Origin of the sequence: Bradyrhizobium sp. SZCCHNS1050, from assembly GCF_032484785.1 — a bacterium.
Taxonomy (GTDB): Bacteria; Pseudomonadota; Alphaproteobacteria; order Rhizobiales; family Xanthobacteraceae; genus Bradyrhizobium.
Genome location: NZ_JAUETR010000001.1, coordinates 284382 through 342052 on the forward strand (window position 1 = coordinate 284382; position 57671 = coordinate 342052).

Annotated in this window: 49 protein-coding genes (2 of these 49 cut by a window edge); 14 read left to right on the plus strand and 35 right to left on the minus strand. The window is 66.0% G+C overall.

Annotation, left to right across the window (positions count from 1 at the left end; genetic code table 11):
* Positions 1-771, minus strand: the beginning of a protein-coding gene (locus QX094_RS01305; protein WP_316187527.1) for a flagellin. The gene continues 780 nt to the left of window position 1, outside the view; the window shows 771 of its 1551 coding nt (coding positions 1-771); the start codon lies at positions 769-771; its stop codon lies off the left edge, out of view.
* A gap of 388 nt (positions 772-1159) precedes the next feature.
* Here QX094_RS01305 and flbT point away from each other — a divergent pair, with 388 nt between their 5' ends.
* Entirely contained in the window at positions 1160-1585 is a 426-nt protein-coding gene (gene flbT, locus QX094_RS01310) for a flagellar biosynthesis repressor FlbT (RefSeq protein ID WP_315715996.1), read from the plus strand.
* A gap of 174 nt (positions 1586-1759) precedes the next feature.
* Here flbT and QX094_RS01315 read toward each other — a convergent pair whose 3' ends face one another.
* From QX094_RS01315 to QX094_RS01360, 10 genes are all read right to left on the minus strand, one after another.
* Entirely contained in the window at positions 1760-3310 is a 1551-nt protein-coding gene (locus tag QX094_RS01315) for a flagellin (protein ID WP_315715995.1), read from the minus strand.
* A 345-nt stretch (positions 3311-3655) separates the two neighbouring features.
* Positions 3656-5092 (minus strand): aspartate aminotransferase family protein, encoded by a 1437-nt coding sequence (locus QX094_RS01320; RefSeq protein WP_316188188.1) that lies wholly within the window; start codon positions 5090-5092, stop codon positions 3656-3658.
* 68 nt (positions 5093-5160) lie between these two features.
* Positions 5161-6351: a hypothetical protein gene (locus QX094_RS01325; RefSeq protein WP_315713621.1), complete on the minus strand. Its 1191-nt coding sequence runs from the start codon at positions 6349-6351 to the stop codon at positions 5161-5163.
* Positions 6352-6403: 52 nt separating this feature from the next.
* On the minus strand, positions 6404-8032 hold the full coding sequence (locus QX094_RS01330) for a hypothetical protein (protein WP_316187528.1): 1629 nt from the start codon (positions 8030-8032) through the stop codon (positions 6404-6406).
* A gap of 11 nt (positions 8033-8043) precedes the next feature.
* Positions 8044-8850, minus strand: coding sequence for a hypothetical protein (locus QX094_RS01335; RefSeq protein WP_316187529.1), 807 nt, complete (start codon positions 8848-8850; stop codon positions 8044-8046).
* A 92-nt stretch (positions 8851-8942) separates the two neighbouring features.
* The gene (locus QX094_RS01340; protein ID WP_316187530.1) at positions 8943-10814 is read right to left on the minus strand and encodes a flagellar protein; all 1872 of its coding nucleotides are present in this window, start codon (positions 10812-10814) and stop codon (positions 8943-8945) included.
* Positions 10815-10829: 15 nt separating this feature from the next.
* Positions 10830-12692, minus strand: a complete 1863-nt coding sequence (gene flgK, locus QX094_RS01345; protein WP_315753154.1) for a flagellar hook-associated protein FlgK — start codon at positions 12690-12692, stop codon at positions 10830-10832.
* Between the two features lie 44 nt (positions 12693-12736).
* Complete coding sequence (locus QX094_RS01350) at positions 12737-14539, minus strand: flagellar hook-basal body complex protein (protein WP_315712671.1); 1803 nt, start codon at positions 14537-14539, stop codon at positions 12737-12739.
* Positions 14540-14834: 295 nt separating this feature from the next.
* Positions 14835-15338, minus strand: coding sequence for a peptide-methionine (R)-S-oxide reductase MsrB (msrB, locus tag QX094_RS01355; RefSeq protein ID WP_316175782.1), 504 nt, complete (start codon positions 15336-15338; stop codon positions 14835-14837).
* Positions 15339-15435: 97 nt separating this feature from the next.
* Complete coding sequence (locus QX094_RS01360; RefSeq protein ID WP_316175783.1) at positions 15436-16863, minus strand: FAD-binding oxidoreductase; 1428 nt, start codon at positions 16861-16863, stop codon at positions 15436-15438.
* 105 nt (positions 16864-16968) lie between these two features.
* Here QX094_RS01360 and QX094_RS01365 point away from each other — a divergent pair, with 105 nt between their 5' ends.
* Together QX094_RS01365 and QX094_RS01370 are read left to right on the plus strand one after the other, a co-directional pair.
* On the plus strand, positions 16969-17511 hold the full coding sequence (locus QX094_RS01365; RefSeq protein WP_315768218.1) for a histidine phosphatase family protein: 543 nt from the start codon (positions 16969-16971) through the stop codon (positions 17509-17511).
* Positions 17512-17564: 53 nt separating this feature from the next.
* The gene (locus tag QX094_RS01370; RefSeq protein WP_315712676.1) at positions 17565-17990 is read left to right on the plus strand and encodes a universal stress protein; all 426 of its coding nucleotides are present in this window, start codon (positions 17565-17567) and stop codon (positions 17988-17990) included.
* Between the two features lie 493 nt (positions 17991-18483).
* Here QX094_RS01370 and QX094_RS01375 read toward each other — a convergent pair whose 3' ends face one another.
* On the minus strand, positions 18484-18729 hold the full coding sequence (locus QX094_RS01375; protein ID WP_316169651.1) for a hypothetical protein: 246 nt from the start codon (positions 18727-18729) through the stop codon (positions 18484-18486).
* Positions 18730-18913: 184 nt separating this feature from the next.
* On the opposite strand from QX094_RS01375, the gene QX094_RS01380 reads away from it, so the two are divergent.
* A complete protein-coding gene (locus QX094_RS01380) occupies positions 18914-19249 on the plus strand; it encodes a hypothetical protein (protein WP_315828157.1) in 336 nt (111 codons plus the stop codon).
* Between the two features lie 52 nt (positions 19250-19301).
* Here QX094_RS01380 and QX094_RS01385 read toward each other — a convergent pair whose 3' ends face one another.
* Together QX094_RS01385 and QX094_RS01390 are read right to left on the minus strand one after the other, a co-directional pair.
* Positions 19302-19889, minus strand: coding sequence for a YdcF family protein (locus QX094_RS01385; RefSeq protein ID WP_316175785.1), 588 nt, complete (start codon positions 19887-19889; stop codon positions 19302-19304).
* An 89-nt stretch (positions 19890-19978) separates the two neighbouring features.
* The gene (locus QX094_RS01390; protein ID WP_316187531.1) at positions 19979-20509 is read right to left on the minus strand and encodes a hypothetical protein; all 531 of its coding nucleotides are present in this window, start codon (positions 20507-20509) and stop codon (positions 19979-19981) included.
* Between the two features lie 108 nt (positions 20510-20617).
* Here QX094_RS01390 and QX094_RS01395 point away from each other — a divergent pair, with 108 nt between their 5' ends.
* Positions 20618-21052, plus strand: coding sequence for a hypothetical protein (locus tag QX094_RS01395; RefSeq protein WP_315738812.1), 435 nt, complete (start codon positions 20618-20620; stop codon positions 21050-21052).
* 74 nt (positions 21053-21126) lie between these two features.
* Here QX094_RS01395 and QX094_RS01400 read toward each other — a convergent pair whose 3' ends face one another.
* On the minus strand, positions 21127-21633 hold the full coding sequence (locus QX094_RS01400) for a ferritin-like domain-containing protein (RefSeq protein WP_316187532.1): 507 nt from the start codon (positions 21631-21633) through the stop codon (positions 21127-21129).
* Between the two features lie 370 nt (positions 21634-22003).
* Here QX094_RS01400 and QX094_RS01405 point away from each other — a divergent pair, with 370 nt between their 5' ends.
* Positions 22004-23095 (plus strand): YbhN family protein, encoded by a 1092-nt coding sequence (locus QX094_RS01405; RefSeq protein ID WP_315712684.1) that lies wholly within the window; start codon positions 22004-22006, stop codon positions 23093-23095.
* 103 nt (positions 23096-23198) lie between these two features.
* Positions 23199-25145, plus strand: a complete 1947-nt coding sequence (locus tag QX094_RS01410) for a hypothetical protein (protein WP_316187533.1) — start codon at positions 23199-23201, stop codon at positions 25143-25145.
* A 203-nt stretch (positions 25146-25348) separates the two neighbouring features.
* Here QX094_RS01410 and QX094_RS01415 read toward each other — a convergent pair whose 3' ends face one another.
* From QX094_RS01415 to QX094_RS01425, 3 genes are all read right to left on the minus strand, one after another.
* Positions 25349-25615 carry a DUF3551 domain-containing protein gene (locus tag QX094_RS01415; protein ID WP_316187534.1) on the minus strand — a complete coding sequence of 89 codons (267 nt, stop codon included), beginning with the start codon at positions 25613-25615 and terminating at the stop codon, positions 25349-25351.
* 190 nt (positions 25616-25805) lie between these two features.
* Positions 25806-26414, minus strand: a complete 609-nt coding sequence (locus tag QX094_RS01420) for a DUF2147 domain-containing protein (protein ID WP_315713622.1) — start codon at positions 26412-26414, stop codon at positions 25806-25808.
* A 172-nt stretch (positions 26415-26586) separates the two neighbouring features.
* A complete protein-coding gene (locus tag QX094_RS01425) occupies positions 26587-27615 on the minus strand; it encodes an NAD(P)/FAD-dependent oxidoreductase (RefSeq protein ID WP_316187535.1) in 1029 nt (342 codons plus the stop codon).
* 174 nt (positions 27616-27789) lie between these two features.
* On the opposite strand from QX094_RS01425, the gene QX094_RS01430 reads away from it, so the two are divergent.
* The gene (locus tag QX094_RS01430; RefSeq protein WP_316167126.1) at positions 27790-28254 is read left to right on the plus strand and encodes a thioesterase family protein; all 465 of its coding nucleotides are present in this window, start codon (positions 27790-27792) and stop codon (positions 28252-28254) included.
* A 50-nt stretch (positions 28255-28304) separates the two neighbouring features.
* Here QX094_RS01430 and QX094_RS01435 read toward each other — a convergent pair whose 3' ends face one another.
* Together QX094_RS01435 and QX094_RS01440 are read right to left on the minus strand one after the other, a co-directional pair.
* Positions 28305-28625 (minus strand): 2Fe-2S iron-sulfur cluster-binding protein, encoded by a 321-nt coding sequence (locus QX094_RS01435; RefSeq protein ID WP_315707114.1) that lies wholly within the window; start codon positions 28623-28625, stop codon positions 28305-28307.
* 83 nt (positions 28626-28708) lie between these two features.
* Positions 28709-29083 carry an Hpt domain-containing protein gene (locus QX094_RS01440; RefSeq protein WP_315712689.1) on the minus strand — a complete coding sequence of 125 codons (375 nt, stop codon included), beginning with the start codon at positions 29081-29083 and terminating at the stop codon, positions 28709-28711.
* A gap of 384 nt (positions 29084-29467) precedes the next feature.
* Here QX094_RS01440 and QX094_RS01445 point away from each other — a divergent pair, with 384 nt between their 5' ends.
* Positions 29468-35080 carry a methyl-accepting chemotaxis protein gene (locus QX094_RS01445; RefSeq protein ID WP_316187536.1) on the plus strand — a complete coding sequence of 1871 codons (5613 nt, stop codon included), beginning with the start codon at positions 29468-29470 and terminating at the stop codon, positions 35078-35080.
* A gap of 302 nt (positions 35081-35382) precedes the next feature.
* On the opposite strand, the gene QX094_RS01450 is transcribed toward QX094_RS01445, so the two are convergent.
* From QX094_RS01450 to QX094_RS01460, 3 genes are all read right to left on the minus strand, one after another.
* Positions 35383-36249 carry an MlaD family protein gene (locus QX094_RS01450; protein ID WP_316187537.1) on the minus strand — a complete coding sequence of 289 codons (867 nt, stop codon included), beginning with the start codon at positions 36247-36249 and terminating at the stop codon, positions 35383-35385.
* A 151-nt stretch (positions 36250-36400) separates the two neighbouring features.
* Complete coding sequence (locus tag QX094_RS01455; protein WP_316184688.1) at positions 36401-37171, minus strand: ABC transporter ATP-binding protein; 771 nt, start codon at positions 37169-37171, stop codon at positions 36401-36403.
* A gap of 6 nt (positions 37172-37177) precedes the next feature.
* On the minus strand, positions 37178-38311 hold the full coding sequence (locus QX094_RS01460) for an ABC transporter permease (RefSeq protein ID WP_316188189.1): 1134 nt from the start codon (positions 38309-38311) through the stop codon (positions 37178-37180).
* Positions 38312-38469: 158 nt separating this feature from the next.
* Here QX094_RS01460 and dgcA point away from each other — a divergent pair, with 158 nt between their 5' ends.
* Positions 38470-39465: an N-acetyl-D-Glu racemase DgcA gene (gene dgcA, locus QX094_RS01465; protein WP_316187538.1), complete on the plus strand. Its 996-nt coding sequence runs from the start codon at positions 38470-38472 to the stop codon at positions 39463-39465.
* Here dgcA and QX094_RS01470 read toward each other — a convergent pair.
* Entirely contained in the window at positions 39447-40634 is a 1188-nt protein-coding gene (locus QX094_RS01470) for an MFS transporter (protein ID WP_316187539.1), read from the minus strand. The genes dgcA and QX094_RS01470 overlap by 19 nt on opposite strands.
* 75 nt (positions 40635-40709) lie before the next feature.
* On the opposite strand from QX094_RS01470, the gene QX094_RS01475 reads away from it, so the two are divergent.
* Together QX094_RS01475 and QX094_RS01480 are read left to right on the plus strand one after the other, a co-directional pair.
* The gene (locus tag QX094_RS01475; RefSeq protein WP_315828165.1) at positions 40710-42320 is read left to right on the plus strand and encodes a hypothetical protein; all 1611 of its coding nucleotides are present in this window, start codon (positions 40710-40712) and stop codon (positions 42318-42320) included.
* A gap of 205 nt (positions 42321-42525) precedes the next feature.
* The gene (locus tag QX094_RS01480) at positions 42526-44205 is read left to right on the plus strand and encodes a caspase family protein (RefSeq protein WP_315828166.1); all 1680 of its coding nucleotides are present in this window, start codon (positions 42526-42528) and stop codon (positions 44203-44205) included.
* A 10-nt stretch (positions 44206-44215) separates the two neighbouring features.
* Here the strand turns inward: QX094_RS01480 and QX094_RS01485 are convergent, their stop codons facing one another.
* The 5 genes from QX094_RS01485 to QX094_RS01505 form a co-directional block, all read right to left on the minus strand.
* Positions 44216-45205 carry a threonine/serine dehydratase gene (locus QX094_RS01485; RefSeq protein ID WP_315828167.1) on the minus strand — a complete coding sequence of 330 codons (990 nt, stop codon included), beginning with the start codon at positions 45203-45205 and terminating at the stop codon, positions 44216-44218.
* A 47-nt stretch (positions 45206-45252) separates the two neighbouring features.
* Entirely contained in the window at positions 45253-46065 is an 813-nt protein-coding gene (locus tag QX094_RS01490; protein WP_315828168.1) for a UDP-2,3-diacylglucosamine diphosphatase, read from the minus strand.
* Positions 46066-46257: 192 nt separating this feature from the next.
* The gene (gene pyk, locus QX094_RS01495) at positions 46258-47676 is read right to left on the minus strand and encodes a pyruvate kinase (protein ID WP_315753174.1); all 1419 of its coding nucleotides are present in this window, start codon (positions 47674-47676) and stop codon (positions 46258-46260) included.
* A 155-nt stretch (positions 47677-47831) separates the two neighbouring features.
* Entirely contained in the window at positions 47832-48905 is a 1074-nt protein-coding gene (locus QX094_RS01500) for a tartrate dehydrogenase (RefSeq protein WP_315753175.1), read from the minus strand.
* Between the two features lie 21 nt (positions 48906-48926).
* Complete coding sequence (locus QX094_RS01505) at positions 48927-50222, minus strand: D-galactonate transporter (RefSeq protein ID WP_315828171.1); 1296 nt, start codon at positions 50220-50222, stop codon at positions 48927-48929.
* Positions 50223-50351: 129 nt separating this feature from the next.
* On the opposite strand from QX094_RS01505, the gene QX094_RS01510 reads away from it, so the two are divergent.
* Complete coding sequence (locus QX094_RS01510; RefSeq protein WP_316187540.1) at positions 50352-51269, plus strand: LysR family transcriptional regulator; 918 nt, start codon at positions 50352-50354, stop codon at positions 51267-51269.
* A 21-nt stretch (positions 51270-51290) separates the two neighbouring features.
* Here QX094_RS01510 and glgX read toward each other — a convergent pair whose 3' ends face one another.
* The 3 genes from glgX to QX094_RS01525 form a co-directional block, all read right to left on the minus strand.
* Positions 51291-53525, minus strand: coding sequence for a glycogen debranching protein GlgX (gene glgX / locus QX094_RS01515; RefSeq protein WP_316167136.1), 2235 nt, complete (start codon positions 53523-53525; stop codon positions 51291-51293).
* Positions 53526-53590: 65 nt separating this feature from the next.
* Positions 53591-53863 (minus strand): DUF3606 domain-containing protein, encoded by a 273-nt coding sequence (locus tag QX094_RS01520; RefSeq protein ID WP_315712707.1) that lies wholly within the window; start codon positions 53861-53863, stop codon positions 53591-53593.
* 653 nt (positions 53864-54516) lie between these two features.
* A complete protein-coding gene (locus QX094_RS01525) occupies positions 54517-54768 on the minus strand; it encodes a DUF3551 domain-containing protein (protein WP_315712708.1) in 252 nt (83 codons plus the stop codon).
* Positions 54769-55102: 334 nt separating this feature from the next.
* On the opposite strand from QX094_RS01525, the gene QX094_RS01530 reads away from it, so the two are divergent.
* Positions 55103-55585, plus strand: a complete 483-nt coding sequence (locus QX094_RS01530) for a hypothetical protein (RefSeq protein ID WP_316187541.1) — start codon at positions 55103-55105, stop codon at positions 55583-55585.
* A 617-nt stretch (positions 55586-56202) separates the two neighbouring features.
* Here QX094_RS01530 and QX094_RS01535 read toward each other — a convergent pair.
* The 3 genes from QX094_RS01535 to QX094_RS01545 form a co-directional block, all read right to left on the minus strand.
* Entirely contained in the window at positions 56203-56898 is a 696-nt protein-coding gene (locus tag QX094_RS01535) for a VIT1/CCC1 transporter family protein (RefSeq protein WP_315828176.1), read from the minus strand.
* Between the two features lie 60 nt (positions 56899-56958).
* Positions 56959-57507 (minus strand): cytochrome b, encoded by a 549-nt coding sequence (locus QX094_RS01540; protein ID WP_316187542.1) that lies wholly within the window; start codon positions 57505-57507, stop codon positions 56959-56961.
* Between the two features lie 108 nt (positions 57508-57615).
* Positions 57616-57671, minus strand: the 3' portion of a protein-coding gene (locus QX094_RS01545; RefSeq protein ID WP_315712714.1) for a sensor histidine kinase. It continues 1363 nt past the right edge of the window; the window shows 56 of its 1419 coding nt (coding positions 1364-1419); its start codon lies beyond the right edge, outside the window — the gene reads right to left on this strand; it ends in the stop codon at positions 57616-57618.

Below are 57671 nucleotides of genomic sequence, written 5' to 3' on the forward strand. Positions count from 1 at the left end.
GGTCTGACCTGACAAGCCGTCGCCGACAGCAGTCAGCCCGAGCTTGCCCAAGGTGCCGGTGCTGCCCGAGAGCGTCAATCCCGCCGCCGGCGGCGTCAGGGTGATCGCACCCGCGGTGATCGACGCGGTCACGCCGGTCTGGGTCTGGATCGCCGACAGCAGGTTGCTGACGCTGTCGCCGATGCCGATGTTGGTGCCCGTCGAGGACGTGCCGGTGATGAAGGTGAAGGTGGTGCCGTTGACGACCAGCGTCTCACCGGAGGTGATGCCGGAGGCGAGGTTGTTCGACGCGGTGCCCGCCGTGCCCGACAGCTTGGTCGAGCCGGTGATCGCCACCGCGCTCGAGGTATTGTCGTTGTTCACGACCGAGCCGGTCACAGCTGTCGAGCTGGAGCCGAGCAGGTCGGTGGCGGTCGCCCCGGTCAGAGCCGCCGAGGTCACGCTGGACTTGGTCGAGTAGCCCACGGAGCTCTGCAGCACCTGGTTGGCGATCGACTTGGCGCTGTCGACGAGCTTCTGCAACGAGGTGATGCCGGTGTTGGCGGCCTGCAGCACCTGCACGCCGTTGCCGATACCGTCGAGCAGATTGGAGATGTCGGAAGCGCGGTTGTCGAGACCCTGGGCGGTGAAGAAGTTGGTCGGATTGTCGAGCGCCGAGTTGACCTTCTTGCCCGTGGAGAGATTGTTCTGGGTGGTGGCGAGGAGCTGAGCCGTCGACTGAAGCGAGAGCAGATTCTGACGCACCGACGCCGAGAGAACAATACCTGACATTTTCATACCCTTCTGGTGTGAAACAAACGGCCCGATCCATTCAGGATCAAGGCGAAGCCCGTCGGTGACTGCACCACCGGGCGACGGGCGTTAAGGTAAATGCGAGCGGCTAACAAACAGTGAAGTCACGACCGCTCGCGGTCCCCGATGCGTGGCATCGGCACGGCCGCGCATCGGCGATTCGCCGCGGATCACCTTGAAAACACCGTATATTCGCCAGGCGGGCGCGGCCGTTTACCGTCCGTTAACCATGATCGGAAAGGATTGCTGCGCACCGACCGATCGAGCGCGCAGACTCCCCGCGCGATCTAGACTGGCAGCTGGACCCGTCATCGGCCTCGACGCAGCAGGTTCGGCGCCACGCCGATTGCGGCAACGGAGAATGAGAATGGCCCTGAAAGTCGAACTGAAGCCGCATGAGCGCATCATCATCGGCTCCTGCGTGATCACCAACACCGATCAGCGCGCGCGCCTCCTGATCGACGGCGAGAACATTCCGATCCTGCGCGAGAAGGACATCCTGACGCCGGAGACGGCCGACACGCCGGCCAAGCTCGTCTATCTTGCGGTCCAGCTGATGTACATCTCGCCGGGGGCAGACGCGGATCACGGCACCTATTTCAACCTGCTGCGCGACATCATCACCACGGTGCCGAGCGCCTGGCCGATTATCGAGGCGATCAACGGTCATATCCTCAACGGCGATCTCTACCAGGCGCTGAAGGAAGCCAAGAAGCTCGTCGCCTACGAGAAGAAGCTGATCGAGCAGGCTGAAGCCGAACAGCAGGACAAGCCGGTGAGCTCGGCGGCCTGAGCTTTCGTCTCCTCACCCGACATCGAAAGGCCCGGCTCGCCAGTCGCGAGACCGGGCTTTCCGATTTTTGCGCGCTCGCCAAGCTACGCCGCAGCAATGTCGGACCTTTCCTCCGATAAAAAGGCGGCGGGGTTTCCCCCGCCGCCCTGGTCGTCGAGATGCGATGCTTGCGGATCAGCGCAGCAGCTGCAGCACGCTCGCCTGCGACTGGTTGGCGAGCGACAGCGCGGACACCGCGATCGACTGGCGGGTCGACAGCGCCTGGCTGTTGGCCGCTTCCTCGTTGGTGTCGGCCAGCGTCAGGTTCGACGAGCCGGTCTGCAGCACGTTGATCAGGTTCTTGTTGAAGTCCTGACGAACCTGCACCACCGACAGGTTCGAACCCAGCGTCGAGGCCTCGTTGCGCAGCGTGGAGCTGGCGGTGGTGAGCACGCCGATGACCTTGTTCGCCGAGTTGTTGTCGAGGAAGTCGGTGCCCGAGGTCAGGGTCGTCAGCCCGAGCCCCGCGGAGTTGAAGGTCACGCCGGTGATCGACAGCGTCGACTTGCCGTTTTCGTTGAAGGTCAGCTTCAGCGTATCGCCGTTCAGCAGGTTGACACCGTTGAACGACGCATCGCTCGCAGTCGTATTGATCTGCGCCAGCACGTTGTTGTACTGCGAGACCAGGCTCGCGCGCTGCGTCTGCGCGGTCACATCCGCCACCGGAGCCGCCGCCGTCAGACCGTTGAAGGCCTGGCTGGATGCAGCCGACGTACCGCCGATCGCGCCGATCGTGGCCGACGCCGCGTCGTTGGTCGTGCTGAGGGTGATCTTGCCGGTCGACGAATCGATCGAGGCCTGCAGGTTGTTGGCTGCGAGCTTCGCGTTGAGATCGTTCAGCGACTTGACCTGTCCTGTCCCTAGACCGAACGTGATGCTTGTCGCCGTGCCACCTCCTGTGGCGCCGACCGTCAAGGTCTGACCTGACAAGCCGTCGCCGACAGCAGTCAGCCCGAGCTTGCCCAAGGTGCCGGTGCTGCCCGAGAGCGTCAATCCCGCCGCCGGCGGCGTCAGGGTGATCGCACCCGCGGTGATCGACGCGGTCACGCCGGTCTGGGTCTGGATCGCCGACAGCAGGTTGCTGACGCTGTCGCCGATGCCGATGTTGGTGCCCGTCGAGGACGTGCCGGTGATGAAGGTGAAGGTGGTGCCGTTGACGACCAGCGTCTCACCGGAGGTGATGCCGGAGGCGAGGTTGTTCGACGCGGTGCCCGCCGTGCCCGACAGCTTGGTCGAGCCGGTGATCGCCACCGCGCTCGAGGTATTGTCGTTGTTCACGACCGAGCCGGTCACAGCCGTCGAGCTGGAGCCGAGCAGGTCGGTGGCGGTCGCCCCGGTCAGAGCCGCCGAGGTCACGCTCGACTTGGTGGAGTAGCCCACCGCGCTCTGCAGAACCTGGTTGGCGATCGACTTGGCGCTGTCGACGAGCTTCTGCAGCGAGGTGATGCCGGTGTTGGCGGCCTGCAGCACCTGCACGCCGTTGCCGATGCCGTCGAGCAGATTGGAGATGTCGGAAGCGCGGTTGTCGAGACCCTGGGCGGTGAAGAAGTTGGTCGGATTGTCGAGCGCCGAGTTGACCTTCTTGCCCGTGGAGAGATTGTTCTGGGTGGTGGCGAGGAGCTGAGCCGTCGACTGAAGCGACAGCAAATTCTGGCGCACCGACGCCGAGAGGACGATACCTGACATTTTCATACCCTTCTGGTGTGAAATAAACCCCGATCCCTTCGAGATCGGGGTGCAGCCCAGGTCGATTTGAACGACCCCGGACGACGGGCGTCACGGTGAATGGCAGTGGCTAACAAACGCTGAAGGGTTGTGGTGCGCAGCCGCCTCAATCAGCGGAACAGGCGCATCGGCGCGGCTCATTGCCGCGTCATCGCGCAAGAACGCCCTTTGAAAAGGCTCGTTGATTCAACAAACGCGCCCGTCGTTCACAACGCGTCAACCACCTTTGGAAAGGTTTCGACGCGCGGCGACATTCTGCCGGCGGTCGTCATCAACCAGCGGACGACGCCGAGATACGGTTTGCGCTCAGAGCGCCAGCGGCGGCGCATCGACCTCGATCAACGGCGTGAGACCGGCCGCGCGCTGGCGGCCGAACATGAGGACCGCCGCAATCAGCCGGTCGATGTCGCTCGTCCCGGTGCGATGATTGACGATCGCGGCACGGATCGCCAGCCGTCCGTCGAGCATCGTGGTCGACGGCGCGGCGAGGCCGGATTCGTGGATGTCGGCGACGATCTCGCCGTTGAGTGCATCGGCATCGTCGGCACGATAGCGGAAGCAGACGATGTTGAGATTGACCGGCGCCAGCAGCTCGAGCTCGGGCTCGGCGCGCACCCGCGCCTCCAGATGGCGCGCGAGCTCGCAGCTTCGCGCGATCACGGCGCCGAGCGCATCCGTGCCGAACGTCCTCAGCGTGAACCATGTCTTCAACGCCCGGAAGCCGCGCGACAGATCAGGACCGAGATCGCAGGGCCACTCGGCGCCCGCCGCGAGACCACGGGTTTCCCGGCGCAGATAGGCGGCCGGCGAGGCGAAGGCGTCGCGATGCTTGGTGCCATCGCGCACCAGCAGGAAGCCCGCATCGTAGGGCACCTGCCCCCATTTGTGAAAATCCAGCGCAATCGAATCCGCCTGTTCGATGCCGGCGAGCTTCGGTGCGAGCTCCGCTGACAGCATCGCAAGCGCACCGAAGGCGCCGTCGACGTGAAACCAGAGCCCCTCGGCACGGCAGAGCTCGGAAATATCAGCGAGGTCGTCGATGGCGCCGATATCGACGGTGCCCGCCGAGGCGACGACGAGAAACGGATGCAGTCCCGCGGCGCGATCGCGCGCGATCGCGGTCCGCAGCTCGCCGACGTCGATGCGATGTGCGGCATCCACCGCGATGCAGCCGAGCGCGTCGCTGCCCAGTCCGCAGATGTCCATCGCCTTGGCGATGCAGCCATGCGCCGCCTTCGACGTGTAGGCGCGCAAGCGCCGCCCCTCCTCACCGAGACCCGCCGAGCGAACCGCCGCGCCGAGCGCGTTGCGGCGAGCGACCAGCACCGCCATCAGATTGGCCATCGAGGTGCCGGTGACGAAGATGCCGCTGGCGCTTGCCGGAAAGCCGAACAACTGACGCGTCCAGTCGACGACCTGCCGCTCGACCTCGATCGGCGCGTGGTCGCGGCCGCCGAGATTGGCGTTCAATCCGGCAGCCAGCATCTCGGCGAGCATGCCGACCACGGTGCCGCCGCCATGCACCCAGCCCATGAATCCAGGATGCACGTTGCCGGTCGCGTAGGGAACGACGAGCTCGCTGAAATCGCGATAGACCTCGGCGAGATCGGTCGGCGCATGCGGCAGCGCGCTGCGGAAGCTCTGCCGTGTCGCCGGCGACATCGGCTGCCACACCGGCCGGTCGCGGATATCGGCGACATAGTCGATCATGTCATCGAGCATGCGATGACCGAGCGCGCGCATCTCGTCCCAATGTTGCGGATCGAGCGTCTCCGCCGTCCGCGACGCAGGATCGATGCGCAGCCCGACGGTCACGCCGCCTGCTCCGCCCGCGACGTGGCGCGCTTCTCGATCATGGCCGCGAAGGCCGCGAAGATCTTCTGCATCTGCGGCGGCTTGTAGGGGAAGACCTCCGGCGAATCCATGTTGTGGACGACGGCCGTATTGTCGGCCTCGAACACCAGCAGCGTGCCGTCCCTGGTCTCGGCGCAGTCGATGATGAAATAGTCGAGACCGACGCGCGCGGCGATCGCATCGAGCACGCTGCGATGACGGCGGCCGAAGCCGATGTCGAAGGTCTGCATGAAGGTCGCCTCTTCGAGGCGCTTGCTCTCGCTGCCGGCCATGTTGGCGTTGAGGTACCAGATGTCCCAGCGTCGCGCGATCGCCATGTGGCAGGCGTAGGCCGTGCCGTCGACGAACACGATGCGGTACTTGCGGAACTGACCGTCCTCGCTGGCATAGTCGACGAAGCGCGAGACGAAGAACTCCTGCTCGCTGCGCTCGTCGAGATAGAGCGACAGCTCGAGCGGCTCGTCGACCTTCTCCAGGCCGACGCCGGCATGCGAACCGCGCGGCCGCACGATGACCGGGAAGACGAGCGAGTGGTCGACGTCCGTGATCCATTCGCGCTCGTCGGCGATCCCGATCAGGCGCTCGCGGTCGACGGGAATGGTCGCCGGAATGGTGAGCCCGTCGATGCCGGCGAGCCGCGCATGCAGCTTGTCGCGATCGAGATGCCAGATCCGCTCCGGCGGATTCAGCAGCGGACGCGGCCAGCGCGCCGCGACGGCATCGATCTCGCGCAGCGCGTGCTGACAATCCTCGGAATCGGACGCGATGACGATGGCGACGTCATGAGCGGGCAAAGGCGCCAGCAGGTCCGCGCCCGGAACGACATAGAGCAGCAGCAGCTCGAAGTCGGTGTCCTCGAGCAGGAATTCGATCGGCGTGTTGCTGCCCATGTCGGTGGCCGCCGCGAGCGCGAGCACGCGCAGCCGCGGCGTCGCGCTGTTGCAGGCAACGCGGTAGAGCTGCTGCGACTGCAGAACGTCGTGCTGGATCGCGAGCCCGGACGATTTCTCGCCGATGAGCTGCGCGATCAGCGCGAGATCGAGCCCCTCGCCCGGCTCCGCGCGGCCGTCGAGCAGCTTGGCGAGCAAGGCGGCCCACATCGGTTTCAGGTCCTGGCCGTCGAAGGCGGCCTTGGCGAGCTTGGCCATGCCGATCCGGTCGGCACATCCTGCGTCGGTGGCGTCGGCCAGCGCGAGCAAATCAGTCGGCATTGCAGATGTCCCTGAGATCCTGGCTGCTCAGATCCGATACGAGCAGCTCTGTTTTGGCAACGATGTCGGCGACGCGGTCGATGTCGGATTCGAGATTGACCCGGGCCGCGGTGACGTCGTCGCACCATGCGTCCGTCACCTGGCGCGCGCCGATGCACAGCCGCAGCGCGGCCGACTGCGCCTCGCCCGCGCGTTCGATCCGCACCGGCTGGCCGATCAGGCACTGGCGCGCGGCAATCTCGGCTGCGCGTCCAGTGAAGCGGCTGCCGAGATCGCGCTGCAGCGCGCGATACACCGCCTGCGTCTCACCGAGGCCGAGCGGGCCGCCGTCACGCTGGAGCGCGAACGGGAAGATGGTGGGAAAGCCGAACTCGCCATCGCTCCCATCCGGCGCAGGCGCGCGGGCGGCGATCGGACGCAGCACCGGCGACAGCATCAGCAGGCTTTCGATGGACTCGCCGAGCTGCCGGATCGCCATCCGGCGGAACGTCTCGGGCACGGCGTGATACGCGGCGATCTCCTCCAGCGCGGCCTCCCAGCGCAGCCACTGGCCGATATTGGCGCGCGGCGCCGTGCGCGCGCGCAGATCCGTCCAGGCGAGCGGCCAATCGCTGCGATTGACATAGTCGAACAGGCCGGGCGCGATCGGATGTCCGCGGCGCAGCGCAGCCGATGCGGCCGCGGGCACCAGCAGCGCGCCGCTGAAGGCGGGGCCGCCGAAGAACTTCGAGCCCGTGACGAGCACCAGATGGCCGCGTTCGAGATGATCGCGCAGCCGCGCCGCGCCGAGCCGCATCTGGCAGGCATCGACGACAACCTGCACGCGCCCCGGCCAGCGCCGCGCCACCTCGCCCAGGCAGGCCATGTCCGGCGCGCGCCAGCCGAGCTTGGAGGAATCCATGACCTGCAGCAGGACGCCACGGCCCCTTCGCACCAGCGCCTCGACGCTGTCGAGCATCTCGGCATCGATAGCAACGCGCGGCTGCATCGATGCGCCGTCGAGCAGCGGCAGCGACACGGCGTCGCCCGAGAGCCCCTCGATCGGCGTGTTCGTCCGCACCGCCAGACCGTTCGCCGTCCGCGTGCTGAAATGGTGTCCCCGGGCGCTCGCGGCGGTGCCGCTTCCGGTCTGGTCGCTGCCGACGACGATGCTCGTGACGGCCTCGCCCAGCACCGCCCGCACCAGCGCCAGCGCATGCAGTTGCGAGTCGGTGCCGGACGGCGAGAACACGATGTCGATCTCGTCGGCAAGGCCGAGATATCCGCGCAATTCGCAGCGCATCTCCTCGGTGCGCCGGTCGAGCGCGGCGTCGAGGCCGAGCGAGATCGCCGCATGCATCAGCTGCTCGCGCGCCAGCTCGACGCGCGCATAGGCGCGTTCTGAAATCGGCGAAGCCGTGCTCGATGCGAAGCACAGCACATCGGGTTCGGGCGACGGCCCGCAGCCATAGACGTTGCGGCCCCAGGGGCGATCGAGCGCCAGGCGGGTATCGCCGCCATCGATCAGGAGATCGCCGAGCAAGGCAAAGAGATCGCGCAGTCCGGTCGCGGCGCCCTGCTCGCGCCGGTCGATCCGGGATGATTGGGATATCTGCGACCGGGTTACCGCCGGGGTCATCGCGCGGATCGTCAGGCTGCGTCGGCCGCGGCGGCGGTGGGAACCGCCACCGCCGACGCGAATTGCGAGGCGACATTGCCGTGAAACACGGACGGACCGACGTGATCGAGCCGGCTGTCGAGATCGGCCCAGATCTCGCCGCCGAGATCGGTCCATCGCCTGCAGAACGCGAAATCCTCGCTGAGATAGGTCCCGGTCGCCGGGTCGATCATGCATTCGAACAGCGCGAAGCGGTTCGGACTGCCGGCCAGCGCATCCTGCGAATGCTCGCGGAAGAACTGCAGCGGGGCGTAGGCCGGATGCGCGATCATCGTCTCGATGACGCGGCGGCGGACCATCAGGAAGCCGGCGCCGGCATAGCGCACGCGGGTGAAGCCGTTGACCACCGCAACGTGGTCCGGATTGTCGATCTCCAGCACGTAGTCGAGCGATGCCGCCGGCACGTCCATGCGGTTGGAATTGATGGCGCGGCGCGCCTTGTTCCAGTTGACCTTCTTGACCGGATAGACGCCGGCGACCATGTCGCCGCCGGACGCGATCAGCCGGAACACCTGCTTCGGCGTGAAGCCGATGTCGGCATCGACGAAGAGCAGATGCGTGGCCGAGGGATCGTTGAGGAACAGGGTAACGAGATTGGCCCTGGCACGGGTGATCAGCGCATCGCCGTCGCGCATGTGGACGGTGAGGTCGACGTTGGACGCGGCGCGCAACTCGCGCTGCAGGGCGAAGATCGAGCTCGCATAGATGCTCGACACCTGGCCGCCGAAGCATGGTGTCGCGACCACCAGATGAATGCGCTCGTCGGTTCCGTCACTCACGTCCGCCTCCAGACAAAGAGGCTCTCGCCCCAGATCTGAACAAAAGCTAAAGAGACGTGGTTAACGAAAACCTAACCGCCGCCCCCGGGGCGCTACAGATATTTCACCAGCGTCAACTGGGCCAGCATCGCCGTCGTCTGGTAGGACGCCTGGAGGTTGGTCTGCAGCTGCAGGATCTGGCTCGCCACCTCCTGCTGCGAGATGCCCTCGGTCTGGTCGACCATGGCCTGCATCGCCGCCTTGGCCTGGGTCTGGCGCGCCGTGGCGTCCTTCATCGTGGTCTGGGCGTTGGCGAACTCGGTCTGGATATCCGAGATCGCCTGCTGGCCGAGCTGCGGCGTCAGGTTGGCGGCGATGCGCTGGCTGAGCGCACCGATCTGCTGCGGAGCATTTGCTCCCGCTGGCGGCGTGTTGACGGCGGCATAGACCGCGGTCTGCTGCACGAGGTTGCGGATCGCGAACTCGTTGCCCTGGGCGCCGAACTGAATGCTCTGCGCCGTGTCGATCCGGATGCTCGCGCTCGACCGCGCCGAGCCGGGACCGCTGTTGCCGGTGTACCAGGCGACGGTGTTGGCCGAACCGTTGACGAGGCTGGTCGCCGACCCCAGCGGCGAGCCGGAGACGCGCAACGGCGGCGTCGGCGCCGTCACGGTGCCGGAGAAGCCGAGCGCCCCGAACGCACCCGCGTTCGAGCTCGACACCGAGAAGCCGGCGGCGTCGTTGGTGCGCAAGGTGATCACGCCGCCGCTGACCGTCGACGGCGTCGACGTGCCGCTGAGCGTATCGATCTTCGACAGCAGCGTCTGCACGCTGTCGCCGACATTGATCTGGTTGTTGCCGTTGGCGCCGGAGGCGACGAAGGTCAGCGTCTGCCCATTGACCGTGATGGTGTCGCCGGTCGCAAAGCTGGTCGCGATCGAGTCGGAGCCCGCCCCGCCCGACAGCAGCGTCGCTCCCGTGATCGGCGCCGGCGTTGCGAGCTTGTTGTTGACCACCGTTCCCGACACGGCGCTCGCCGTGTTGAAGAAGTTGTCACCGGCGACGACCGCCGAGGCGGCGGTCAGCGAGGTGTTGGCCAGCGTCGACAGCGCCGTGTTGAGCGCCGCATTGAGATTGGCGGAGGTGGCCGCCGGCGTGGCGCCGATGGCGAACGTATTGGTCGGCGCCGGCGTCGTGGTGGACGCCGTCAGCTTGATCGATTCCGAGGTGCCGTCGGGCAGCTTGAAGGTGAAGCTGATCTGGTCGCCCGCATTCGGATTGCCGGCGGTGAGATCGACCGAGATGCCCGGGGGCGAGCCGGACGGTCCGGTCACCGTGGCATTGGTCAGCGACGAGGTGACGCCGCTCAGCTTGAAGCCGAACGGCGAGCCGGCGACGTCCTCCGCCAGCGTGATCGGCATCGTGGCCGACGCCGACAGGTTCAGACGCCCGAGACCGTTGAGCCCGAGATCGGCCTGCTGCCGCTCGGCGATGACCTGCTTCAGGCCGGCCTGCGTCGTGGTGCCGTTCAGGATGTCGTCGGCCGATGCGATCGCCGGCCGGTCGGTGGCGCTGCCGGAGAAGATGTAGCGATCGCCGACCTGGGTGTTGAGGATGCCGGTGATGGCCGACAGGTTGGACAGCGCCGTCAATTGTCCCGTGGTCTGGCCGGTGCTGGTCAGGTTCTGCGGCGTCGCCGAGGCGCCACTCTGGACCTGGTCATGAATCTTGGACAGCGACTGCAGCGAGGTATTGACCGCGCCGATCACGGTATTGACGTGGGTCATCGTCAGCGTGAAGGCCGAGATGTTCGAGAGCTGCGCCCGCGCCGCGATCGCGAAGCCTTCGTCGGGGCCCATGCCGGCGTAGTTGTTCGCCTTGACGCCGCTCGAGAGCTGCGTGGAAAGGTCCGCGAGCTGGTTCGAGATGTTCCGCACGGACAGGCCGAGCAGAGAATTTCCGTAGTTGACACTGCTGATCGACATCTTACACGCGCCTCACTAAAATGCCTGGAGCAGGCTCTGCATCATGCTTTGCACGACCGACATGATATGGGCGTTGGCCGCATAGGTGTTCTGGACCTGGATCAGGTTGGACATCTCGCTGTCCATGTTGACCCCCGCCGTGCCCTGGAACTTCTCCTTCAGCGTGCTGACCACGACGGCCTGGCCCTGGCTGAGCTGGGTCGCCAGCGTCGAGGCACTGCCCTGCTGGCTGACGAACTGCTGCAGATAGCCGGACACCGTGCCCTGGAATGGCTGCGCCGCCGAGCCGAGGCCGGTGGTTGGCGAGTAGCTGAAGGTCGCCGAGGTGAGCTGCGCGAACAGGAAGTCCGGTCGCGTCGCGTCGCCGGCCGCGGTCTGCGGCGAGGTCGAATAGGTCGACAGCTTGGTCGGATCGTTCAGCAATGCCGGGTTGACGTTGAGCCGCCCCGCGAGCCCCGTCATCTGCGAGCCGGTCGAGGTGATCGCACCGGTGTAGAGCGCACCGCCGTCAGTGAAAACCGGCAGTTGCGCGTTGCCGCTGGCGAGCGTCTGCACGGTGGTGGTGGCCGAGGCCGCCTTGACCGCCGCCTGGCTGGTGCCGTCATCGGTGATCCGCAGCGTGGTGCCGGAGGGATTGGAAAACTGCAGATGCGCGCCACCGAGCGCGCTGTTGAGCTGCGACACCACCGAGGCCATGCCGAGCGAGAAGTCGACGCCGACATAGGACGGGTTGGCGCCGGAGGCGTTCTTCAGCGGCAGCGCCGCGGGATCGTTGACGTTGACGATCTTGACCTGGCGCTGGACGTTGCTCGAATCCGTGTAGGTCAGGTTGATGGTGTTGCCCGCCAGCAGCCCGCTGGTCGAGACGTCGAAGCCGGCCGGAGGTCCCGCCACCGCGGTACCCGCCGTGGTCTTGTCGGACAGCGCCGAGGCCATCGTCGCCGCGAGCTGGTCGACCTGGGTCTGCGCCTGCACCAGGGTCTGGTCGCGCAGCTTGAGGTCGGCCGCGATCTGACCCGAGTTCAGGAGATTGTTCGACACGACGTCGAGCGACACGCCGTTCGACAGCTTGATGTTGAGCTGCCCGACGCCGGTCTTGGTCGGATCGCTGTTGTAGAGCGAGGTGGCGTCGAGCGTCCCCGGCGACGAGAAGGTGAACTCGGAGCTGAGGCCTGCGCCGACCAGCTGGATGCCCGAATTGGTGAACACGCTCGTGCCGTTGGTCGGATCCGACACGACGCGGATGTCGACATATTTGGCAAGCGTGTTGATCGCGTTGTCGCGCTGGTCCTGCAGGGTCGCCGCCAGCGGGTCGGAGCTGTCGAGGCCCTGCAGCTGCGTGTTGAGCGTCGCGATCTGCTTGATCGCCGCGTTGGCCTGCGTGACCGAATTGCCGATGTCCTGCTCGACATTGGTGCGCAGGGTCTGGATGCCCTTGGTGGTCGCGTTGAGCTGCAGCGCCACGCCCTGCGCCGCCGACAGCGCCACCGACTGCGCCGACTGGTTGCTCGGATTGTTCGACAGCGACTGCAGCGCCGTGGTGAAATTGTTCAGCGCCGTCTCGAGCGTGCCGCTGCCGCCGGGCGTACCGTACACGGTCTGCAGCTGGCTCAGGATGTTGGCCATCTGATTGGCATAGGTCCCACCCGAGGTCTCGGTGCGGAGCTGGTTCTGGACGAACAAGTCGAGCTGACGGTTGACGCCCGTCGTCGTCACCGTCGAGCCGAAGCCGCCGCTGGCGACCTCGATCTGGTTCGGGTTCTGCGCGACGTAGCCGGGCGTGTTCGCGTTGGCGACGTTCGATGAGATGATCGAGAGCGCGGCCTGCGTCGAGCGCAGGCCGGACATCGCGGTGGCGAGGGCAGAACTCAAACCCATGTTCGGTAGCCTTATGTCAATTCAACTGCCACGTCTCAGCGCGATCAGCGCAGCACGTTCAGAAGATCCTGCACCATCGAATTGGCCGTCGTGATCACCTTGGTGTTGGCCGAATAGGCCTGCTGGGTCACGATCAGCTTGGTGAACTCGTCGGCGATGTCGGTGTTGGAGCCTTCCAGCGAGCCGCCCGAGATCTTGCCGGTCGCGCCGATGATGGCCTGGCCGGACTGGTCGGTCGCCTCGTAGGCGCCGCCGTCGAGCGCCTTCAGGTAGTTGGTGCCGTTGAAGTGCGACAGCGTGACCTGCGCCAGGTTGATGGTCTGGCCGTTGGAGAAGGTGCCGGTGACGACGCCGCTGTTGTTGACGGCGACCGACTGCAGCTGGCCGGCGGCGAAGCCGTTCTGATTGATCTGGTTGATCGTCGCCGAGCCGATCGTGCTCGCATATTGCGTCAGCGCGCCCGAGGAGATGTTGAGGCTGACGGTGCCGAGCGTGGTGCCGTCGACCACGACGTTGGGAATGGAGATGTTGGAGGTCGTCGGCGACACGAGCGAGCCGTCGGAGGCGAACGTGAAATTGGTGCCGACGTTCTGCCAGGCCACGGTCGAGCCAGTGGCGCTGGAGTTGGTCTGGTAGAACAGGTTCCAGGTGTCCTTGTGGCCCGTGCCGAGCGTCGAGCTGTCGACCTTGCCCCAGCGCAGCTGCACGTTCACCGGCGTGCCCGACGAATTGTAGGCCGTGACCGCGCCGCCCGAGATCGTCTCGTTGTTGAAGTTGGTGAGATCGTTGCCGATCACGATGCCGGTGCCGGGACTCGCCGTGCGCGTCAGTGCCACGGGTGACGTGAGGCCGAGCGCGGTGAAACCCGGCGAGGCACTGCTCAAGTTCCAGTCCTCGCCGCTGCCGGAATGCAGCGTGATCTTGCCGGCGGTGATGGTCGGCTGCACGCCGGTGACGGCCGCGATCTTCGCCAGCAGCGTGCCGACGGAGTCGCCGACATTGATCTGGGTACCCGAGGCGCCGGAGGCGACGAAGGTGAAGGTGACGACGTCGCCGGCGCTGCCGGTCATGGTGATGGTGTCGCCGGTGGTGAAATTGCTCGAGATCGAGTCGCCGCTGGCGCCGCTCAACAATGTCGAGGTCGTGATCTGCGCCGGCACCTTGTTCACGGCGGTGGCGCCGGTGACGGTGGAGTCGGCGTAGAAATTGGTGCCGACCGGCAGCGGCACGTTGGAGAGGTCGGCCGAGTTGAGGCCGCCGGCCGCGACCAGCGTGCCGGTCGCAGCGTTGCCGCTGGCGGCGGTCTTCGGCTGCGTCGGCAGGTTGGCGGCGTACTGGATTGCGGTGGTCGCCTGCGCCGGCACGAAATTGTTGGCGAATTGCAGCACGGTCGGCACGTTGCCGGTGGCGTTGCCGGTCTTCGGATCGACCGCGACACCCATCAGGTAATAGCCGGCGCCATTGATCAGGTTGCCGTTGGCGTTGAGCTGGAAGTCGCCGCGGCGGGTGTAGTTGGTGACGCCGGTGAAGACCGGCACGTTATCGACGACCGAGGAGGCCTTCTGCACGTTGAAGAAGCCGTCGCCGTTGATCGCCATGTTGGTGGCGACCGAGGACGTCGAGACGGTGCCCTGGGTGGTGATGGTGGCCTTGGCGAAGGCCGTGACGCCGCCGGCATTCTGGCGCGTCGGGTTGGTCGCGTTGGGAATGAGGTCTTCGAAGCTGGTGCCGATTCCCTTGTAGCCGACGGTCGACGCGTTCGCGATGTTACCGGAAATATTCTGCAGCGCGAATGATTGAGCGGACAGACCGCTCACCGAAGTGTTCATCGCGTCGAAGATACCCATACCAATCTCTCCACTGTGATGCCGGTGGCGGGTCGGCCCGCACCGCGTTTCGTGGAGAGCTGTCGCAATCGCTGTGCCAGATGCGAAAATGCTGTGAAATCAGCGTGTTGGAAAACAACAACGTAAAAAAAGCGGCGTCAAAACTGGTGAACAATTGCCGAGCCGGCAGTTCTTGCCGGGCCGGACGCGCCAAATCGCGCTCCGGCACGGCCGCTCGTCACGGCTGCCGGCGCGTCCTGAAGACCCCCATCGAGCCTTGAACGGACGAGCCGGAATATCCTGGCGCAAATTCCTGTCAGGTCGACGACGGATTTGCCGGGTGGAACGTGAGCGAGAGCCCGTCCATGCAGTAGCGCAGGCCGGTCGGCTTGGGGCCGTCGTCGAACACATGGCCGAGATGGCCGCCGCAGCGGCGGCAATGCACCTCGGTGCGGACCATGCCGTAGGTCTTGTCCTGGCGGGTCGCCACGGCATTGTCGAGCGGCTTGAAGAAGCTCGGCCAGCCGGTGCCGCTGTCGAACTTGGTGTCGGAGGAGAACAGCGGCAGGTCGCAGCCGGCGCAGGCGAAGGTGCCCTTGCGATGCTCCTTCAGCAGCGGGCTGGTCCAGGGCCGCTCGGTGCCCTCCTCGCGCAGGATCTCGTATTGCTGCGGCGTCAATTGCGCGCGCCACTCGGCCTCGGTCTTCTCGATCTCGAACTTCTCGGCGGCGCGGGCCGGCGCGGAACCGCCGAGCCAGCGCAGGGCGGAGAAGCCGAACAGTCCGGCGGCGGTGGTGAACATCATGCGGCGGTCGATCATGGACGTCTCCGTGCGGTGATGGGTTACCGGATCTACGGACGGGATCCCGCGAAGTTACGTCGGGCGCGGGCGCGACGGCTCACTTTCTTGCGAGGTGTCAGCCCTCCCCGGCGTCGGGACGGTGGTTCAGATCGGACGGCTGCGGCCGCAGCGGCAGCCGCGAGCCGGGCCGCTCGGCCGCCCGGCGCCGCGCTTCGGCCGCCCTGATCTCGCGCACACGCTCCTGCGCGCGGACGCGCTCGCGGTGCCGCGCCAGCGTCCCGGCCGCGGCGGCGCGGCCCCGGATCCACAGATTGACGACATGGCCGGCGACCCGGCCGCTGACGCCGCCGGCCCAGACCAATTCGAACGGCGAGAACAGCTTCCAGCGGTCGTCGCCGGCGAGGATCGCCTGCGCGATCAACTGCCCGGCCATCGCCGAGGTGTTGAGCCCCTGCCGGCCGAAGCCGCTCGCAACCCACAGGCCTTTGCGGAGCTGGCCGATCTGCGGCATGCCGTGCACGGTCTGGCCGGTGACGCCGCCGAAGGTCTCGGCGATCTCGACGCGGCCGAGTTGCGGGAACACCGTGCGGATCCGGCGCTGCAGCGCCGCGGCAAATCCGCTGGGCCGGGCGTCCCAGGTCGTCTCCGGGCTCGCCCACATCAGCCGGTCGCCGTCGACGACGCGGAAATGATCGATGCCGTCGGTGTCGCTGACCGAGCCCCGGAAGGCGATCGCATCAGCCAGCCGCTCGCCGAGCGGCGCGGTGACGCCGCCATAGCGCCACACCGGCAACAGCGTATCGGATAGCTTCTGCAGCGGCGCGCCGAGATGGATGTTGCCGGCCAGCACGATGTGCGAGGCGCGCATCCGCGCCGACGGCGTCACGATGCGCTTGCGCACGCCCGACGCGTCGATGCTGACCACCGGCGTGTCCTCGAAGATCCTTGCCCCGGCCCGGTGCGCGAGCCGCGCCAGCGCGTGAACGTACCTGCGGCCGTCGAGTTGGAACGCCTTGGGGTAATGGACGCCATGGAAGTAGCGGTCGGTCTTGAGCTCGGTCCTGACGCGCTCGACCTGCCAGCCCTCGACCTCGGTGTCGAAATCCTCGTGCAGCATCTGGAGGCGGCGGATCAAGGCGTCGCCGGCGTCGACATTCGAGACTTCGAGCGCGCCTTCGCTGAGTCCGATGCCCGGCATCGCCGCGGTGGCCTGGGCGCGGATGAACTCGGCACCGGACCAGGACAACGCCCATAGCGCCCGGGCATGCGCGAGCCCGACGCGCTCGATCAGATCCGGCAGCGGCAGGTCGAACCCGGGCATGACCGTCCCGATCATGTGACCGGATGCGTTCCATCCGACCTGGCGGCCTTCCAGCACCGCGACGCTCGCCCCCTGCCGGGCCGCGCACAACGCCACCGTCAAGCCGGCCAATCCCGCCCCGACGACGCAGACGTCGACATCGAGGTCGAAATTCAGCCTGGTGCGGCCGTGTGCACCTGCGGCATCCGCGTCATCGTTCACGCTTGTGGAAGTCTCGCTCATGGCGTTTTCTTAGCGAACCCTGCGCCGGACGTCATGACGCTTTTAATGGCGATAAAGAGACGTGGTACAGGCTGACCCAGCCTGAACGATTCGAGACGGAATTCCATGCGCCGATTGATGCTGCTGCGCCACGCCAAGACCGAGACTGACGCGCCGACCGGCCGCGACCAGGACCGCCGTCTCGACGAGCGCGGGCACCAGGATGCCGCCATGATCGGCGATTTCATCGCCAGCCACCCGCCCGCGCCGGAGCTGGTGCTGGTCTCGACCGCGGTTCGGGCGCAGCAGACCTGGGACCTCGCACTTGCGGCAATGAAGGACCGCGTCCCGGCCCCGCAGGTCGAGACCGTTCCCGAGCTCTACGGCGCCGAGCCGATGCAGATGCTGCATCACATCCGGCTCGCGGCAGCGCATGATCCGAAGCAGCTCCTGCTCGTCGGACACAATCCGGGCATGCACGAGCTGGCGCTGGCGCTGACCGGCGAGGGCGATTCCGAGGCCCGCCACGAGCTGATGCGCAACATGCCGACCGCGGGACTCGCGGTGCTCGATTTCGACACCGACGATTGGGGCGATATCAGCTTCACCCGCGGCCATCTCCTGAGGTTCGTCACGCCCAAGCTGCTCAAGCACGGCTCGGTCGATTGACAGGCAGGTCGGGTCCGGCGCGTAATGCCGGCGGACAGAGAGGAGGACCTTCGATGTTCAACTCGATTCTGGTGCCGATCGATCTGGCCGACACCGACCTCGCCAAGCCGGCCATCGCCACCGCGGCCACGCTGGCGCAGACTTGGAGCGGCACGGTGCATCTGCTCAACGTGATGCCGATGACGCCGGTGATGCTCGCCGAATACGTCCCGGCCGATTTCGATGCGCAGCAGCGCGAGACCGCCGAGGAAGCGCTGTCGATCGTGGCGCGCGAATCCGGCATCCCGGCCGAGCGCATCAGTTACACGGTACGCCAGGGCGGCATCTATCACGAGATCCTCGAGGAGGCGGCCAAGGTCAACGCCGACCTGATCGTGATGACCTCGCACCGCCCGGCGATGCGCACCTACTTCCTCGGCAGCAATGCCGGGCATGTCGTGCGCTACGCGAAGTGCTCGGTGCTGGTGGTGAGGCCGTGAGTGGCGGCCTCCTCCAACGCATACTGCGCGTAGAACAATTCCCTCTTCGCAGCTATTGCTATCGCATTGGGTGTTTCTCGATCCTATTGCCCGACCGAAATGCGGACTGAGGACACTCTCATGAGATGGCCTCTGCCTTATCCAAGGCGCGGTGACGTATTGGGTATTCTGTTCATCCTCGCTCTGCTTTGCCTTCTCGTTTCCAGCTTCTACTGGTTTCCGAATTCTAAGCCGAATACCGGATTTGGTCCGGATTGGGATTGCACTCCTGTCCCCAATGGCCAACCGATCTGCATCAAAAAATTGAGTCATTGAACTTGGTTCGCGACAAACACCACAGTGCGTAGGGTGGGCAAAGGCGCGTCCGAGACAGCCTGTTTGTCCGTGCTATCTGAACGCGCCGTGTCCACCGTCTTGCGCGAAAAGTTGCTTGGTGGGCACAACATCGCGTGGCTTGCGCCACACGACGTCTTTGCCCACCCCACGGACTCACTCAGCCGGCGGCACCGGTGACGAACCCTTCGCTCCAAGCGTCCCTATCGACTACATATTCGTCGACAACGAAACAATCGGGATAGTCGCGAAAGCCCTCGAATTGAAGCTTGCGCTTTCTTGCGGCATCCGCCTCGGCAGCGCTGCTGTAAACCCCAATGAGCTTGTTATCGGTATCGTTCTCGTCGAGAGCATCATCGCGTGGTCGGGCGGTACGCATTGATATGCCTGCTTCGTTTTTCAACATGCCTAGGCTGACGAATTACCCAACGGGTCGAAGGCACCGTCCCCAAAACGACGACTCCCGATCAAGCCCGCGAGCGGACATCCTCGTCGCCGCCCGAAGACCCCCCATAAGATTCAAACGCGACATTCGACCAGTGGCATGATACGGATGGGACGCAAATTGGTGCTATCTGGCACGAGACAAGATGCCACTAAAGCCCGCTATTATCTATGACGTTGCGGCTGATACTCCGTCCATAAAGAAGGCCATTGGCCCGAAGCTGGCCAAGCAATTCTCTGCGAACCCTCAAGTGCGCAGATATGCCGTTGTCCTGAAATTCCCTGATGGGGTCGTGACCAGCCGCGCGATTTCTCACACGCTGAGGAAAATTCCAGCTCCTCGCGGTCCAACGTTACTTGCGGGCGAAGACTTTACGGTCGAAGCGACTGCGATCGCCAAGCTGGAAGGTTGCGACATAGTTTGCGTACGCGAGTTTGGCTGGACCGATGAGGCTTATGCCTCCATCCGCGTGCGCTCCTGACACGAGAGGCTTCTGCTTCGCAATGCGCGTTAGCATTCCGCGAGTGACCCCGTCACGGCCACTCCGCGATGAAGCCCTTCGCCTTGTACGGCGCGATCTTGTCCCATTCGCTGAGCACGCGGCGGCGGAACTCCGGATGGGTGTGCCACAACTGCCGCGGTACGCCGAAGCTATCGACCGTCAGCAGCATCTTCTCGACTTCGGGCCAGTGGCGCTGCAGGGTCATCGCGTAGCGCCGAGCGGTCCAGCTGTTGCCGAGGCAGATCACGCTGCCGACATTGGCGAGGCCGAGCGCGGCGTCGATCACCGGCAGAGCGAACGCGACGTTCTCGCCGGTATTCGTGGCGTGGTGCTCTTCGAGGATGCGCTCGGCCGGAATGCCGCGCCCCACCATGGCGGCCTTGATCAGCGTACACTCCGAAAGATCAGCGCCCGGCGTGATCCCACCGCTGACGATGGCGTGGCGGAAGTAGCCTTGCTGCCACAGCTTCACCGCCGTCTCGGCACGCAGCTCCTCGTCGACGCGGGTCCCGAACACGAACAGGAGATCGGCCGGCCGCAGCGGCGTATCGGCGAAATGCCGCGCGTTGACCGCGGCGATCTCGGCGTCATCCGGTCTGCGCAGCGCGCGATCCTGCATCGGTCCTCTCCGAAGGCGACTCGCTCAGTCTGGCATGGCGCGCGAAATCTGCATGATCACATTCGGTGACCGGCGATGAGGTTGCGTGATCACGGCAGCAGCGCGGCCGGAATCTCCGTGAACGTGTAGCTGCGCGGCCTGTTGCGGGTGATGAAGCCGCCGACATACCAGGCGAACAGCGCGGCGAAGCCGATCAGGAACAACGCGCCCGACCATTCGGCGATGACGAGCGCGCGCACCAGAAGCCCGGCCATCGCCACGGCGAGCAGCGCAATCGCGGCGAGCGCCGCGCCGTAGGTGAAGCGGCCGAGGCCCGCAGTCAGCCGCGCGTTGCTGCCGCTGAAGGCGAGCCGCGCATGCAGGCCGAGGATGAAAGCACCATAGGCCTCGCTCTGCGGCGCCATCAGGGCCGCCGTCTGCCACGAGACGGAGATGATGCTGAGGCGGCGGCCATCGCGATGGGTGATGTCGGCCCGAAAACGCCTCGCCTGCATCGACACCGGTCGGTAGGACAGCCGGATCGCGGCGATGTCGGCGTAAGGCCACAGGCCGGTGCGGCCGGCGAACCGCCACGACAGGCCCTGCCCCGTGAGCTCGAACTGCTGCGCGGCCCCGATCAACGACGCCTTGTAGGCGTAGCGGATCGCGTCATGGCCTTCTGTGGTGATGTCCTGGGAAATGGATCGGTCCTGTTGCGTGTGGCGCGCGCCTTATCCTACAAACGGAGCATGAGCGAAACGATCTATTTTCCGCGCCACCTGATCCTGGCCGGGGCGATGGCCGCCGGCGTGCTGCTGGCGCTGGCGGTGCACATGCTCGGCGCCCGCTACGGCCTCGATCTCGGCGGCCTGTGGCAGACCGAGAGCGGCGCCTTCATGCCGGCGGGATCGGCGATCGCCTGGTGGCTGATCGCCACCGTCGGCTTCTCCTCGGGCTATTTCATCGCCAACATCATGCACAGCGCGGTATCGGGCGAGATCCCGCAGCGGATGCGCAACTTCCTGGTCGTGGTCGGCGTGCTGATGCTGGCCGGCATCGGCCAGGCGATCTCCGGCCCGAGCCCGGTGCCGTCGGCCTCGGGTGTGCTGGCCGGCCTCGCCGCGCTCTGCCTCGGCGCCCTGATGGCGTTCTGCGGCGCCAATTTCGCGTTGCGTAAGAGCTGACGCGTGGCATCCGGATGCGACGACGCCGCGCGGGATGTCCGCGCGGCGTTTTGTCTCATCGGCAGGTGACGCGATCAGCTCGCGGCGCGCAGATTGACGCTGGTCTCGGCGAGCTTGGTCAGCTTCATGTCGGTCGCCTTCTCCTCGTCGAGCGTCTTCTGCAGGACGGCGGCACAGTCGCTGCGGCCGAGTTGCTTGGCCCAGGCGATCAGGCTGCCATAGCGGGTGATCTCGTAGTGCTCGGCCGCCTGGGCGGCGTTGATCAGCGCTGCGTCCAGCACCGCCTTGTCGTCGACCTCGCCGGCGACCTCGTCGGCCTCCTCGATGATGCCGTCGATCGCCGGACAGTCGACCGCCTTGGCCGCGATGCCGTGCATCTTGAACACCTGTTCGAGACGCGTCACATGCGTCTTCGTCTCATCGAGATGGGTCAGAAAGCCCTGCTTGAGCTTCTGATCCGTCGCCTTGTCCGCCATCTTCGGCAGCGCTTTGACGAGCTGGTTCTCGGCGTAATAGATGTCCTGCAGCTGATGAACGAACAGATCGTTCATCGTCTTGATGTCCTTGGTGAACAGTCCCATTTGTTTCACGTCCTCTCGGTTCGGAACATGGCAGGTCCCTCCCCTGACCGATCGTCGCCATGTTCGCTGTGCGCTAACCGGCGGCTACGGCGGTTGTTCCGGCGTGCCGCCCCTGCCGAACCGGTCGCAGGGACGAGGGTTCTCGTGAACCGCGCGGGCGACCAGTTGGACCGAATTGAGGCGGACGGGCCACCAGCTATGTGACCGGAGTGTGACAGACCTGCGCCGCATGGGTCGGAGCTGAGCTGTGTCAAGGACTGCACAAGGCGCGCATTTTAGCATAAGGAACAAGCTGTCACGAATTGCCCGCCTATCGATCAATGGTTTCGCCTCTTTTCCAAGATCTAGTACCGCCCCGCCGGGAGGATGAATGCAGCGCCTGCTGACCACGCTTGGGCGTGGCTTCAAGAAATGGATCGGCTGGAAGCGGCTGGGGATTGCAGCGAGCCTTGCGATCATCGCCTTCGCGATCACGACACTCGTGCGCACGCTGAAGGGCGTCGATGCCGGCGTCATCCTGACCGCGCTCACCGAAATCCCGCCCGGTCACATCGCCCTCGCGGCCTTGTGTGTGGTCGGCGCGTTCTGCACGCTGACCTTCTATGACTATTTTGCACTGCGAACAATTGGCAAGAAACACGTGCCCTATCGCATCGCGGCGATGAGCGCCTTCACCAGCTATTCGATCGGCCACAACATCGGCGCCACCGTGTTCACCGGCGGCGCCATCCGGTTCAGGATCTACTCCGACTACGGCCTGTCCGCGATCGACGTCGCCAAGATCTGCTTCCTGTCAGGCCTGACCTTCTGGCTCGGCAATCTGTTCGTACTCGGCATCGGCATGACCTTGCATCCGGCCGCCGCCACCGCGATGGACCAGTTGCCCCCGGCGGTGAACCAGCTGATCGCGATCGGCATCCTCGGGGCGATCTTCGCCTATCTCGGCTGGCTGACCGCCGGCAAGAACCGGCGCCAGCTCGGCCAGAACGGCTGGAAGGTGGTGCTGCCCTCGGCGCAGCTCACGCTCGTGCAGATCCTGATCGGAGTGGTCGACCTCGGCTTCTGCGCGCTGGCGATGTACCTCCTCGTCCCCGCCGCTCCGCCGATCGATTTCCTGTCGCTGTCGGTGGTGTTCATCCTCGCCACCCTGCTCGGCTTCGCCAGCCACGCGCCCGGCAGCATCGGCGTGTTCGATGCCGCGATGCTCGTGGCGCTGCCGCAGTTCGGCCGCGAGCAGTTGCTGGCCACCCTGCTCGTTTTCCGCGTGCTGTATTTCGTGATCCCGTTCGCGACGGCGATCTCCATCATGGGCATCAGGGAACTCTGGCTGAACGTCGTGAAGCCGTGGCAGGAGCGGCGCCGGCTGAACTCAGCCTGCGAGGACGAGGTCGCCGCCAAGCGCGCCGCGGCCACGGCGCCCGCCGCGGTTCCCCAGCGCATCAAGCGCCACTCCCAGCGCTGAGCAGCAATCGTCTCGCGGATGACGCGACGGTTCGACCCTCGACCGGTTGAACTCGCGTGCGATCCTCTTATTTCCGCCCCATCGCTGACGTGAATCCTTGCGCATGACCCGAATGCCCCTTCGTCCGCTGCTCGCCGCCTGCGTCCTGGCCGGCCTGCTCGCCCCTCTCGCCGCCACCGAGGCGGCCGCGCAGTTCGGCGCAGCGCCGCTGCAGATCAGCTGGGAGGTGCGCAACCGCTTCCGTCTCTTCCGGGAGGAGCGCGACTTCCTGCTGCATACCGAGAGCACGCGCGACCGCTCCATCCTCGCCGCCGAGCAGGCGTTGGCGGTGCAGAGCGACGGCCGCGGCTGGGCCCGGAACGTCGTCAACCGGCTCTGCATCGACCTCGCCGGCCGCATCAACGAGCCGTGCACGCGCGACAACGTCAAGGAAAGCTATCTCACGCCGATCGACCATCCGGTCACGGTGCGCCTGACCGGCCCGGTCCCGGTCGGCGCCACCTGCGCGTGGTCGTTCGACGACGGCGACGGGCCGCAGACCTCGACATTCGACTGCGCCGAACCGGTCAACCTGCGCGTCCGCTACGGCCGCCAGACCGTCGCATCCGTCGATGTCGCCAGCCCGGAAGGCACGCAGCAGGTGTCGACGGGAATCCAGGTCCGCGACGTCCTGATCGCCGGCCTCGGCGACAGCATCGCCTCCGGCGAGGGCAACCCGGACCGCCCGATCGCGCTCGCCGACGAGGGCTTCTGCTTCCGCTCCTATCTCGGCGGTCCGACGGCGCAATATTATCGGCCGAGCCGGGCCGGCTTCAGAGGCGGCCGCGCCTGCGAGGCGCCGGACACGCTGCAGAACTGGCAGAAGCACAGCGCGGTCTGGCTCAACGCCGCCTGCCATCGCTCGCTCTACAGCTACCAGACCCGGACGGCGCTGGCGCTCGCGGTGCGCTATCCGCACGTCGCGGTCACCTACCTGCCGCTCGCCTGCACCGGCGCCACCATCGCCGACGGCCTCTTCGGCAGCCAGCGCGCGCGCGAATGCACGCCGGGCCGCGCCGCGACCACCTGCGCCGGCAGCGTCAACGGCCAGCTCGGCGAGCTGCGCGAGGCGCTGACCGCGGCCAAGCGTCGCCAGCCGGACCGCAAGCTCGATCTAATTCTGCTGTCGATCGGCGCCAACGACATCAACTTCTCCGGTCTCGTCGCCGACGTCATCGTCGATACGCCGACCGAACGCACGCTGTTCAAACGCTCAGGCGTGATCGGCTCGGTCGAGGAATCGCGCAGCGAGCTGGCGCGCGACCTGCCGCAGGGTTTTGCCAAGCTACGCGAGGCGCTGAAGCCGCTGGTCGGCGACCTCTCGCACGTCATCTACACTTCGTACGGCAACCCGGCACTGAGCGGCCCCGGCACGCCCTGCCCCGGTGGTCCGGCCGGTTTCGATATCCACCCATCGTTCAATGCCAATCCGCAGCGGCTCGCCAAGGTCGCGGGCTTCGTCGAGAACGAGTTCCTGCCGTCGCTACGCGGGCTGGCGCAATGTACCGCGGGAGTCCTGTGCCGCGATCCGCAGGCCGACCGCATGACCTTCGTCGATGCGCATCAGGCCGCGTTTGCCGATCACGGCTTCTGCGCCCGCTCGACGCAGGATCCGCCGTTCGACCGCGAATGCTTTTCGGCCGACGGCGCCAGCTTCGATCCGAACATCGTCAGCGCCGCCAACGAGCCGCTGCTGTGCGGCCGCGGCGCCAGCGAGTATCGTCCCTATCTGCCGCGCGCGCGCTGGATCCGCGATGCCAACGACAGCTACTTCTCGGCGATGACCTATCCGCAAGGGCTGCCGGCGGCGATGCAGCCCTCCGACATCCACGATGCGAGCTGGGGCGTGCTGTCCGCGGTCTATGGCGGCGCCGTGCATCCGACGGCGGAGGGCCATGCCGCGATGGCCGACGCCGCCTTTCCGGCCGCGGCGCAAGTGCTCAACCTCGATGCGGCCGAGCCCAACGTCACCAGCCAGCCGCTGCCGCCGGCGGGCGTGGTGAGGCAGTAGTCGGCCATTCGGGTAGGGATCGCAGAGGAAGAACGGCCTGAAGCGCTCCGCTCCGCACACCGTCTTTCGGGACGCCCCTCCGTGAGCGGGCGCTCAGGAACAAAGGCTGTGGGGCGGCGAGATCGCGGGCCTCACGGTGGGTTGGGAGCGGATGGAGAGCCGGGCCGCCTCGAAAGAACGTGTCGGCCTCGACGTCCCAACGCTCAGCGCGCAAATCGACGCCGACCACCGCCAAGCGATCCTGATTGTCCTTGTACCCAATATGGGTTGTTCACGCACATGGCCGCGAGGCCCCGGCCTGCCCTTCGACACTGGTCCCAGGACGTATAGGTGCATTCGACATAGGTGCTACCACCCCATTCCCACCTTTGTAGGCAGACAGGATAATTGGAATCATAGGTTTGAGCAGCGGCGATCGGGATCATGGAGATGGCCGCGCTCCCCGCGATGATCCAACGCAGCATCAGCATCGCTCCCTCGTCGAATTCCGACCGCTGCGGCCAATGGTCTCACGATCACCGGCAAGCAACGCCCAGATGATCATGGAGACCTTGTCCTCGACCACGCGGTTGATCTGGATCAAGCTCTTCGCCGACGCGGTGTCCGAGATCGCGATCCCTTGTCGGCCAGGAGCGAGGACGGTCGCAGTTCGGAAGCAGTCTACTTGACTGCAGCCGGCTTCTTCATCATCGGAGGCGCCTGCTTGGTGGCGGGGCCGGTTGCCGTCGTCGCCTGCGAGGGCAGATATTTGGCGAGGATGGCCGGATCGATCTGCGCCATGTTGCTATCCGGCAGGCGGGTCCAGGTCTCGTCCTTGCCAAACAGCGAGATGCCGAGATAGCCGTGCAGGATCAGCGTCTGCCCGTCAGGACTGACCCGCATATTGGCCTTCCAGATGTTGCCGTCGCGCGGATTGAGCACGTTGCCGCCTTCGTATTTCAGGCCCTCGCGCTTCATGTCGCGCACGAAGGAGATGCCGAGCACAGGCGCATTCTTGCGGTCATCGCTGCACTTCGAACAGACCTCGTTCGGATTGTCGCCGGGACGCGGAAACGTCTTGGCGATCACGCCCTCGAACACGCCGTCGTGGTCGATGAAGAGAAACCAGCCGACGGGCCTGCCATCCTCGACCTTCTGCCACAGACCGGCCGCGGTCGGCTCAGCCGCGAGCGCAGGCCGCGTCAGCAGAGCACCGGCAACGACGAGCGCGCCGATCGCGAGCTTCGTCACACCAGGCACCAGCCGAAGTCGGGGAAACGCATTGCGCATCATCATCTCACCTTGACCAAGTCACAAAATGAATGGCCGCACAGTACGGCCGTTTCATGCATCGTTCCAGCCCCATAACAGGTCTGGCGCGCCGGTGAAACCGGCACGCGCAGGAAACATTTCTTCACATTTGAGTTGGTCCGGCGGCGGAAGGTTCCATACCGCCGACAAATTAGTTGACGCCGAGCTTCTTCTGCAGGCTCGACGACGACGTCGTGTACTGGAACACCAGCCGCTTCTCCGGATACACGTAGCGGTGCGCCTTCTGCGCCATCAGCGCGCCCTCGTGGAAGCCGCACAGGATCAGCTTGATCTTGCCGGGATAGGTGTTGATGTCGCCGATCGCGAAGATGCCGGGCACGGAGGTCTCGAAGGCAGAGGTCTCGACCGGAATGAGATTGTGCTCGAGCGCGAGGCCCCACTCGGCAACCGGACCGAGTTTCATCGTCAGTCCGAAGAATGGCAGCATCATCTCGCAGGGGACGGTCTCGACCGCGTTGTCGTTGCCCTTGATCGTCGCAGCCGACAGCCGGCCATTGGCGCCTTCGAGCGCCGTCACCTGGCCGATGCGCAGATCCATCTTGCCGCCGGCGACGAGCGCGCGCATCTGCTCGACGCTGTGGGGCGCGGCACGGAAGTCGTCGCGGCGATGAACGAGCGTGATGCGCTTCGCGATGGGGTGCAGGTTGAGCGTCCAGTCGAGCGCGGAGTCACCGCCGCCGACGATGACGACATTCTTGTCGCGGAACTGCTCCATCTTGCGCACGGCATAGAATACCGAGGTGCCTTCATAGGCCTCGATGCCCGGCACCGGCGGGCGCTTGGGCTGGAACGAGCCGCCCCCGGCCGCGATCACCACGACCTTGCACTCGAACACCTTGCCGGCATCGGTGGTGACGCGAAAACCGGGATCGCCGATCTTTTCGACCTTCTCGACCATCTCGCCGAGATGGAAGGTCGGACTGAACGGCTTGATCTGCTCCATCAATTGATCGGTGAGACCCTGCCCCGTCACCATCGGCACGCCGGGAATGTCGTAGATCGGCTTCTCCGGATACAGCTCGGCGCATTGGCCGCCGACCTTGTCGAGGATGTCGATCAGATGCGCCTTGATGTCGAGCAGCCCCAGTTCAAAAACGGCAAACAGTCCGCAAGGGCCCGCGCCAATGATCAGCACATCGGTCTTGATCGCTTCGCTCATGTCGCTCTTCTCGTTGGAGGCGCCGCTCGACGGATGGCGGCAGATGGCGGTTCCGAATTTGTAGCCAACGGGGTGGTCGCAGGGAAGGCACAAAAGCCGCCCCTGGCTCGCGCGCGGCTTGCAGCGGTGGGCTTAGCCGGGTTTGAAGGGGACATGAATGATGGAGATCAATCGGTGACAGAGACGGCCCGCCGCGACCACGCGCCACGCCTGGAGGACTTTCCCTATCGGCTGACGGACAATGTCCGCTTCGGCGACCTCGATCCCAACCAGCACGTCAACAATGCTGTCTACGCGACCTACTTCGAGACCGGCCGGGTGACCTTGATGAAAGACCCGCGCCATGGCCTGACCCAGGACGGGCTGGCCTGGATCATGGTGCGGCTGGACATGCATTTCCGGGCCGAGCTGCGCTGGCCGGGCACGATCGAGCTGGGACTGGGGGTCGTAAGGCTGGGGCGCACGTCGGTGACCTGCGAGCAGGTCGTGTTCTCGGACGGGCGCTGCGTGGCGTCGGCCACCGCGGTCATGGTCCTGATCGACGAGGTGACGCGCAAACCGGCGCCGCTGACGCCGAATCTCATTGCTGCGCTACAGCCGTGGGTCCGCCGCGGCATGGCGATCGCGCCGCCGGCATAGGCCTGGCGGCGATCAGCCGAAGCGCGGCGATGAGGGCGCGAGACGAACGGTCAGGCCTGACGCTCGGGGGTGGAGACGACGAGGCCGTCGAGTTCGTCGGAGACCTTGATCTGGCAGGAAAGACGGGAATTCGGCCGGACATCGTAGCCGAAATCGAGCATGTCCTCTTCCATCGGGGTCGGCGGGCCGACCTTCTCGCGCCAGGCTTCGTCGACATAGACATGGCAAGTCGCGCAGGCGCAGGCGCCGCCACATTCGGCCTCGATGCCGGGAATGGCGTTACGGATCGCCGCTTCCATCACGGTCGCGCCGTTCTCGATCTCAACGGTTCTGGATTCGCCGGTATGGTCGACAAAGGTGATCTTGGCCATGTGTGCTCGTGCTGCGCAGGGAATGAGGTCGGGCTGTCCTATAACGGACCGCTCCGCTCCGCGCTAGTGCTGCCGCCGGCCGCTCAGGCCGCGCCGAGCATCTCCGAAATCGCCGCGCGGGCCTGCGCGATCGCCGTGCCGAGCCAGGCCAGCGCATCGGCCGGGTCGCCCGCCCGCAGCGCCGCTTCGAGCCCTTCCGCCGCGTCGGCGACGTCGAGCGCGCCGACGGCGCGGGCCGAGCCCTTCAGCGTGTGGGCGACGGTGGCAGCATCCTCGGGCAGCACCTGCAACCGCTCCAGCAGGCGGACGGCCTGGCTGGAGAACATGGCGAGCACCTCACGCTCGAGCGCGCTGTCGCCGAGCGTCATCCGGCGCAGCAGGTCCAGGCTGATCGGCCCGTCGTCGGGAACCAGCGGGGGCGAGGGCATCCATTCGATCCGTGAAAGGTCGGGAATCATGGCGGCAATCCGGTCCGGCGGGCGCGCCGCGCGCGCCTGTGGTAAGCCAAGCACGACAATGGTTAATGCATTGTTACCGGCCCAATTGCCGCGGGTTTGCCGCGATTTGGGCCCGGCTCTGCCCCAATCACGGCAGAAACGGGAATTCGCAGAACTTCTAGAGTGTTAACGGCGGCTGCTGTTAACGATGATTAAGAATCTCTTAACCACGGCCATTTCTTTCAACAGGCACAGCCAATAGGATGATGCCCGGATGGAGTGGGTCACCTGGCGGAATTTGCCACCCCTGGTGCCTGCGAGGGATGACGTCCGGTTCGAGCGTTGCGAGAGGGCACTCGTACGCGGCTCGCCGGATCGAAATTAAGACGAGGGCTCGGACTCAACATGGCGAACACTCCGAAAAAGGTCAAAGACCCGACTGAAGTTGCGCTGTCCGCCATTCAGGAGGCTTTGAACATCAGCGATTCGTCCGCGCCCACGGACTCGCAGAGCTCGGTCCACGCCGACGGGGCTCCGCCCGTCATGCCGAACGGCGTGTCCAGTCTGGATTCGTTCGACTCGCGTCCGGGCATCGACCGCAGCAGCCTTGACGAGATCGAGCCGCCGCCGCTCGCCGCGCGCCGCCCGGCCAACGACGACCGCGAGACCATCGGCCAATTGCTGCAGGCGATCCAAAAGGGCCGCCCGTCACGCGGCGTCTACACGCTGGCAACCGCCTTTGCAGGCATCTGGATCGTCGGCTGCGTCCTGCTGACCATCGGCTTCCTGCCCGCTTTGCAGACCCTGATCGGCCAGAGCGGCGGCGTGCTGGTCATGGCAGGCCTCGCCGCAGTGTTCTTTGCCCCGGTTCTGCTGTTTTATTTCCTCGCGAGCCTCGCTTGGCGCGGCCAGGAGCTGCGCATGATCGCGCAGTCGATGGCGCAGGTCGCGATCCGATTCTCCGAGCCGGAAGGCGCCGTCAGCGATTCCATCGTGACCGTCGGCCAGGCCATCCGCCGCGAGGTCGCGGCGATGGGCGACGGCGTCGAGCGCGCGATCGCGCGTGCCGGCGAGCTCGAGATGCTGGTCGCCAACGAGGTTGCGGCGCTCGAGCGCGCCTACAGCGACAACGAGGTCCGCATCCGCGCCCTTCTCCAGGACATCGCCCATCAGCGCGACAACCTCGTGGGCCAGGCTGAGCAGGTCCGGAGCGCCATCTCGGGCGTCCAGATCGACCTTCGCCACGACATCGCGCTGATCTCGGACGCGATCGCCTCGCGGGTCGACGAGGTCGCCAAGAGCATCACCGGCGCGCTGGAAGAGCGCGGCGCCCACATCACGGCCGCGCTCGGCAACGCCGGCGACAACATGATCCTCGCGCTCGGCGAGCGCGGCGGCGATCTGCTCGACCGGCTCGAAGAGGCCAGCGCCGAGACCACCCGCGCCGTGCTCGACGCCTCGGAGCGGCTCACCACCAGCCTCAATTTCAAGACCGGCCACGTCCACGACGAGTTCGCCGACCTGTCGGACCGAGTCCACGAGATGCTCAACGAGCGCATCGACCGCATCACCAGCGAGTTCGAGCAGCGCACGGCGGCCATCGTCGACGGCATCTCGGTGCGAACCGAGCAGGTTCACGACCAGCTCAAGGCGTCCGGCGAGTCCCTCCTGCTGGAGCTCGAGCTGCGCAGCGGCGATCTTGTCACCAAGATCGACGAGGCGAGCCAGCGCATGTCCGGCCACATCGTCACGTCAGGCGAGAAGGCGAGCGAGTCGCTCGATGCGACCGTCAATTCGCTGGTCGCCAAGGTCGTCAGCCAGACCGAGAGCACGCACGACACGCTGTCGATCCAGATCAGCGCCTTCGACGAGCTGGTGAAGAACCAGGGCACCGAGCTCGCCGAGCGCTTCGCACGCGACAGCTCGACGCTGGGCGCGCTGATCACCCGGCACATCACCGAGTTCGACCGCACGGTGAAGACCTATGGCGGCGAGATCGTCGAGCGCATGGGCCAGCGGACCCAGGAAATCTCCGACAATCTCAAGTCCTATGTCGATACGTTCGATACGCGGCTGTCGTCCAACAGCGGTGAGATCACGGCGACGCTGGATCAGCGGCTGAACCAGTTCGAGACCAATCTGCAGGCCCGCATCACCACCCTCGACACCTCGCTCGATGCGAAGATCAAGACCTTCGACGACAGCGTCGAGGGCCGCCTCAAGTCGCTCGAGGAGAACTTCGACAACCGCGCGACCTCGGTCACCTCGACGATCGAAGGCCGCCTCGGCACTCTGTCCAACTCGCTGACCGACGGCGCTGCCCAGGTGCTGCACGCGATCGACTCGCGGCTGACCGTGCTGACCTCCTCGCTGACCGATGGCTCGGCGCAGGCGATCCAGTCGATCGATTCCCGCCTCAACATACTGACCTCCTCGCTGACTGACGGCACCGACAAGGCGCTCGAAGCGATCGATCAGCGCATCCACAGCCTGTCGAACATCATCGACGGCCGCAGCTACGAGCTGACCGAAGCCGTCACCGCGCGCTTCCAGGACATCCATCAGGGCATCGAGACCCGCGTCGGCTCGATCGCCAAGGACATCGACCATCGCGTGTCGCAGTTCGAGGACCTGCTCGGCTCGCGCGTCGAGGCCGTGGCCGGCCGCATCGAGAGCAGCGGCCGCCAGGCGAGCGACGAACTGATGACCCGCGCCGAGCTGCTGTCCGCCAGCATCAAGTCGCATGTGGAAGATGCGGAGCGGGCGCTGACCAACCTCGTGGTCAACACCAGCGAGACCATCCAGACCGGGGCCCGCTCGGCACAGCAGGCGCTGCTCAACGTCTCGACCGACGTCGGATCGCAGTTGAAGAACACCTCCGCCGAGGTCGAGCGTGCCCTGTCGAACGCAGGCAGCAGCGCGGCCGAGGCCGTCCTGACCAGTGCGCGCGAGGCCCAGGCCACGCTGGTCGCGGCCTCCGGCGAGACCGCCGACCAGATCAAGTCGCTGTCGGCCGACGTCGAGCGCACGCTCACGGCGGCAGGCTCGACCACCGCAGCCTCGATCCTCGCCGGTGCGCGCGAGGCCCAGAACACGCTGGTGTCCGCCTCCTCCGATGCCGCCAACCACGTCAAGTCGCTCGCCGTCGACGTCGAGCAGGCGCTGACGGCCGCCGGCTCGGCCACGGCAGCCTCGATCCTCGCCGGTGCACGCGAGGTCCAGAACACGCTGGTGTCCGCCTCCTCCAACGCGGCCGAGCACGTGAAGTCACTCGCAGCCGACGTGCAGCGCTCGCTGACCAGTGCCGGGACGGAAACCGCCGAAGCCATCACGGCGGGCGCCCGTGATGCCCAGCATGCCCTGCTCGCGGCATCGAGCGAAGCGGCCGAACAGGTCAAGGCGCTGACTGTCGACGTCCAGCGCTCGCTGTCGATCGCGGGGACGACCACCGCGGAAACGATCACCGGCGGCGCCCGGGAAGCGCAGAGCACGCTGATCAGCGCTTCGTCCGAAGCGGCCAATCACGTCAAGTCGCTGGCGGCCGACGTCGAGCGCACGCTCGCCGCGGTCGGAACCAGCACGGCCGCAGCGATCGTCGACAGCGCCCGCGACGTCCAGTCGAAGCTCGTCACCGCCTCGACAGAAGCAACCGAGCACGTCAAGTCGCTGGCCGTCGACGTCGAGCGGACGCTGTCGTCCGTCGGCGCCGATACCGCGACCTCGATCCTCAACAGCGCGCGCCAGGCGCAGATGTCGCTGACCGCCACGTCGGCCGACACCGCGGCCACCCTGGTCGGCAGCGCACGCGAAGCCCAGGCGGTGCTGACGACGACCACGACCGAGACGGTCGCGGTGATCGTCGGCGGCGCGCGCGAGGCACAGAACCTGCTGACCGCCACCTCCACCGACACCGCGGGCCAGCTCAAGGCGATGTCGTCGGAGATCGAGCGCGTCATCAATTCCGTCGCGGCGAACACCACCGATGCGATCCAGAGCAGCGCGCTCAATGCGCAGAGCGCGCTCGTCGCCGCCTCCAACGAGGTCTCCACGCGGGTCAAGTCGACCTCGACCGAGATCGAGCGCTCGGTGCTCGCCGCCGGCAACTCGTTCGGCTCGGCCATGACCGGCAAGACCGACGAGATCGTCACCTATGTGCAGCAGCAGAGCGAGCGGCTGTCGCAGATGCTCGACGGCAAGCGCGGCACCCTTGTGGAGGCACTCAACTCGAAGACCAACCAGCTCACGATCGAGATCGATCGCGTCACCACCGACGCGCTGAAGGCGATCGAGGTCCGCGGCCAGAACTTCGCCCAGAGCGTCAATGGCAACGGCTCCGAGGTCGCCCGCACCATCACCTCGGCGGGAGAGCTCGCGACCACCGCGATCACCAAGTCGCTCAAGGAGCTGGAGCAGGCCTCGCGCGCGGCGATCGAGCAGTCGCGCCAGGTCTCGGTGGCTGCGGTCACCGAGATGCAGGAGACGAGCAAGATCCTGCGCACCGATACGGTCGCCCTGTTCGAACGTCTGCGCGAGGGCAACATCCTGCTGCAGGAGGTCCTGACCGGCGCCCACGACAACCTCAACTCGCTGGAGCGGGCGCTGGTCACCCGGGTGGCCGACTTCGTCACCGCGATGAACGACGTCACCGCACGCAACGGCACCGCGACGCAGACGCTCGAGGACCAGCTCAACGTGTTCAACTCCAAGACGTCGCGGGCGCTGGAGGATCTCAACTCGCTGTCCGGCCAGTTCGACGCGCATGGCAAGGCGCTGATCGAGGCGGCGGCCATCGTCGAGCAGAGCAACCGCGATGCGACCGTCTCGATCTCGGATCGCAAGACGACGCTGGAATCGCTGGTCACCACTATCGATCTGCGCACCGCCGATCTCGACCAGCGTCTGACGCGCTTCACCACCCTGCTCGACGAGTCCTTGGCGGCCGCCGAGGAGCGCGCCCGCGACATCGCCCGGGTCGTGGCGGAAACGGCGGGGGCCGGCTCGACCGCGCTCAGCCGCCAGTTCGAGGCCATCCGCGCCAACGCGGAGGAGGAACGCCGCCTCACCACGTCGCAGATGCAGGAGATCTACCAGCAGAGCACGCAGGAAGCCGATGCGATGTTCAAGCAGTCGGCGGAGAAGTTCGCCACGCTGGTGTCGAGCATGAAGCAGATGACCGCCGAGATGCATCGCGAGCTCGAGGCGACGCGCAACGAGCTGCGCCGCGGCGTGCTGGAGATGCCGCAGGAGGCCGCCGAGAGCACGGCGCAGATGCGCAAGGTCATCGTCGACCAGATCGAGGCGCTGGCCGAACTCAACCGGATCGTCGCGCATCACGGCCGCGGTCTCGACGTGGTCAGCGCGTCGCGTCCCGCCGCGGTCGCGGCGCCAGCGGCCGTGATCCGTCAGGAAGAGCCGATCGTCGCCGCAGCCGTCGGCGGCCGGCCGGACATGCGCCTGCGCGAGCCGGCTGCGACCAGCGTCGCCAACCTGCCGCCGCCGGATCTCGGCATGCAGCCGCCGGCCCCGCCGCCGCAGCCACGCCGGGTCGAGGCGCCGCCGATGGGTCCGGTCGCCGATCAGCGCAGCGACAACTGGCTGTCCGACCTGCTCAACCGGGCCGACAACAGCACCGCCGGCCAGCCCCAGCCGCCGCGTGGCCGCGGTCCGGCGCAGCAGTCGGGCAATCCGCTGGAGTCGCTGTCGCTCGACATCGCCCGGCTGATGGACCGCAATCTCGCGGCCGAGATGTGGGACCGCTACCAGCGCGGCGAGACCAAGGCGTTCTCCAAGCGTCTCTACACCCCGGCCGGCCAGAAGGCGTTCGACGAGGTCGCCCGCAAGTACCGCGCCGACCGCACCTTCAAGCAGACGGTGGACCGCTACATCACCGAGTTCGAGCGGCTGCTCGACGAGGTCGCACGCGACGACCGCAATCCGCAGGCGCTGCGTGCCCAGCTCACCTCGGAGACCGGGCTGGTCTACACCTTGCTCGCCCACGCCGCCGGAAGGCTGGCGTGATGGGAGCGAATGGGAGAGTAGCGAGTAGCGAGTAGCGAGTAGCGAAGGGTTCAGTAGAACCAGCGCTGCGACAAGAAGAACAAGCGGAGGCCACGAGGCCTCCGCTTCGCGTTTAGAGATGCAATGAAGGCGCTTTCGACTTTGGCCGTTCGGGCCCCGCATCGCCGGCACAACGGCGTGCGACGTGCTCCGTAGCCAGCCAGCAGCGGTGGATAGCGACAGCGATGGAGCGCAGTCCGCTGCCGCGCGCCCCTATTCGCTACTTCCCTATTCGCTACTTCCCTATTCGCAACTCGCTCGCGTCACCGCCGCCCCGTCGCCGCCGGCGCGGGCTGCGAGGCCTGGGCGTTGCTCGGGCTGGCGTTGCTGGCCCCGAACAGGACCCGGGTCGGATTGCGGTCGAAATTGTTCACGGCGCGGCTGATGTCGGACAGCGTGCGCCGTCCATCGGCCATCAGCGCGCCGGAGCGCTTGTCCAGATCCTCGGCGAGCTCCCGGATCGATTTCACCGTCAGGAACAGTTCGCCGCCATCCTTGCCGCCGGCCAGCGTGTTGAGACCGAGCATCAGGGTATCGGCCTTGCCCATGATGCCGTCGACACGGCTCATGACGCCATCGATGCGCTCGGAATTGCGGGCCAGTGACTGGGTGAACACCTCGAGATTCTTGATCGAGTTCTTCACGGCGTCCTGGTTGTCCGCGACCACCTTATTGATGTTCTGCAAGGTGGCTCGGATCGCTTCGGTCACGTCCTGCAGCCGGGTCGGATCGGCACGCAGCACCGGCACGCCATCCTCGTCGAGCGGCGGCGGCGGCGCAGCCTCCTCGCCGCCCTTCAGCGAGATCGCGGCGACGCCGGTCAGGCCCTGGAACTCGAGCCCGACCAGGGTGTCCTTGCGGATCGGCGCATTGTTCTCGACCATCGCCAGCGCGACGACGCGGCGCGGATTGTCGAGCTTGACCGAGATGACCTCACCGACCCGGATACCATTGAAGTTGACGCTGCCGCCGTTGCGCAGACCCGCGGCCGGCCCCTCGAACACGACCCGCAGCGGGCTGCGCTGCTTGGTCGTGTGCAGGCTCTGAAACCAGAGGACAAACCCGATCGCCGCGGCAATCACTGCCAGCGTGAACGACCCGATCAGGACGTAATTCGCCCGCGTTTCCATTACCAACTCCGGTACCGGCACGTCGCGGCGGTCATCCGGCCCCCGCTTCCGTGCACTGTCGGTTGGCGCCGGACAGCGGCACCCACCCCATCAACTTTGTCGCGGCAGTCCCCACTCCCGCTCACAAAAATCGTCCCTGGGGCGCGTCGCGCTACCCCATCACGGCTCGGGCACGCTTGCCGTGGAAATACTGTCGGAGCCACGGATGTTCCGAGGCCTGCATGTCGGCCATCGATCCCGCGGCGATAATCTTGCCGTCGCCCAGCACGGCGATGCGGTCGCACGCCGTATACAGGCTGTCGAGATCATGGGTTACCATGAAAACCGTCAGTCCCAAAGTGCGCTGCAGGGTCCGGACGAGCTCGTCGAAATCGCCGGCGCCGATCGGGTCGAGCCCCGAGGTCGGCTCATCGAGGAACACCAGCTCCGGATCGAGCGCGAGCGCGCGTGCCAGCGCCACGCGCTTGATCATGCCCCCCGACAGCTCGCTCGGGAAACGATCAGCAACATCGGGCCGCAATCCGACCATCACCAGCTTTGCGACCATGATCTCGTCGAGCAGACGCTGCGAGACCTTGAGATACTCCCGGACCGGGAACTGGATGTTCTGCCGCACGGTGAGCGAGGAGAACAACGCGCCCTGCTGGAACAGCACGCCCCAGCGCCGCTCGACGGCGCGGCGGCCGGCACGATCGGCGGCGTCGAGATCGACGCCGAACACCTCGATGTTGCCCGACAGCTTCGGCACGAGGCCAATGATGGTGCGCGTCAGCACCGACTTGCCGGCGCCGGATGGACCGACGAAGCCCAGGATCTCGCCGCGCTTGACGTCGAGGTCGAGTCCGTCGAGCACGCGCGTCTTGCCGAATTGCACGGTGACGTCACGCACGCGGATGATCGGATCGGAGACCTCCTGCATCATCTCAGTTCACATCCCGACCGCGGCGAAGAAGATCGCGAACACGCCGTCCATCACGATGACGAAGAAGATGCCCTTGACCACCGACGAAGTGGTGTGGCGCCCCAGCGACTCGGCACTGCCCTGCACTGCCAGTCCTTCGACGCAGGCGACGATCCCGATCACCGCCGCCATCACCGGCGCCTTGAGCAGCCCGACCTTGAAATGATCGATCGAGATCGCATCGCGCAGGCGCAGCAGGAAGGCCTCGGGATCGACGCCGCCATAGAACCAGGCCACCAGCCCACCGCCATAGAGCGCGGCGATGTCGCCGAGGAAGGCCAGGATCGGCAGTGCGATCACCAGCGCGAGCATGCGCGGCAGGATCAGGACCTCGATCGGATCGAAGCCCATTGTGCGCAGCGCGTCGATCTCCTCGCGCATCTTCATCGAGCCGAGCTCGGCCGTGTAGGCGCTACCCGACCGGCCCGCGATCATGATCGCCACCAGCAGCACGCCGATCTCGCGCAGCACCAGCACGCCGAGCATGTCGACGACGAAGATGTCGGCGCCGAACCTTCGGAAATGGAAGATGCCCTGCTGAGCGATGATGCAGCCGATCAGGAAGGTGATCAGCACGATGATCGGCACCGCGCGCCAGCACACCTGCTCGAGATGATGGATGGTCGAGGTCAATCGGAAGCTGCGGGGATGAATGAGGACCCGGCCGCTGGCGACGATCACGGCGCCGAGCATGTCGATCAGCGCGGCGATCGTGCCGAAGATGCCGGCGACACTGAGGCCGATCTGGCCGAGCATGCCGGTGATGGTCACCATCGTCGCGTCGCCATTGGGCGCGGTGCTGACGCGTCGAACCTCGTCGACCAGGCTGGCGTAGTTCGCAGAGAGCCCATCGATCCGGACCTCGACGGTTCCGGTCGTGAAGCTGCGGCGCAGCCGCTCGATCAGCCAGGCGCCGAACGTGTCGAGCTTGGAGACTTGGGAGACGTCGATCGAAACATCGATCTTCTTGCCGGCGAGTTTTTCGGCATCGGCGACGAGCCGTTCGAGCGACGGCGCAAAGGACGCAGTCCAGGCGCCGGTCGCGCGCAGCGACAGCGCGTTGCCATCGCCACTGCGCTGCAAATCAGGGCCGCCCTTCACGACGGCCATCCTCGGAGCCTTGGACGTCCGCTCCTTGACGAGAAAAATCCCACCGCGTCGCTACCACCTTGCCGGAGACCACTATCAACAGCCATAGTCGGTCAGATCGCGCAAGTCCCAAGCGCCTCATTCCGGTTCACAAAGCGCCAGACTTTCAAATGACTTCCAACGGTTTTCCAATACTGGACGCCCGGATCGGCCACTGGCCGATCGCCGGCAGCTTCACGATCAGCCGCGGCGCCAAGACCGAAGCCGTGACAGTGATCGCGGAGCTGCGACACGGGACGATGGTTGGCCGCGGCGAATGCGTGCCCTATCCGCGTTATGGCGAAACGCCCGATGCGGCGCTGAGCGCCCTGCTCGGGATGCGCGATGCGGTCGCCTCTGGTCTCGACCGCGCCGCCCTGCAGACGGCGATGCCGCCGGGCGCGGCGCGCAATGCGCTCGACTGCGCGCTGCTCGACCTCGAAGCCAAGCGGAGCGGCCGGCGCATCTGGGACCTGCTCGGACGTCGCGCACCGGCACCGTGCGTCACGGCCTACACGATTTCGCTCGGGAGCCCCGATGTGATGGCCAAAGCTGCGGCCAAGGCCGCGCATCGCCCGCTGCTCAAGATCAAGCTCGGCGGCGACGGCGATCCTGCGCGGATTGCAGCCGTGCGAGCGGCGGCGCCGCAGTCACAACTGATCGTCGACGCCAACGAGGCCTGGACCGAAGCGAATTTGGAATCCAATCTCGCAGCCTGCGCCACCGCCGACGTCACGCTGGTCGAGCAGCCGCTGCCCGCAGGGAAAGACGAAGCGCTCGGAAAGATCGCGCGCCCGCTCACCGTCTGCGCCGACGAGAGCGTGCATGACCGCAACTCGCTCGAAGCGCTGCGCGGACGCTATGACGCCGTCAACATCAAGCTCGACAAGACCGGAGGACTCACCGAGGCGCTTGCCATGGCCGAAGCCGCGCGCGCTCTCGGCTTCGACATCATGGTCGGCTGCATGGTGGCGACATCGCTGTCGATGGCACCGGCCATGCTGCTGACGCCTTTCGCCCGTTTCGTCGATCTGGACGGTCCGCTGCTGCTCGCCGAGGATTGCGAGCACGGCCTGCACTACGAGGACAGCCTGGTCTATCCGCCCGATCAGGCGTTGTGGGGCTGAAACGACAGGCTTCGGTGCGCGATCCACATCAGGACGCCGCCCGCTCCGGCCATCGCGGCCATCACGTAGTAGACACCGGGTCCATAGGCCGCATAGACCGGCCCAGAGAGGGCCGATGCCGCCGAGCCGACCACGCCGCTCGCAGCCGCATAATAGCCCTGCCCGCGCGCCGTCAGCTGCGCCGGCACTTGGCGGACCAACAGCCCCATGGTTCCAACCAGGGTCAGCCCGAAGGTGAAGCCGTGACTGATCTGGACCGCGGCGAGCCCACCCGCATGGGGCTCCTGGGCCGTGAGGCTCCAGCGCAGCACGGCCGCCATCGCGCCGATCATGACCAGGCTCGCGGGCGCCAGCGTGAACCGGGGCGACAGGGCGAACACGACGATCTCGGCCAGCACGCCCATGGTCCAGAGCCAAGCGATGGTCAGCCCGCTGAAGCCCTGCGCCTTCCACTCGATGGCGGAGAACGTGTAGTAGGCCGCATGGCTTGCCTGGATCAGCGCCGAAGCGGCGATGATGCAGAGGAAGCTCGGATTGCCCAGCAGACTGCGCCCGTCCCGGGCCAGGCCGGCGCCATGCGGCAGCGGCGGCAGCGCCTGCAGCAGCAGGCTGCTTGCCGCACCGCACAGCGCGACCGAGACGATGATCCAGATCAGCTCGGACGACGGCGCGAAGTCGACCAGCCCGCCGCACAGCAGCGTTCCGGCGATGAATGCGGCCGATCCCCACAGCCGCAGGCGACCGTAGTTCAGGCCATAGCTCATCACGCCACGGAGCGCATAAGCGTCCGTCAGCGGGACAACGGGTGTCCAGAGGCAGCAGGTTGCCACGTAGACCAGGAATACCAGCCAGGGTTCGCGCTGGAAGGCAAGAGCCACAAAGCCCGATGCCGTTGCGAAGGTGGTCAGCCGCATCGCGGCGCGCAGGGCCTGCCGGCGCTCGGCAACCGCGGTGATCAGCGGCAGGACGGTGAAGCGGGTTACGGCGGGAACCGCAACGATGACGCCAATCCATGCGGCATCCAGCCCGATCGCCCGTAGCCATACGGGAAAGAACGGCAGATGCGTGCCCGAGAGCACGAACACAGCGCCATAGAACAGCCCCAACCCGTCCGCGAATCGGCGCGACAATACCGGCGATATGGTGGAGATTTGTCGGGACAGTGGCATCAATTCAATTGCGATTCGATCAATATCATGGTGATCGTTATGCCAACGCGCAGCAATGTGCGCGATAGGTTTGCCATGGTCGATGAAGTCTTCGCCCTCTCGCCGATATCCGCCCGTGCGGCTCAGCCGAACGAGGCCGATTACGAGGCGATCCGCGACGCCTTCATGGAGACGTCCCGAGGCCGCTGGTTCCTTGGCGAATACGCCAAGCGCAACCGCAATGCCGACACCAGCATGGTGCTCGACGCGGTGGCCCGCATCGAGCATGCGCTGGCCTCACAGCGTCAGCAGCAGCAGGAGTTCGAGCAGGCCGACAGCAAGGCACTGCCCGAAGCGCTGGCCGCGATCCGCGCCACGGTCGAAGACGCCGCACTCGCCGCCGCCACTGCGGTCGACAGCATGGCCCTCGAGCAGAACCTGGCGCCGGTGCGCAAGGGCATCCGAATCATCAAGGAAATTTCCTGGCGCTGGCGCGAGATCGGTGCGGACTCGCGGATCTGCGACCTGATCGATTCACAGGTCACGTCGATCGAGGCCGCCTGCGACCAGCTTGCGTGCGCCGACCCCAAGGTCGCGCTGCTTGCGGCCTTCGAGATCATCAAGACGCGGCTGAAGGAGTTCGACGCGGAGAAAGCAAGCATTCCGCCCGCGGCTGACGAGATCGAACCGGCGACCGAAGCTGCGGCCCCGCCGACACCCGATGTCGCATCGGGTCCGACTGCGGCGGCGACGGTCTCGGCTGAGCCACAGGTGGCTCCGGAGCCGCAGCCCGTGCCGGAACAGATGGAGGCGGCCCAAGCCGGGCTTGAGATGACCATTCCGCTCGTTGCCGCAGTGGCCGCGATCGAATCGGTCGAGACATCCTCCGGCGCTGATGCTGTGATCATGGCGGCTGCAGCGGTTGAGGCCAGGATGGTCGACACCGCCGCTTCGGCGGTGGTGCAGCCCCCGGAAGCTGCGACCGAGCCGTCGGTGGACGAAGCCCTGCTCGAGATCGAGCAGCACGCCGCGGCGGCCCTGGATGACGCCGTCGCCGCAGAAGCCCACGACGAAGCCATCCTGGAATTGGTCGCGGCGGAGATGGGTGCCCCCGATCCGATCGACGATGAGGAGTTCAGCCGGGCCAGGACGCTCGGCTTCGACATTGAGGAGCCGACCTCGGTCGACGACGACATCGTCGCGAGCTTCAGCGAGACAGCGCCGTCGGAGCCGGATCTCGTGCTGACCACGGCAGAAGCCCCGGTTGCCAGCGCGGCGCCGGCTCCCGCTGCGCCCACGATGTCGGCTCCGCCGATGTCTTCCCCTCCGATGCCGGCCCCGCCCGCGGCGGCCCCGCGCATGGCCTCGCCTGCAGCCCCGGCGCCGGTCCCCAGCGTGCCCGTATCGCCACCGCTTCCGGAGGCGATCACCATCGAGACCCTGGCCGCCGTGGCGGCTGCGGTCGCAGCTCAATCTCCCGCAGCGGCCCCGAAGGCCGACGTTGCGCCGATCCAGCAGGTCCGCCCGACCGCCGCCGCGGCTCACAGCACCAGCGCGTCCGCGATGCCCAAGCCTGCCTACGAGCCGTCGCTGGGATCGACGCTGCTGTCGAACGGCCTTCTGCAGCGGCCGCAGGCACCCGCCAACGACTCGTTGGCGCCGATCCGTCGCATGACCCAGCCTGAGAAGATCGCATTCTTCTCGTAGGGCGAGTGCATCTCGGCCGCCTCCTGTTGAACCTCGATCGCTGAGCACCGAAAGGTGCCGCATTAATGGGTGACGCGGATCACTTACGCTGTTGCGCGACCTGCGTAGCCTGATCCTCAAGCCATTCGCTTTGCGCATGCTCGAGGAGAACGCCGTGTCCGTTCCAAAATTTCGCGCTGTAACATCCGCCTGGAAATCCCTGCTCATGTCCGCGCTGCTGGGCCTGATGGCCTGGGTCGGCCCGGACTCGGCGTTCGCCGCCGGCAGTGAGCTCGACATCCTTCACACACCACCGCGCGCGCTGGCAGCTCCCTCACCGGCAAAAGAGAGCAACACGCCCGCCGCGATCCCTCAAGGAGCCGAGCCACGCGTCGCGCTCGTGATCGGCAATGCGAGCTATCAGAACGCGCCGCCGCTGGAGAACCCGGACAACGACGCCCATGCTGTTGCCAAGCTGTTGAACTCAGCCGGCTTCGAGGTGATCACGGCGACCGACCTGACGCAGAACGAGATGCTCAAGGTCGTCGAGGATTTCTCGAGCCGGGTGGCAGCACACGGCCCGAACACCGTGGCAATGGTCTACTACGCCGGCCACGGGGTTCAGCTCGCGGGCGAGAACTATCTGATCCCGATCGATGCCCGTATCTCAGCGCCCTCCGACCTGACGACGGGGACCATCCGTCTGGTGGACCTGATGGCAACGCTCGACGCCATCCCGAGCCGGATGCGGATCGTCGTGCTGGACGCCTGCCGCAACAATCCATTCCCTGCCATCAACGATGCCGGACGCGGACTTGCCATCGTCGACGCGCCGAACGGTTCGATCCTCGGATACTCGACCTCGCCTGGCGCGGAGGCGCTCGACGGGCGTGGCGAGCACAGCCCGTACGCGCAGGCGTTCCTGAACCTGGCGCGGCAGCCGAACCTGCCGATCGAGCAATTGTTCAAGCGCATTCGCCTACAGGTGAACCAGAGCACCGACGGACGACAGACGCCATGGGAAAGCTCCTCGTTGACCAGTGATTTCACCTTCTTCGGGGATACGCTGGTCGCGGCGGCGCGCCCTGCCGAGAACGCGCCGGTGATCCAGATGGCGGCCAACCTGCCCAGCCGGTCCGTGCGGCAGGCCTATGACTACGTGCTGTCGGAGAACCGTCCGCAATATTATCGCGAGTTCATCGAGCTGTATCCGCGCGATCCGCTCGCCGACCGCATCCGCGCACTGCTCGCCGGCCTCGTGCAGGCCACGGCCTGGCACCAGGCCGTGCTGGCGAATTCGCCGGCCGCCTATCAGAGCTTCCGTGAATCCTATGCCGACAGCCCATATGCGCCGGTCGCACTGCGGCTGCAGGGACAGCCTCGGCCCATCCCCGTGCTGCAACCGAGCCGTCTCATGATGCCACCGCAACTGGCACCGATCGCGCGACCGTTCAATCCCGGTCCGCAGATCCAGAGCCATCCAGCCCCGCAACCGACGCTGCCGGCCGCCACCGTGCCGCACGGACCGCTGCCGCCAACGGTGGTCACGAAAGGCAATGCCATCAACAACGCGGGTCCCAACAAGGTCGTCGATCCCGGGCCTATCGCTCAGACCAAGTTGCGCGACAGGATCGTGCCGCCGACAAATCCGCCTGTGGCTACGAAAATCCAGCGCGATCCACTGAAGCGCAGTCCTGGGCGGCCATTCGACGCCCGCGAAGTGCGGCGTCCCTTCCCCGGCAATTCCGGACCGTTCAAGCCGAACATCAACGCGTCGCATCCGTCGATGGCGCGTGGCCAAGGCGGGATGCAGGGCGGCCCGGCGCGGAGCACGCCGCACGTCGCGCAGTCCGGACTGCGGATGGGCGGCGGGGGATTTGCAAAAGGCGGCCTCAGCTTTCACTGAGGCTTGATCGTCAGGCGATCAGCCTGGCGTAGAGCTCAGCATCGACATTGCCGCCGGACAAAACGATCACCACCGTCTTGCCCGCCACATCCAGCCGGCCGGCCAGCAATGCTGCAAGCCCGACCGAACCGCCGGGCTCGACCACGAGCTTCAGCTCCCGGAAGGCAAAGCCGACCGCGCGCCCCACCTCCTCATCCGAAGCCTCGACCGCAGCCGACAGCAGTTGGCTGTTGATGGCGAAGGTGATCTCGCCTGGAATCGCCGCCATCAGCGCGTCACAGATGGTCCGGCCCTTTGCGTCGTGCGCCTCGCGGTGGCCGGCCCGTAGCGAGCGCGCATGGTCGTCAAAACCCTTTGGCTCGGCCACGACCATCCGGGTGTTGGGAAAGCGCGCCTTGACCGCGGTCGAGACGCCTGCAAGCAGTCCACCGCCCGAAGCCGGGACGATCACCAGATCCGGCGACAGGCCGAGCGCCGCGAGATCTTCGGCGATTTCACGACCGACGGTGCCCTGCCCTGCGATGACGTAGGGATCGTCATAGGGCGGCACCACCGTCGAGCCGCGCTTTGCTGCGATGTCGCGCGCGATCGCTTCGCGGTCCTCGCGATCGCGATCATAGAGCACGACGTCGGCACCGAACGCCTTGGTGCGCTCGCGCTTGGCCGCCGGCGCATCCGAGGGCATCACAATCGTGGCGTCCATGCCCAGCAATGTGGCGGCATGGGCGACACCCTGCGCATGATTGCCGGAGGAGAATGCGACGACGCCGTTGCCGCGCGCTGCTTCCGGGATCGACGCCAGCTTGTTGTAGGCGCCGCGGAACTTGAACGAGCCGGTCCGCTGCAGCACCTCCGGCTTCACGAAGACGTTCGCTTTGAACCGCTCGTTGAGCACGGGAGCCGGCAGCAGCGGAGTCCGCACGGCCACGGGCGCGAGGACGCGTGCCGCCGCCTCGATGTCGGCGGCGGTCACGGGCAGGATCGGGGAATGAGCTGTCATACCCCTATTTTACCGCGCCCGATTGCCGAGAGGCAAGGGAACCGGTGTCAGGCGGCGCGGGCGGCCAGCTGCGGAACCGGCGCGGGTTGCCGCTGCGGATCGGTCCAAGTCAGGATCTCGAAACGGCCGTCCTCGTGCTCGACCAGCGCCGTGCAGCTCTCGACCCAGTCGCCGCAATTCATGTAGCGAATGCCGTCCTGGTCGCGGATGACGGCGCAATGGATGTGGCCGCAGATCACGCCATCAGCGCCATGCCGCCGCGCCTCCGAGGCCAGCGCCGTCTCGAACGCGCCGATGTAGTTGACGGCGTTCTTGACCTTCTGCTTGGCCCATTGCGACAGCGACCAATAGGGAACGCCGAACATGCGACGGAAGAAGTTGACCAGACGGTTCATCTGGATGGCGAAGTCATAGGCCTTGTCGCCGAGATGGGCGAGCCAGCGCGCATTCTGCACGACCAGATCGAAGATGTCGCCGTGGATCACCAGATAGCGTTTGCCGTCGGTGCCGGTGTGCAAGATGTTCTCGACGACGTCGATGCCGCCGAAATGCGTGCCGTAATAGCCGCGCAGGAACTCGTCGTGATTGCCGGGGACATAGACGATCTTGGCGCCCTTGCGGGCCTTGCGCAGCATCTTCTGCACCAGGTCGTTATGCGACTGCGGCCAATGCCAGCTCGATTTGAGCGCCCAGCCGTCGATGATGTCGCCGACCAGATAGATCGTGTCGGCATCATGGTGACGCAGGAAATCGACGAGGAGATTGGCCTGCGAGCCGCGGGCTCCGAGATGAACGTCCGAGATGAACAACGTCCGAAAGCGCCGAGCCGGGCTTTCTTCACCAGCAGTCTCAAGTCCCATGCGCGCCCACCTAACAGTCCCTGATGACACCGCGATGACGAAACGCCGCACCGGCAGAACCCATCCTGCCGGACCGCGACCGGACACCGCTCGTTTGACGACTCGCGATGTCCCTCGTCACTGCCCCGCGATACCAGCGGGGTGCGACAATCAGGCGACAGGCGGGCAGCGCGAACAGGGAAAATCAGCCTCCTATCTCGGCACGGTGACGACGCGCAGATTGTTGGTGGTGCCGGTCTGCGCGAACGGAATGCCGGCGACGACGACGAGCAGGTCGCCGGCTTCAGCGAACTCCTCCTGCACGGCGAAGAAGGTCGCGCGCTCGACCATCTCCTCGTAGCTCTGCACGTCCTGCGACAGCACGCTGTGCGCGCCCCACAGCAGGCACATCCGCCGCGAGGTGTCCTCATTCGGCGTGATCGCCAGAATCGGCAGGCTCGGCCGCTTGCGCGCAACGCGCGAGGCCGAGGTGCCGCTCGACGTATAGGCCACGATCGCCTTGGCGTGGATCGCCGAGGCGAGATCGGCCGCCGCGGTCGCCACCGCATGCGGCGGCGTCTGCTCCTCGCCCGGCTGCGTCGCCTCGACGATCGAGCGGTACATCTTGTGGCCTTCGGTGGCCTTGATGATGCTGTCCATCATCGCCACCGCCTCGCGCGGATATTGCCCGCTGGCCGATTCCGCCGACAGCATCACCGCGTCGGCGCCGTCATAGATCGCGGTCGCGACGTCGGAGACCTCGGCGCGCGTCGGCGTCGGCGTCGCGACCATCGAATCCAGCATCTGCGTCGCGACGATCACCGGCTTCACCGCGAGCCGGCAGGCGCGCACCAGCTCCTTCTGCTTGCCCGGCACGTCCTCGTTGGGAATCTCGACGCCGAGATCGCCGCGCGCAACCATGATCGCGTCAGAGAGCTGGATGATGTCGTCGATCCGCTCCAGCGCCGCCGGTTTCTCGATCTTGGACATGATGCCGGCGCGGCCATTGATCAGGCCCCTCGCCTCCAGCACGTCGGACGGCTTCTGCACGAACGACAGCGCCACCCAGTCGACGCCGAGGTCGAGCCCAAAGGCAAGATCAGAACGGTCCTTGGCCGTCAGCGGCGATAGCTCCAGAATGGTGCCGGGCAGATTGACGCCCTTGTGATTGGAGATCGCGCCGCTGACGATCACCTTGGCCTCGATCCAGTCGTCGCCGAGGCCGGTGACGCGGACGCGCACGCGGCCGTCATCGATCAGAAGATCGTGACCGGGCGAGACTGCCGCAAAGATTTCCGGATGCGGCAACGGAATCGATGTCTTGTCGCCCTCGGTGCCGTTGAGAACAAATCGAATCGTCTCGCCGGCTTCGACCTGGATCTTCTTGTCGCGCAGCGTGCCGACGCGAATCTTAGGACCCTGCAGATCCATCAAGATGCCGATCGGCCGCTGCACTTCCTTCTCGAGGGCGCGGACCGCGGCATGGACCTTGGCGTGATCGGCCTGGGTGCCGTGGCTGAAGTTGAGACGAAAGGTGTCCACACCGGCGAGGAACAGCGCTTTCAGCATCTCCGGAGAATTGCTCGCGGGACCGACAGTCGCGACGATCTTGGCTCGACGGTGACGACGCATGATGTGTCCTTTCTCCTTAAGCCGTGTCTCGCGTCTCTATGACACGCATGTGATTGGCATGCGCGGACGCAGCGGAAGCGCTGATATACGCCCCGCAGCGTCCATTGCAAGCGCGACACGGAACACGCCAGAATTGTGCAAGAGAACAGCACGCCTCAGGCGTTGGAGCCGTGGATCGCGTCGATGACGGCGTCGGTCACCTGCTTGGTCGTCGCCGTGCCGCCAACATCGGGGGTCAGGATGCCGGCTGCACAGACTTTCTCGACCGCAGCCATCAGCCGCGCGGCCGCGTCCGTCTCGCCGAGATGCTCGAGCATTTGCGCGCCGGTCCAGAACGTCGCGACCGGGTTGGCGATGCCCTTGCCGGTGATATCGAACGCCGAACCATGGATCGGCTCGAACATCGACGGGAAGCGCCGCTCCGGATCGATGTTGCCGGTCGGCGCCACGCCGAGGCTGCCGGCCAGCGCGCCGGCGAGATCGGACAGGATGTCGGCATGCAAATTGGTCGCCACGATGGTGTCGAGGCTCTTCGGCTGCAGCGTCATGCGCACGGTCATCGCATCGACCAGCATCTTGTCCCAGGTCACGTCGGGGAATTCCCGCGCCACCTCGGCGGCGATCTCGTCCCACATCACCATGCCATGGCGCTGCGCATTCGACTTGGTGACGACGGTGAGGAACTTGCGCGGGCGCGACTGCGCCAGCTTGAACGCGTAGCGCATGATGCGGGTGACGCCGACGCGGGTGAAGACCGCGACCTCGGTGCCGACCTCCTCCGGCAGGCCGCGATGCGCGCGGCCGCCCATGCCGGCATATTCGCCCTCGGAATTCTCGCGGACGATCACCCAGTCGAGATCGCCGACGCCGACATTGCGCAAGGGCGAGGCCACACCGGGCAGGATCTTGGTCGGACGGACGTTGGCGTACTGATCAAATCCCTGGCAGATCGGCAGCCGCAGGCCCCACAGCGTGATGTGGTCGGGCACGTCGGGAGCGCCGACCGCGCCGAAATAGATCGCGTCGAACTTTTTCAGCTCCGCGAGTCCGTCGGCCGGCATCATCACGCCGTGCTTCTTGTAGTAGTCCGAGCCCCAGTCGAAGGTCTTGACGTTGAAGCTGATGTCGCCCGCGCGCTTGGCGAGCGCCTCGAGCACGCGGACGCCTTCGGAGATGACCTCGGGGCCGATGCCGTCGGCGGGAATGGCGGCGATGGAATGGGTGCGCATGAAAGAGCTCCGTTGATGAGGTCAGGACGGCGTGGCTGCTTGGGCCTTCGCACTTTGTGAACGTGACAGCAACAGGGTCAGCACCGCCGATACCACCAGCAGGCCGGCGACAAAATAGAGCCCGCCATTGAAGCTGCCGGTCTGGTCCTTGATCCAGCCGATCATCGCGGGACCGACGAATCCGCCGAGATTGCCGATCGAGTTGATGGTTGCGATGCCCGCCGCGGCGGCCGAGCCGGACAGGAACATGGTCGGCATGCTCCACAGCGGCGGCTTCGAGGAGGAGATGCCGACATTGACGAGCGTGAGCGCAGCGAGGACGGCGGCGACACTGGTCGACAGCCCGGCCAACCAGAGCCCGACGGCTGCGGCCACGCAGGCCAGCACGACGTGCCAGGTGCGCTCGGCGGTACGGTCGGAATGGCGCGCCCACAGGATCATGACGACCACGGCCACGGTCGGTGGCACCGCGTTGAGGAAGCCGACGGTGAAGGACGACAGTCCGAACTGCTTGATGATCTGCGGCGCCCAGACGCCGAGCGTGTAGAGGCCGGCCGAGGTGCCGAAATAGACCAGCGCGAGCGCCAGCACGCGGATGTCGGCCAGCCCGCGCCAGATGCTGTGGCTCGCGGTGGCGGCCTTGCTCGCCAGCTCGGCATTCATCGTGCGCACCAGCCAGTCGCGCTCGTCGTCGGCGAGCCAGCGCGCCTGCTCCGGACGATCGGTCATGTAGGCGAGCACGACGAAGCCGAGCAGCACCGCCGGCAGCGCCTCGATCAGGAACAGCCACTGCCAGCCCTTGAAGCCGAGAATGCCGTCCATCTCCAGCAGCGCGCCGGAAACCGGAGAGCCGAGAACCGTGGAGAGCGGCGCGGCGGCCATGAACAGCGCGGTGACGGCTGCGCGCTGGCGCGCCGGGAACCAGTAGGAGAGATAGAGGATGATGCCGGGGAAGAAGCCTGCTTCCGCAGCACCAAGCAGGAAGCGCAGCACATAGAAGCTCGTCGGTCCTTGCACGAACGCCATCGCGCCGGAGACGAGGCCCCAGGTGATCATGACCCGCGCGATCCAGATGCGCGCGCCGAACTTGTCCAGCGCGAGGTTGGAGGGGACCTCGAACAGGAAATAGCCCCAAAAGAAGATGCCGGCGCCGAACCCATAGGCCGAGGCTGACAGCCCGATGTCCTTGTTCATGGTCAGCGCTGCGAAGCCGACGTTGACGCGGTCGATGAAGGCTACGAAATAGAGCAGCATGATGAAGGGCACGATGCGCAACGTGATCCTGCGCAGCACGCGCGTTTCCAGCTCTCCGGCCATCGTCACCTCCCTGTCCCGTCTTGTCGTTGATCTGACAAGCGTAGGCGTCGAACCGGGCCGGCTTCAATGCTCGCATCATTATACAAAAAAATGATATAATCTGGCCCATCGCCTCTTCAGGACCCCACCATGGAATTGCACCAGCTCCGCTGCTTCGTGGCCGCCGCCGAGGAACTGCATTTCGGCAAGGCGGCGCAGCGGCTGCAGATGCTGCCCTCGGCGCTCGGGCGCCAGATCAAGCTGCTGGAAGAAGACCTCGCGACGCCGCTGTTCGCCCGCACGACGCGCGCGGTATCACTCACCGACCAAGGCACGATCTTGCTGCGCGATGCCCGGGCGATCCTGGCCCGTGTCGAGGCGGTCGAAACCGGCTTCCGCCGCCGTACCCGAAGCACGAAGGCGCAGCGGCTGCGCGTCGGCGCCATCGACAGCGCGGCCGCCGGGCTGCTGCCGCAATTGCTGCACGATTTTCGCGCGCGGCATCCTGACATCGCGGTGCAGCTCACGGAGGAGAAGACGATCCGGCTGCTGCCCAGGATCCTGTCCGGCGCGCTCGACCTCGCCTTTGTCAGGCCGCCCGAGCGCACCGATATCAGGCTCGAATTCCGCGCGCTGCTCAGCGAGAGCGCCGTGGTGGCCCTGCCGCAGCGGCACCGGCTGGCCTCGCGCGCCTCAGTCTCGCTCGCCGACATCGCCGACCAACCGCTGATCGTCCCGGACCGCCGGTCGCGGCCGCACAGCCACGACCTCACCATGAAGCTGTTCGCACAGGCCGGGCTGTCGCCGGCTATCGCGCAGTTCGCCGATGAGAAGCAGACCATCGTGCATCTCGTCGCCGCGCGGCTCGGCATCGCCATCGTGCCGCGCTGGACCTCGCGGCTCGCGGTCTCCGGCGTCCGCTTCGTGCCGCTGCGGATGACACGCGGCAGCACCGCCGGACGGCTTCCGCTCGCGGCCGTCTGGCTGCGCGGCTCGCGCGATCCGGCGCGCGAGGCCATGCTCGGCGTGCTCGACGCGCGGCTTGCGAAATACGCCCGCGGTGCCTGACCGCAAGATCCGCCGAACATCCTACCCCAGCGGCGCCTCCGCGACGTCGAGCAGCGCGCCGAGGCCATGGCGCAGGCCGCGCATCGGCTGCTGCTCCGACGACAGGCCGAAGGCCAGCAGCGATCGCCCGGTCACCGCGTAGACGTGGCCGAACGGGAACGACTGCGGCTGAGCATCCGGCTGGTTGGTGTCGAGCAGCGCCAGCCAATTGTGGCCTTCGGGCACGGACGGAAGCGTGAAGTTCACGACGTCGAAATGCGCGTTGTAGACCAGCAGGAGCGTCGCATCCGAGCCACGCCGCTTGACGCCGGTCTCCTGGGCGCGGCCGTCGAGCAGCATGCCGAAGCAACGCGCGTGATCGTCGGTCCACTGCTCCGTCGTCATCTCCTCGCCCGACGGGTCGAGCCAGGTCACGTCGTTGACGCCGAGGTCCTCATTGTGCGAGCCGATCAGGAAGCGGCTGCGATAGAGGATCGGAAACGCCTTGCGCATGGCGATCAGCTTGCGCGTGAATTCGCGCAACGCCCGCCCCTGCGGCGTGATGCCCATCCAGTCGAGCCAGGTGGTCTCATTGTCCTGCGCATAGGCGTTGTTGGTGCCGTTCTGGGTATGGCCGAACTCGTCGCCGGCGAGCAGCATCGGCGTGCCGTGCGACAGCAGCATCGTGGCCAGCAGATTACGCTTCTGCCGCTCCCGCAACGCGGTGATCTCGGGATCGTCGGTCGGTCCCTCGACGCCGCAATTCCAGGAGTGGTTGTTGCTGTGGCCGTCGCGATTATCCTCGCCATTGGCCTCGTTGTGCTTGTCGTTGTAGGAGACGAGGTCGTTGAGGTTGAAGCCGTCATGCGCGGTGATGAAGTTCACGCTCGCCCAGGGCCGGCGACCGCGCTTGTTGAACAGGTCGCCCGAGCCCGAGATGCGCTTGGCGAAATCGGCGAGCGTGCCGCCGTCGCCCTTCCAGAACGCCCGCGCGGTGTCGCGGAACTTGTCGTTCCACTCCGCCCAGCCCGGCGGAAACTGGCCGACCTGATAGCCGCCGGGACCGATGTCCCAGGGCTCTGCGATCAGCTTGACGCTGGACAGCACCGGGTCCTGACGACAGGCATCCAGGAAGCTGCCGCCCTCGTCGAAGCCATAGGGCTCGCGCGCCAGGATGGTGGCGAGGTCGAAGCGGAAGCCGTCCACCCGCATCTCGGTCGCCCAATAGCGCAAGGAGTCCGCGACGAGCTGCAGCACGCGCTGGTGCGACAGGTTCACGGTATTGCCGGTGCCGGTGTCGTTGATGTAGTAGCGTTTCTGGTCCGGCATCAGCCGGTAGTAGCTGGCATTGTCGATGCCTTTGAACGACAAGGTCGGCCCGAGCTCGTTGCCTTCGGCGGTGTGGTTGTAGACCACGTCGAGGATGACCTCGATGCCGTTGGCGTGGAACTGGTTGACCATGGTCTTGAATTCGGTCGCGAACGGCGTCTTCAGATAGCGCGGCTCCGGCGCAAAGAATCCGATCGAATTGTAGCCCCAGTAGTTGCGCAGGCCCTTTTCGACCAGATAGCTGTCATCGATGAAGGCGTGGATCGGCAATAGCTCGGCCGAGGTGATGCCCAGGGAGCGCAGATAGGCCGGAATGTCCTGGTGCGCGAGACCGGCGAAGGTGCCGCGGTCGGCTTCGGGCACCATTGGATGCAGCTTGGTGAACCCCTTGACGTGCATCTCGTAGAAGATCGTCCGCTCCCACGGAATTTCCGGCTTGCGCGAGCCTCCCCAGGTGAAGGCGGGATCGATGACCCGGCACTTCAGCATCAAGGGCGCACTGTCTCGGTCGTCGAACGACAGATCCTTGTCGGCATGATCGAGCCGATAGCCGAACAGCTCCGGCCCCCAGCGCAGGTTGCCGACGAGCTGCTTGGCATAGGGGTCGATCACGAGCTTGTTGGGATTGAACCTGTGACCGGCGTCCGGCTCGTAGGGTCCGTGCACGCGATAGCCATACACCGTGCCGGGCCGCGCGGCCGGCAGGTAGCCGTGCCAGACCTCGTCGGTGTATTCGGGCAGCTCGATGCGCTCGAGCTCGGTCTCGCCGGTGTCGTCGAACAGACACAGCTCGACCTTGGTCGCATGCGCGGAAAAGATCGCAAAGTTGACGCCGAGCCCGTCCCAGGTCGCGCCGAGAGGAAACGGACGGCCTTCGCTGATCCTGGTCTTGCGCAGATTGAACGCCGCCTGCGTCAAAGCGTCACCGAGGTCGGTGCGTTGGTCCATCCTTTGCCCCCTTCGTCCGACTCCCCAGATCGATTGCCGGGGGTCTCGATGATCAGCATCGATTGCTAGGTTGCCGCTGGCGTCTCGTCCGGCACGATGACTTCCGCCTTGGTCTCGGTCACCGTCACCGAGGCGATCACGGCTCCTTCCGGCGCAGCCTTCGCGGCCCGCTGCTGCGCGACTTCCTTGGTGATGGCTGCGATGGAGTTGCCAATGCGTTCGACCATCTCGGTCAATTCCCCGGGCGACATCTTCAGCCGCTTGGTCACCACGCGGACCTGGGCTTGATCGGTCATGTCGAGCTTGTTGCGGGACGGCTGAATCTTCGGACGGCGCATCGGGAGTCCTCCTGCATGCCAGCTAACCTTGGCTGCGGAATTTGGTTCCCGCGACCGGCTCCCCCCCCCCTGGGCATCGCCATGAAGACGTGCGTCACTGCTCTCGCGGCGCCATGCGCCCGAGTGATGTCATCGGTGTTGCCCCCTGATCGGGCAGAGGGCGCAGGGAATGCCGGGAGCTGGCCGCCCCCATGGCCCGCCTGCAGAAAAAAAGCAGGCGGCAGTCACCACAGGTTCAGCCGAGACATCCCGGCATTCCCCGCGCGATGGTTTTCACGCTTACTTCGCGATCTCCCCGGTGTCCGGCTTGTGAGCCACCGTCGCCCTCGGGATCATCGCCCAAGGACTTGGCGCCAGCGTCGGGGCGCCAGGACCACGCGACTTCGCGTCCGCAAGCTGCCGTTCGTCCACGCGAGCATCCCCGCGCTGCGGCATCCTGCAGCCACCGCATCCCGCGCCCAACGTTCCGTGACGATCGCGAAGCGCCCCTCTCGAGGAGCACGGGATGGCGACAATCAAGCACGTATTCTGAAAAATAGCAATCGATTTATTTTTCTCAGAATGAAGACCGGATCCAATCAGCCCGAGCAAGCATCGGATGGCACGTGCCAGCTCCGTTGAAGCTTGGGGTGTTGTCAGACCGCAACCGGCGCCTATCGGGGAGGCCGACGGCGGCTTGGCTCCGGCGGGCGTTGTGCATAGGGGTTCGGCAAGCACATGGCCGAAAGGCCCGCAGCCCCCGCTCTACACGCCTCCCACGACCGATACTGGCATGAGATTGTGCTGGAACCGCCCCATTCCCATGTCTGGAGGCACACCGGATCATTGCCATCGAACCGTTGAGCTGCGGCTGGAGCGGTTGCAAGCACGATGATCGAAGTCATGAGGAGAAGCGCGCGCATCATCACCCATCATGGCATGAGGCTGACCAATCCGAAAGGGTGTGCCGGCGCGGCCACGTCCAGGCGGGCTTGATCTGCAGGCGCGGCGGGTTTCGGTATCCGCGTTGTCAGGTGACTATCTCTTGCTCCGGTGCATAAGCCCACCGATGGCCCGCAGCTGATCGGGGGGCTCCGCCGACCAGACTTCCTCGACAGCTAGAGGGCGGCTTTTTGACCCCAAGGCGACATCGTTAGCGTTCAGTAACGGCTGCGCGAAAAATGTTCTCCTTTGATTTCCGCTTCCTTGTTCAGAGCAGTGTAGAGTGCCGCGTGGGCAATATCGGCAACGACCAGGAAGATGAGAACAAAGCTCGTAATCGCAGCGCTTCTGATTTTCGGTGTGGTCGTTCTGGGCCAGGCGTACCTTCGTGGCTACCCACCCTTCACGTCACGATTTGTACAGACATGTGATAGAGCAATTAAGGAGCGGCTGATTGTTCCATCCACCTATGAACGGATTAGTGTAGACGAATCTCGGAAGACAATCACGTTCGACGAATTCTTCAAGGACCCGATACGGCCTGCGTCTGAAGCAGCCAGAAAAGCCATGGTCCAAGTCGCGCGAGCGTCGCCGGTTCAGTATGTCGCGCTCATCGATTACCAAGCTCAGGACCCCATCGGCGCCCTCATTCGCGAAAGGGCAACATGCACTTTCAACTCACTTGATGGGAGCGACATGCCTGAACGTACAGGTTGGGTGCAGATCGACGGCGAACATAATATGGCGTGGGCCGCGAAGCAGCCGAACGCGGCCGCGCTCCTATCGCGCCTGGGAAGGTGACTGGGGTTCGGTGGCCCAAGGCCGCCGCATCCTGGCCATGACGATCGGCTGTCTGGCCTAAACGCGCCTGCCCCAAACCGCTCCCTGGGGTTATGGGTCCCGGCGTTCGCCGCGACGACACCGTGCTCGTTGATCCAGCGTGCCACCGCTCTTGACGCTTGCGTCGAGATGGCACGCCCTGCCGTCAGGCCGCGCGCGCCCACCATTGCCACCGCCCGAATGTGGTGGGCCGCGATGCGACGCGGCGCTGTCGCCTATGCTTCCTCGTCCCCGATGGATTGACGATCTACGTGGAATGGTCCTGCACGCACGGATGCAAGTGCGCTTGGCAACTCTCCCCTCGTCGTCATTCCGGGGCGCGCGTCAGCGCGAGCCCGGAAGCCATACTCAGGATGCCCGTAGGGCCCGAGAAGCTCGTCGCCGCCGTCACGCACGCCACAGCAGTTCGTGGTTATGGATTCCGGGCTCATCGCTTCGCGATGCCCCGGAATGACGTGGGGAGATATCTCGGCTCTGGTGGGCAAAGTGACGTGCGGACGCGTTGCGCCGCATGGCAGGCGGAACCACTAAGACCCGTGACGGGCTAGCGAATGTCGCAGCCGCAATCCTGTCCCGCCTCACCCGAACAGATGCGCCAGCCAGAATGCGGCGCCGGCGGCGAGGCCGCCGACGAGGGCGGTCTGCAGCGCCGACTTGATCTTGTTGACGCCGGTGAAGTGGCCCTTGATGGCGCCGAAGATCAGGAGCGCGATGCCGGTGGCGACCACGGAGATCCGGAGCGCGGACGAGATGTCAGGCGCCAGCATGTAAGGGATCAGCGGGATCAGGCCGCCGATCACGTAGGAGCCGCCGATGGTCACGGCGCTGACCGGCGCGCGTTTGGGATCCGGGCGTTCGAGACCGAGCTCGAAGCGCATCATGAAGTCGACCCAACGCTTGCGATCGGACGCGATGGCGTCGACCACGGTGGTCAAGGCCTGGCCTTCGAGACCATAGCCGCGAAAGATCGCCGCGACCTCCTCGACCTCGCGACCGCGCAGCTTCTCGATCTCGTCGTGCTCCCGCTTCTCCTCGGCGGCATAATGCTCGGCGTCGGAGCGGGCGGCGAGATAGCCGCCGAGCCCCATCGCGATCGCGCCGGCGACGACCTCGGCGAGGCCGGCCGTGACGATCACGTCGGTCTTGGCGACCGCCGCCGAAAGACCGGCGGCGAGCGCGAACGGCACCGTGAGACCGTCGGCCATGCCGATGACGACGTCGCGGACGACCTCCGACGCGGTGAAGTGCTTTTCAATATGCGGCGTTGCCGGCATGGCGGCCTCCGATGGCGCGATCGACGGAGGCCCTTTAGCAGGCCCGGATGACAGGAGCGATCACCGCAGTCCCGGCACCATCCGCCGCAGGGTGCGATCGTGCAGCCAGTAATGGTGCAGCAAGGCAGCGCCTGCGTGCAGGCCGATCAGGATCATCAGGCCATTGGCCAGCGCCTCGTGCATCTCCTTCATGTCGTGGGCGAAGCCGCGGTCGCCGACCCAGGGTGAGGCGATCTCGAACAGGCCGAACACCGGCAAGCCGTAGCCGCGGGCGAACTGGGTGACGATGCCGAGGACCGGAATGGCGAACATGATGCCGTAGATCAGCAGATGCGTGATCTCGCCGACATGAACCGTCCACGGGCCGAATTTGGTCGCTGCAGGCGCCGGCGGCGGATCGGCCAGACGCCAGGCCAGGCGCGCGAGCGCGAAGCCCAGCATCGCCAGCCCGAGCGAGACGTGCATGAACAGGCCCGTATCATGAGAGGGACGCGGCAGCATGTCGCCGAGATGGCCTGAAATCCAGGCCGCCGGCACCAGCACGGCGACGATCCAGTGCAGTGCGATCGCGACGGAGCCATACGTCTTGGCGGAGTTTCGAATACGCATGATCAGCTTCCTTCGGCCATTTGGCCCCGCTGCCGGCAAGCCGGAGCGCGGGGTGGTAGGACCGGAGGAGATAGCTGACCGGGGGCGTCGCGCCGCTGACGCGGGATGTCAGCCTGCTGTCAGAATGGACGGCGCCGGGGTGGCCTGGGACGTCGCGGGCTGCG

Coding starts and splice junctions, on each gene's coding strand:
- QX094_RS01435 (WP_315707114.1), bottom strand. CDS start 28,625: ATGGCCAAGATCACCTTTGTCGACCATACCGGCGAATCCAGAACCGTT.
- QX094_RS01440 (WP_315712689.1), bottom strand. CDS start 29,083: ATGATTCCCGACCTTTCACGGATCGAATGGATGCCCTCGCCCCCGCTG.
- QX094_RS01325 (WP_315713621.1), bottom strand. CDS start 6,351: ATGGCCAAGCTCGCCAAGGCCGCCTTCGACGGCCAGGACCTGAAACCG.
- QX094_RS01425 (WP_316187535.1), bottom strand. CDS start 27,615: ATGAGCGAAGCGATCAAGACCGATGTGCTGATCATTGGCGCGGGCCCT.
- QX094_RS01400 (WP_316187532.1), bottom strand. CDS start 21,633: ATGGGACTGTTCACCAAGGACATCAAGACGATGAACGATCTGTTCGTT.
- QX094_RS01480 (WP_315828166.1), top strand. CDS start 42,526: ATGTCCGCGCTGCTGGGCCTGATGGCCTGGGTCGGCCCGGACTCGGCG.
- QX094_RS01350 (WP_315712671.1), bottom strand. CDS start 14,539: ATGGGTATCTTCGACGCGATGAACACTTCGGTGAGCGGTCTGTCCGCT.
- QX094_RS01520 (WP_315712707.1), bottom strand. CDS start 53,863: ATGCGCCGTCCGAAGATTCAGCCGTCCCGCAACAAGCTCGACATGACC.
- flbT (WP_315715996.1), top strand. CDS start 1,160: ATGGCCCTGAAAGTCGAACTGAAGCCGCATGAGCGCATCATCATCGGC.
- QX094_RS01530 (WP_316187541.1), top strand. CDS start 55,103: ATGAGAACAAAGCTCGTAATCGCAGCGCTTCTGATTTTCGGTGTGGTC.
- QX094_RS01315 (WP_315715995.1), bottom strand. CDS start 3,310: ATGTCAGGTATCGTCCTCTCGGCGTCGGTGCGCCAGAATTTGCTGTCG.
- QX094_RS01450 (WP_316187537.1), bottom strand. CDS start 36,249: ATGGAAACGCGGGCGAATTACGTCCTGATCGGGTCGTTCACGCTGGCA.
- QX094_RS01340 (WP_316187530.1), bottom strand. CDS start 10,814: ATGTCGATCAGCAGTGTCAACTACGGAAATTCTCTGCTCGGCCTGTCC.
- dgcA (WP_316187538.1), top strand. CDS start 38,470: ATGACTTCCAACGGTTTTCCAATACTGGACGCCCGGATCGGCCACTGG.
- QX094_RS01365 (WP_315768218.1), top strand. CDS start 16,969: ATGCGCCGATTGATGCTGCTGCGCCACGCCAAGACCGAGACTGACGCG.
- QX094_RS01410 (WP_316187533.1), top strand. CDS start 23,199: ATGACCCGAATGCCCCTTCGTCCGCTGCTCGCCGCCTGCGTCCTGGCC.
- QX094_RS01490 (WP_315828168.1), bottom strand. CDS start 46,065: ATGGGACTTGAGACTGCTGGTGAAGAAAGCCCGGCTCGGCGCTTTCGG.
- QX094_RS01470 (WP_316187539.1), bottom strand. CDS start 40,634: ATGCCACTGTCCCGACAAATCTCCACCATATCGCCGGTATTGTCGCGC.
- QX094_RS01375 (WP_316169651.1), bottom strand. CDS start 18,729: ATGTTGAAAAACGAAGCAGGCATATCAATGCGTACCGCCCGACCACGC.
- QX094_RS01535 (WP_315828176.1), bottom strand. CDS start 56,898: ATGCCGGCAACGCCGCATATTGAAAAGCACTTCACCGCGTCGGAGGTC.
- QX094_RS01510 (WP_316187540.1), top strand. CDS start 50,352: ATGGAATTGCACCAGCTCCGCTGCTTCGTGGCCGCCGCCGAGGAACTG.
- QX094_RS01370 (WP_315712676.1), top strand. CDS start 17,565: ATGTTCAACTCGATTCTGGTGCCGATCGATCTGGCCGACACCGACCTC.
- QX094_RS01475 (WP_315828165.1), top strand. CDS start 40,710: ATGGTCGATGAAGTCTTCGCCCTCTCGCCGATATCCGCCCGTGCGGCT.
- QX094_RS01445 (WP_316187536.1), top strand. CDS start 29,468: ATGGCGAACACTCCGAAAAAGGTCAAAGACCCGACTGAAGTTGCGCTG.
- QX094_RS01525 (WP_315712708.1), bottom strand. CDS start 54,768: ATGATGCGCGCGCTTCTCCTCATGACTTCGATCATCGTGCTTGCAACC.
- QX094_RS01380 (WP_315828157.1), top strand. CDS start 18,914: ATGCCACTAAAGCCCGCTATTATCTATGACGTTGCGGCTGATACTCCG.
- QX094_RS01455 (WP_316184688.1), bottom strand. CDS start 37,171: ATGATGCAGGAGGTCTCCGATCCGATCATCCGCGTGCGTGACGTCACC.
- QX094_RS01360 (WP_316175783.1), bottom strand. CDS start 16,863: ATGAGCGAGACTTCCACAAGCGTGAACGATGACGCGGATGCCGCAGGT.
- QX094_RS01500 (WP_315753175.1), bottom strand. CDS start 48,905: ATGCGCACCCATTCCATCGCCGCCATTCCCGCCGACGGCATCGGCCCC.
- pyk (WP_315753174.1), bottom strand. CDS start 47,676: ATGCGTCGTCACCGTCGAGCCAAGATCGTCGCGACTGTCGGTCCCGCG.
- msrB (WP_316175782.1), bottom strand. CDS start 15,338: ATGATCGACCGCCGCATGATGTTCACCACCGCCGCCGGACTGTTCGGC.
- QX094_RS01540 (WP_316187542.1), bottom strand. CDS start 57,507: ATGCGTATTCGAAACTCCGCCAAGACGTATGGCTCCGTCGCGATCGCA.
- glgX (WP_316167136.1), bottom strand. CDS start 53,525: ATGGACCAACGCACCGACCTCGGTGACGCTTTGACGCAGGCGGCGTTC.
- QX094_RS01405 (WP_315712684.1), top strand. CDS start 22,004: ATGCAGCGCCTGCTGACCACGCTTGGGCGTGGCTTCAAGAAATGGATC.
- QX094_RS01385 (WP_316175785.1), bottom strand. CDS start 19,889: ATGCAGGATCGCGCGCTGCGCAGACCGGATGACGCCGAGATCGCCGCG.
- flgK (WP_315753154.1), bottom strand. CDS start 12,692: ATGGGTTTGAGTTCTGCCCTCGCCACCGCGATGTCCGGCCTGCGCTCG.
- QX094_RS01505 (WP_315828171.1), bottom strand. CDS start 50,222: ATGGCCGGAGAGCTGGAAACGCGCGTGCTGCGCAGGATCACGTTGCGC.
- QX094_RS01320 (WP_316188188.1), bottom strand. CDS start 5,092: ATGCGCGCGCTCGGTCATCGCATGCTCGATGACATGATCGACTATGTC.
- QX094_RS01330 (WP_316187528.1), bottom strand. CDS start 8,032: ATGACCCCGGCGGTAACCCGGTCGCAGATATCCCAATCATCCCGGATC.
- QX094_RS01485 (WP_315828167.1), bottom strand. CDS start 45,205: ATGACAGCTCATTCCCCGATCCTGCCCGTGACCGCCGCCGACATCGAG.
- QX094_RS01420 (WP_315713622.1), bottom strand. CDS start 26,414: ATGCGCAATGCGTTTCCCCGACTTCGGCTGGTGCCTGGTGTGACGAAG.
- QX094_RS01395 (WP_315738812.1), top strand. CDS start 20,618: ATGAGCGAAACGATCTATTTTCCGCGCCACCTGATCCTGGCCGGGGCG.
- QX094_RS01415 (WP_316187534.1), bottom strand. CDS start 25,615: ATGCTGATGCTGCGTTGGATCATCGCGGGGAGCGCGGCCATCTCCATG.